55 protein-coding genes (2 of these 55 cut by a window edge) are annotated in these 57,038 nt (G+C 56.1%); 41 read left to right on the top strand and 14 right to left on the bottom strand.

Annotation, left to right across the window (positions count from 1 at the left end):
• The 9 genes from flgD to flgL form a co-directional block, all read left to right on the top strand.
• Positions 1-101, top strand: the 3' portion of a protein-coding gene (flgD, locus tag URZ40_RS10830) for a flagellar hook assembly protein FlgD (RefSeq protein WP_045406631.1). 610 nt of this gene lie to the left of the window's left edge; the window shows 101 of its 711 coding nt (coding positions 611-711); its start codon lies beyond the left edge, outside the window; the stop codon is at positions 99-101.
• A gap of 26 nt (positions 102-127) precedes the next feature.
• The gene (gene flgE, locus URZ40_RS10825) at positions 128-1,336 is read left to right on the top strand and encodes a flagellar hook protein FlgE (protein WP_061098580.1); all 1,209 of its coding nucleotides are present in this window, start codon (positions 128-130) and stop codon (positions 1,334-1,336) included.
• A gap of 20 nt (positions 1,337-1,356) precedes the next feature.
• Complete coding sequence (locus URZ40_RS10820) at positions 1,357-2,112, top strand: flagellar basal body rod protein FlgF (RefSeq protein WP_116340682.1); 756 nt, start codon at positions 1,357-1,359, stop codon at positions 2,110-2,112.
• Between the two features lie 11 nt (positions 2,113-2,123).
• Positions 2,124-2,906 (top strand): flagellar basal-body rod protein FlgG, encoded by a 783-nt coding sequence (flgG, locus tag URZ40_RS10815; RefSeq protein WP_000625853.1) that lies wholly within the window; start codon positions 2,124-2,126, stop codon positions 2,904-2,906.
• Between the two features lie 57 nt (positions 2,907-2,963).
• Complete coding sequence (flgH, locus tag URZ40_RS10810; RefSeq protein WP_023311139.1) at positions 2,964-3,662, top strand: flagellar basal body L-ring protein FlgH; 699 nt, start codon at positions 2,964-2,966, stop codon at positions 3,660-3,662.
• A 12-nt stretch (positions 3,663-3,674) separates the two neighbouring features.
• Positions 3,675-4,766 carry a flagellar basal body P-ring protein FlgI gene (locus tag URZ40_RS10805; RefSeq protein WP_045406630.1) on the top strand — a complete coding sequence of 364 codons (1,092 nt, stop codon included), beginning with the start codon at positions 3,675-3,677 and terminating at the stop codon, positions 4,764-4,766.
• Entirely contained in the window at positions 4,766-5,719 is a 954-nt protein-coding gene (gene flgJ / locus URZ40_RS10800) for a flagellar assembly peptidoglycan hydrolase FlgJ (RefSeq protein ID WP_045406628.1), read from the top strand. Before URZ40_RS10805 ends, flgJ begins: the two co-directional genes overlap by 1 nt.
• Before the next feature lie 75 nt (positions 5,720-5,794).
• The gene (gene flgK, locus URZ40_RS10795) at positions 5,795-7,435 is read left to right on the top strand and encodes a flagellar hook-associated protein FlgK (protein WP_116340680.1); all 1,641 of its coding nucleotides are present in this window, start codon (positions 5,795-5,797) and stop codon (positions 7,433-7,435) included.
• A gap of 14 nt (positions 7,436-7,449) precedes the next feature.
• Positions 7,450-8,403 (top strand): flagellar hook-associated protein FlgL, encoded by a 954-nt coding sequence (flgL, locus tag URZ40_RS10790; protein WP_116340678.1) that lies wholly within the window; start codon positions 7,450-7,452, stop codon positions 8,401-8,403.
• Between the two features lie 75 nt (positions 8,404-8,478).
• Here the strand turns inward: flgL and URZ40_RS10785 are convergent, their stop codons facing one another.
• The gene (locus URZ40_RS10785; protein WP_320720519.1) at positions 8,479-9,693 is read right to left on the bottom strand and encodes an MFS transporter; all 1,215 of its coding nucleotides are present in this window, start codon (positions 9,691-9,693) and stop codon (positions 8,479-8,481) included.
• Between the two features lie 145 nt (positions 9,694-9,838).
• On the opposite strand from URZ40_RS10785, the gene URZ40_RS10780 reads away from it, so the two are divergent.
• The gene (locus URZ40_RS10780) at positions 9,839-10,741 is read left to right on the top strand and encodes a LysR family transcriptional regulator (protein ID WP_395312682.1); all 903 of its coding nucleotides are present in this window, start codon (positions 9,839-9,841) and stop codon (positions 10,739-10,741) included.
• A gap of 40 nt (positions 10,742-10,781) precedes the next feature.
• On the opposite strand, the gene rne is transcribed toward URZ40_RS10780, so the two are convergent.
• Positions 10,782-13,889 (bottom strand): ribonuclease E, encoded by a 3,108-nt coding sequence (gene rne, locus URZ40_RS10775; protein ID WP_320720518.1) that lies wholly within the window; start codon positions 13,887-13,889, stop codon positions 10,782-10,784.
• Positions 13,890-14,461: 572 nt separating this feature from the next.
• Between rne and rluC the strand changes: the two genes are divergently transcribed.
• The gene (rluC, locus tag URZ40_RS10770; RefSeq protein ID WP_048999989.1) at positions 14,462-15,409 is read left to right on the top strand and encodes a 23S rRNA pseudouridine(955/2504/2580) synthase RluC; all 948 of its coding nucleotides are present in this window, start codon (positions 14,462-14,464) and stop codon (positions 15,407-15,409) included.
• A 94-nt stretch (positions 15,410-15,503) separates the two neighbouring features.
• Here the strand turns inward: rluC and URZ40_RS10765 are convergent, their stop codons facing one another.
• Complete coding sequence (locus URZ40_RS10765) at positions 15,504-16,088, bottom strand: nucleoside triphosphate pyrophosphatase (RefSeq protein ID WP_320720517.1); 585 nt, start codon at positions 16,086-16,088, stop codon at positions 15,504-15,506.
• Positions 16,089-16,228: 140 nt separating this feature from the next.
• Here URZ40_RS10765 and yceD point away from each other — a divergent pair, with 140 nt between their 5' ends.
• The 14 genes from yceD (at position 16,229) to ptsG (ending at position 28,556) form a co-directional block, all read left to right on the top strand.
• Positions 16,229-16,750 carry a 23S rRNA accumulation protein YceD gene (yceD, locus tag URZ40_RS10760; protein ID WP_021240759.1) on the top strand — a complete coding sequence of 174 codons (522 nt, stop codon included), beginning with the start codon at positions 16,229-16,231 and terminating at the stop codon, positions 16,748-16,750.
• Between the two features lie 16 nt (positions 16,751-16,766).
• Positions 16,767-16,940: a 50S ribosomal protein L32 gene (gene rpmF, locus URZ40_RS10755; RefSeq protein ID WP_003857964.1), complete on the top strand. Its 174-nt coding sequence runs from the start codon at positions 16,767-16,769 to the stop codon at positions 16,938-16,940.
• Between the two features lie 80 nt (positions 16,941-17,020).
• Positions 17,021-18,055 (top strand): phosphate acyltransferase PlsX, encoded by a 1,035-nt coding sequence (plsX, locus tag URZ40_RS10750; protein WP_116340668.1) that lies wholly within the window; start codon positions 17,021-17,023, stop codon positions 18,053-18,055.
• 6 nt (positions 18,056-18,061) lie between these two features.
• Positions 18,062-19,015 (top strand): beta-ketoacyl-ACP synthase III, encoded by a 954-nt coding sequence (locus URZ40_RS10745; RefSeq protein WP_116340666.1) that lies wholly within the window; start codon positions 18,062-18,064, stop codon positions 19,013-19,015.
• A gap of 15 nt (positions 19,016-19,030) precedes the next feature.
• Positions 19,031-19,960 (top strand): ACP S-malonyltransferase, encoded by a 930-nt coding sequence (gene fabD, locus URZ40_RS10740; protein WP_316378910.1) that lies wholly within the window; start codon positions 19,031-19,033, stop codon positions 19,958-19,960.
• Positions 19,961-19,972: 12 nt separating this feature from the next.
• On the top strand, positions 19,973-20,707 hold the full coding sequence (fabG, locus tag URZ40_RS10735; protein ID WP_080327518.1) for a 3-oxoacyl-ACP reductase FabG: 735 nt from the start codon (positions 19,973-19,975) through the stop codon (positions 20,705-20,707).
• A 154-nt stretch (positions 20,708-20,861) separates the two neighbouring features.
• A complete protein-coding gene (gene acpP / locus URZ40_RS10730) occupies positions 20,862-21,098 on the top strand; it encodes an acyl carrier protein (protein ID WP_003857954.1) in 237 nt (78 codons plus the stop codon).
• A 91-nt stretch (positions 21,099-21,189) separates the two neighbouring features.
• Complete coding sequence (fabF, locus tag URZ40_RS10725; protein ID WP_045630098.1) at positions 21,190-22,431, top strand: beta-ketoacyl-ACP synthase II; 1,242 nt, start codon at positions 21,190-21,192, stop codon at positions 22,429-22,431.
• Between the two features lie 121 nt (positions 22,432-22,552).
• The gene (gene pabC / locus URZ40_RS10720; RefSeq protein ID WP_316378911.1) at positions 22,553-23,362 is read left to right on the top strand and encodes an aminodeoxychorismate lyase; all 810 of its coding nucleotides are present in this window, start codon (positions 22,553-22,555) and stop codon (positions 23,360-23,362) included.
• A 2-nt stretch (positions 23,363-23,364) separates the two neighbouring features.
• The gene (gene yceG / locus URZ40_RS10715) at positions 23,365-24,387 is read left to right on the top strand and encodes a cell division protein YceG (protein WP_116340660.1); all 1,023 of its coding nucleotides are present in this window, start codon (positions 23,365-23,367) and stop codon (positions 24,385-24,387) included.
• Entirely contained in the window at positions 24,377-25,018 is a 642-nt protein-coding gene (tmk, locus tag URZ40_RS10710) for a dTMP kinase (RefSeq protein WP_320720516.1), read from the top strand. Before yceG ends, tmk begins: the two co-directional genes overlap by 11 nt.
• Complete coding sequence (gene holB, locus URZ40_RS10705) at positions 25,015-26,019, top strand: DNA polymerase III subunit delta' (protein WP_320720515.1); 1,005 nt, start codon at positions 25,015-25,017, stop codon at positions 26,017-26,019. The genes tmk and holB overlap by 4 nt, the downstream gene beginning before the upstream one ends.
• A 10-nt stretch (positions 26,020-26,029) precedes the next feature.
• A complete protein-coding gene (locus URZ40_RS10700) occupies positions 26,030-26,824 on the top strand; it encodes a metal-dependent hydrolase (protein WP_116340654.1) in 795 nt (264 codons plus the stop codon).
• A 298-nt stretch (positions 26,825-27,122) separates the two neighbouring features.
• Positions 27,123-28,556 carry a PTS glucose transporter subunit IIBC gene (gene ptsG, locus URZ40_RS10695; RefSeq protein ID WP_320720514.1) on the top strand — a complete coding sequence of 478 codons (1,434 nt, stop codon included), beginning with the start codon at positions 27,123-27,125 and terminating at the stop codon, positions 28,554-28,556.
• An 83-nt stretch (positions 28,557-28,639) separates the two neighbouring features.
• On the opposite strand, the gene fhuE is transcribed toward ptsG, so the two are convergent.
• Complete coding sequence (gene fhuE, locus URZ40_RS10690; protein ID WP_316378914.1) at positions 28,640-30,829, bottom strand: ferric-rhodotorulic acid/ferric-coprogen receptor FhuE; 2,190 nt, start codon at positions 30,827-30,829, stop codon at positions 28,640-28,642.
• A gap of 351 nt (positions 30,830-31,180) precedes the next feature.
• Here fhuE and hinT point away from each other — a divergent pair, with 351 nt between their 5' ends.
• The 8 genes from hinT (at position 31,181) to URZ40_RS10650 (ending at position 37,272) form a co-directional block, all read left to right on the top strand.
• Positions 31,181-31,540: a purine nucleoside phosphoramidase gene (gene hinT, locus URZ40_RS10685; RefSeq protein ID WP_006809243.1), complete on the top strand. Its 360-nt coding sequence runs from the start codon at positions 31,181-31,183 to the stop codon at positions 31,538-31,540.
• A gap of 1 nt (position 31,541) precedes the next feature.
• On the top strand, positions 31,542-31,916 hold the full coding sequence (locus URZ40_RS10680) for a YcfL family protein (protein ID WP_116340649.1): 375 nt from the start codon (positions 31,542-31,544) through the stop codon (positions 31,914-31,916).
• A gap of 13 nt (positions 31,917-31,929) precedes the next feature.
• Complete coding sequence (gene lpoB / locus URZ40_RS10675; protein ID WP_116341164.1) at positions 31,930-32,574, top strand: penicillin-binding protein activator LpoB; 645 nt, start codon at positions 31,930-31,932, stop codon at positions 32,572-32,574.
• Complete coding sequence (thiK, locus tag URZ40_RS10670; RefSeq protein ID WP_320720513.1) at positions 32,555-33,379, top strand: thiamine kinase; 825 nt, start codon at positions 32,555-32,557, stop codon at positions 33,377-33,379. The genes lpoB and thiK overlap by 20 nt, the downstream gene beginning before the upstream one ends.
• Before the next feature lie 11 nt (positions 33,380-33,390).
• Positions 33,391-34,416, top strand: a complete 1,026-nt coding sequence (nagZ, locus tag URZ40_RS10665; RefSeq protein ID WP_320720525.1) for a beta-N-acetylhexosaminidase — start codon at positions 33,391-33,393, stop codon at positions 34,414-34,416.
• 34 nt (positions 34,417-34,450) lie between these two features.
• A complete protein-coding gene (ycfP, locus tag URZ40_RS10660; RefSeq protein ID WP_008500781.1) occupies positions 34,451-34,993 on the top strand; it encodes an alpha/beta hydrolase YcfP in 543 nt (180 codons plus the stop codon).
• Between the two features lie 241 nt (positions 34,994-35,234).
• Positions 35,235-36,539, top strand: coding sequence for an NAD(P)/FAD-dependent oxidoreductase (locus tag URZ40_RS10655; RefSeq protein WP_316378917.1), 1,305 nt, complete (start codon positions 35,235-35,237; stop codon positions 36,537-36,539).
• Positions 36,540-36,732: 193 nt separating this feature from the next.
• On the top strand, positions 36,733-37,272 hold the full coding sequence (locus URZ40_RS10650; protein ID WP_028012731.1) for a glycine zipper 2TM domain-containing protein: 540 nt from the start codon (positions 36,733-36,735) through the stop codon (positions 37,270-37,272).
• Positions 37,273-37,328: 56 nt separating this feature from the next.
• Here the strand turns inward: URZ40_RS10650 and URZ40_RS10645 are convergent, their stop codons facing one another.
• Positions 37,329-37,964, bottom strand: coding sequence for a TetR/AcrR family transcriptional regulator (locus tag URZ40_RS10645; RefSeq protein ID WP_116340641.1), 636 nt, complete (start codon positions 37,962-37,964; stop codon positions 37,329-37,331).
• Between the two features lie 244 nt (positions 37,965-38,208).
• Between URZ40_RS10645 and bhsA the strand changes: the two genes are divergently transcribed.
• Positions 38,209-38,466 (top strand): multiple stress resistance protein BhsA, encoded by a 258-nt coding sequence (gene bhsA, locus URZ40_RS10640; RefSeq protein ID WP_023332711.1) that lies wholly within the window; start codon positions 38,209-38,211, stop codon positions 38,464-38,466.
• A 74-nt stretch (positions 38,467-38,540) separates the two neighbouring features.
• On the opposite strand, the gene URZ40_RS10635 is transcribed toward bhsA, so the two are convergent.
• The 3 genes from URZ40_RS10635 to URZ40_RS10625 all read right to left on the bottom strand — a co-directional run bounded on the left by URZ40_RS10635 (position 38,541) and on the right by URZ40_RS10625 (position 44,325).
• Complete coding sequence (locus tag URZ40_RS10635) at positions 38,541-39,506, bottom strand: L,D-transpeptidase family protein (protein ID WP_233002365.1); 966 nt, start codon at positions 39,504-39,506, stop codon at positions 38,541-38,543.
• A gap of 150 nt (positions 39,507-39,656) precedes the next feature.
• Entirely contained in the window at positions 39,657-43,103 is a 3,447-nt protein-coding gene (mfd, locus tag URZ40_RS10630) for a transcription-repair coupling factor (RefSeq protein WP_320720512.1), read from the bottom strand.
• Positions 43,104-43,251: 148 nt separating this feature from the next.
• Entirely contained in the window at positions 43,252-44,325 is a 1,074-nt protein-coding gene (locus URZ40_RS10625; RefSeq protein ID WP_316378918.1) for an acyltransferase family protein, read from the bottom strand.
• Between the two features lie 256 nt (positions 44,326-44,581).
• On the opposite strand from URZ40_RS10625, the gene lolC reads away from it, so the two are divergent.
• From lolC to cobB, 5 genes are read left to right on the top strand one after another with little or no spacing between them, the layout of a single operon-like run.
• Positions 44,582-45,781 carry a lipoprotein-releasing ABC transporter permease subunit LolC gene (gene lolC / locus URZ40_RS10620; protein ID WP_320720511.1) on the top strand — a complete coding sequence of 400 codons (1,200 nt, stop codon included), beginning with the start codon at positions 44,582-44,584 and terminating at the stop codon, positions 45,779-45,781.
• Complete coding sequence (lolD, locus tag URZ40_RS10615) at positions 45,774-46,475, top strand: lipoprotein-releasing ABC transporter ATP-binding protein LolD (RefSeq protein ID WP_112781858.1); 702 nt, start codon at positions 45,774-45,776, stop codon at positions 46,473-46,475. Before lolC ends, lolD begins: the two co-directional genes overlap by 8 nt.
• Positions 46,475-47,719 (top strand): lipoprotein-releasing ABC transporter permease subunit LolE, encoded by a 1,245-nt coding sequence (gene lolE / locus URZ40_RS10610; protein ID WP_116340629.1) that lies wholly within the window; start codon positions 46,475-46,477, stop codon positions 47,717-47,719. Before lolD ends, lolE begins: the two co-directional genes overlap by 1 nt.
• Positions 47,720-47,773: 54 nt before the next feature.
• Positions 47,774-48,685 carry an N-acetylglucosamine kinase gene (nagK, locus tag URZ40_RS10605; RefSeq protein ID WP_316378919.1) on the top strand — a complete coding sequence of 304 codons (912 nt, stop codon included), beginning with the start codon at positions 47,774-47,776 and terminating at the stop codon, positions 48,683-48,685.
• Positions 48,686-48,699: 14 nt separating this feature from the next.
• Entirely contained in the window at positions 48,700-49,521 is an 822-nt protein-coding gene (gene cobB, locus URZ40_RS10600) for a Sir2 family NAD+-dependent deacetylase (protein ID WP_320720510.1), read from the top strand.
• 39 nt (positions 49,522-49,560) lie between these two features.
• Here the strand turns inward: cobB and potD are convergent, their stop codons facing one another.
• The 4 genes from potD to potA are packed head-to-tail and all read right to left on the bottom strand — an operon-like array spanning position 49,561 to position 53,369.
• Positions 49,561-50,595 carry a spermidine/putrescine ABC transporter substrate-binding protein PotD gene (gene potD / locus URZ40_RS10595; RefSeq protein WP_163328775.1) on the bottom strand — a complete coding sequence of 345 codons (1,035 nt, stop codon included), beginning with the start codon at positions 50,593-50,595 and terminating at the stop codon, positions 49,561-49,563.
• A complete protein-coding gene (gene potC, locus URZ40_RS10590) occupies positions 50,592-51,383 on the bottom strand; it encodes a spermidine/putrescine ABC transporter permease PotC (protein WP_316378921.1) in 792 nt (263 codons plus the stop codon). Before potC ends, potD begins: the two co-directional genes overlap by 4 nt.
• Positions 51,380-52,237 carry a spermidine/putrescine ABC transporter permease PotB gene (potB, locus tag URZ40_RS10585; RefSeq protein WP_316378922.1) on the bottom strand — a complete coding sequence of 286 codons (858 nt, stop codon included), beginning with the start codon at positions 52,235-52,237 and terminating at the stop codon, positions 51,380-51,382. Before potB ends, potC begins: the two co-directional genes overlap by 4 nt.
• Entirely contained in the window at positions 52,221-53,369 is a 1,149-nt protein-coding gene (potA, locus tag URZ40_RS10580; RefSeq protein ID WP_316379295.1) for a spermidine/putrescine ABC transporter ATP-binding protein PotA, read from the bottom strand. Before potA ends, potB begins: the two co-directional genes overlap by 17 nt.
• A gap of 237 nt (positions 53,370-53,606) precedes the next feature.
• Here potA and pepT point away from each other — a divergent pair, with 237 nt between their 5' ends.
• Positions 53,607-54,830: a peptidase T gene (gene pepT, locus URZ40_RS10575; RefSeq protein WP_163328783.1), complete on the top strand. Its 1,224-nt coding sequence runs from the start codon at positions 53,607-53,609 to the stop codon at positions 54,828-54,830.
• A 95-nt stretch (positions 54,831-54,925) separates the two neighbouring features.
• Entirely contained in the window at positions 54,926-55,417 is a 492-nt protein-coding gene (locus tag URZ40_RS10570) for an REP-associated tyrosine transposase (protein ID WP_116340615.1), read from the top strand.
• Positions 55,418-55,534: 117 nt separating this feature from the next.
• Here URZ40_RS10570 and URZ40_RS10565 read toward each other — a convergent pair whose 3' ends face one another.
• On the bottom strand, positions 55,535-56,692 hold the full coding sequence (locus tag URZ40_RS10565) for a DDE-type integrase/transposase/recombinase (RefSeq protein ID WP_316380356.1): 1,158 nt from the start codon (positions 56,690-56,692) through the stop codon (positions 55,535-55,537).
• Positions 56,693-56,801: 109 nt separating this feature from the next.
• Positions 56,802-57,038 carry the 3' portion of a cupin domain-containing protein gene (locus URZ40_RS10560; RefSeq protein ID WP_116340613.1) on the bottom strand. Its footprint extends 885 nt past the window's final position, so 237 of the gene's 1,122 nt are visible here — the last part of the coding sequence; the start codon falls outside the window, past its right edge; the stop codon is at positions 56,802-56,804.

Raw genomic sequence — 57,038 nt, 5'->3', positions numbered from 1 at the left:
TCGCGCTGGTTCAGGGCGTGATTAAAGGGGGCGACGGCAACAAACTGGATTTGGGTACCTCCGGTACCACCACACTCGACGAAGTTCGGCAGATTATCTAAGCCTTAACACTTATCAGGAGTAAGTCATGGCCTTTTCTCAAGCGGTCAGCGGCCTGAATGCTGCGGCCACCAACCTGGACGTCATTGGCAACAACATCGCCAACTCCGCGACCTATGGTTTTAAATCCGGTTCTGCTTCCTTTGCAGACATGTTTGCCGGTTCCAAAGTGGGTCTGGGCGTAAAAGTTGCGGGCATCACTCAGGACTTTACCGACGGTACTACCACCAACACCGGTCGCGGCCTGGACGTTGCCATCAGCCAGAACGGTTTCTTCCGTATGGTCGATGCAAACGGCTCGGTGTTCTACAGCCGTAACGGCCAGTTCAAGCTGGACGAAAACCGTAACCTGGTGAACATGCAGGGGATGCAATTAACGGGTTATCCGGTTGCCGGAACGCCATCAACGGTTCAGACCGGTGCGAATCCACAGGCGATTAATATCCCGACCACGCTGATGGCCGCGAAATCCACCACCACGGCTTCCCAGCAGATTAACCTCAACTCCACCGATGCCGCACCGACCGCCGCCTTCGATCCGGCTAACCCGGATACCTACAACAAAAAAGGTACGGTAACCGTCTTTGATAGCCAGGGTAATGCGCACAACATGAACCTGTTTTACGTCAAAGATGCGACCCCGGCTAACTCCTGGAAAGTGTATGCCCAGGACGGCAGCGTAGCAGGCAGCACGGCGGCAGTGGCCACGACGTTGACCTTCGATAATAACGGTACGTTGATTGGTGGTGGAAACATCAACATCACTACCGCGACTATCCCAGGTGCGGACCCGGCGACCTTCGCCATGAGTTTTGCAAACTCCATGCAGCAGAACACCGGTGCGAACAATATCGTGGCGACCAACCAGAACGGCTTCAAGCCGGGCGACCTGGTGAGCTATCAGATCAACGATGACGGCACCGTCGTCGGGAACTACTCCAACGAGCAGACTCAGGTGCTGGGCCAGATCGTGCTGGCGAACTTTGCCAACAACGAAGGCCTGAAATCTGAAGGCGATAACGTCTGGTCGGCTACCCAGTCCTCCGGCGTGGCGCTGCTGGGTACGGCGGGAACCGGTAACTTCGGCACGTTGACCAACGGCGCGCTGGAAGCCTCTAACGTGGACCTGAGTAAAGAACTGGTGAACATGATCGTCGCGCAGCGTAACTATCAATCGAACGCGCAGACCATCAAGACCCAGGATCAGATCCTCAACACGCTGGTTAACCTGCGTTAAGCGGCTAACAGGAAAGCGCAATGGATCACGCAATATATACCGCGATGGGCGCGGCAAGTCAGACGCTCAGCCAGCAGGCCGTTACTGCCAGCAACCTGGCAAACGCCTCGACGCCGGGCTTTCGCGCGCAGCTGAATGCGCTGCGCGCGGTGCCGGTGGAAGGGCTCTCCCTGCCGACCCGTACGCTGGTGGCGGCATCGACCCCGGGCGCAGACATGACGCCAGGGCAGATGGATTACACCTCACGCCCGCTGGACGTTGCCCTGCAGCAGGACGGCTGGCTGGCGGTGCAAACGGCGGACGGCGGTGAAGGCTATACCCGTAACGGGAATATCCAGGTCAGCGCGACCGGCCAGCTGACGATTCAGGGGCATCCGGTGATGGGTGAAGCGGGCCCGCTGACCGTGCCGGAAGGCTCTGAGCTGACCATTGCCGCGGACGGCACCATCTCGGCGCTGAACCCGGGCGACCCGGCCAATACCGTTGCCCCTGTTGGTCGTCTGAAGCTGGTCAAAGCGGAAGGCAAAGAGGTGCAGCGCGGCGACGACGGCATGTTCCGTCTGACCCAGGCGGCCCAGGCTACTCGTGGCGCCACGTTACAGGCCGATCCGAGCATCCGCGTGATGTCCGGCGTTCTGGAAGGCAGCAACGTCAAGCCGGTCGAAGCGATGACCGACATGATCGCCAGCGCCCGTCGTTTTGAAATGCAGATGAAAATTATCAGCAGCGTGGATGAAAACGCGGGCAAGGCTAACCAACTTCTGTCTATGAGTTAACAGGACTCTTTATGATCAGCTCCTTATGGATCGCGAAAACTGGCCTGGACGCGCAGCAAACCAACATGGATGTGATTGCCAACAACCTGGCAAACGTCAGCACCAATGGTTTCAAGCGTCAGCGCGCCGTTTTCGAAGATTTGCTTTATCAAACCATCCGCCAGCCGGGCGCGCAGTCTTCTGAACAGACGACGCTGCCGTCAGGTCTGCAGATCGGTACCGGCGTTCGCCCGGTGGCGACCGAGCGTCTGCACAGCCAGGGCAACCTGTCTCAGACCAACAACAGCAAAGACGTGGCAATCAAAGGTCAGGGTTTCTTCCAGGTGCAGCTGCCTGACGGAACCTCTGCCTATACCCGTGACGGTTCCTTCCAGGTCGATCAGAACGGTCAGCTGGTGACGGCGGGCGGTTTCCAGGTTCAACCTGCGATCACCATTCCGGCGAACGCCCTGAGCATTACCATCGGCCGTGACGGCATCGTGAGCGTGACCCAGCAGGGGCAGGCCGCGCCGGTCCAGGTCGGACAGCTCAACCTGACCACCTTCATGAACGATACCGGCCTGGAAAGCATTGGTGAGAACCTCTACACCGAAACGCAATCCTCCGGTACGCCAAATGAAAGTACGCCGGGCCTGAACGGTGCCGGTCTGCTGTATCAGGGGTATGTAGAAACCTCCAACGTGAACGTGGCGGAAGAGCTGGTAAATATGATCCAGGTCCAGCGCGCGTATGAAATTAACAGTAAAGCAGTCTCGACGACCGATCAGATGCTGCAGAAACTGACGCAACTCTAAGGCGTAGCCCGGTGCGGTAAACCCCGCACCGGCTCCCTGTTTTCGAAGATGAAGGCAATGCAAAAAAACGCGGCGTTTCGTTATCCGATACTGACTGTTCTGGCTGTCACTCTCAGCGGGTGCGCTTTGATCCCGTCTAAACCATTGGTCCAGGGTGCGACGACTGCCCAACCCGTTCCTGGCCCTGCGCCAGTGGTAAACGGCTCCATTTTCCAGACCGCGCAGCCGATTAACTACGGCTATCAGCCGCTGTTTGAAGATCGCCGCCCGCGCAATGTTGGCGATACATTGACCATTGTGCTGCAGGAAAACGTCAGCGCGAGCAAGAGCTCGTCGGCGAACGCCAGCCGCGATGGCAAAACCAATTTTGGCTTCGACACCGTTCCACGCTATCTGCAGGGCCTGTTCGGCAATGCCCGTGCGGATGTTGAGGCTTCCGGCGGCAACACCTTTAACGGTAAAGGTGGCGCAAACGCCAGCAATACCTTCAGCGGTACGCTGACGGTTACGGTTGACCAGGTGCTGGTTAACGGCAATTTACACGTCGTGGGTGAAAAACAGATCGCCATTAACCAGGGCACTGAATTCATTCGCTTCTCGGGCGTGGTGAATCCACGCACCATCAGCGGCACCAACACCGTTCCGTCCACCCAGGTGGCGGATGCGCGCATTGAGTACGTCGGTAACGGCTACATTAATGAAGCGCAGAATATGGGTTGGCTGCAGCGCTTCTTCCTTAATTTATCGCCGATGTAAGCGAGGTGACCCATGTTTAAATCGATCTTCGCCGTGGCGCTGGTTCTTGTAGCAACGTTTGCCCAGGCTGACCGCATCCGCGATCTCACCAGCGTTCAGGGCGTCCGCCAGAACTCGCTGATTGGCTATGGCCTGGTGGTGGGGCTGGACGGTACCGGTGACCAAACGACCCAGACGCCGTTTACCACCCAAAGCTTGAACAACATGCTTTCCCAGCTCGGCATTACCGTGCCGGCAGGAACCAACATGCAGCTGAAAAACGTGGCCGCGGTAATGGTCACTGCCTCTTACCCGGCGTTTGCGCGCCAGGGGCAGACCATTGACGTGGTGGTCTCCTCAATGGGTAATGCCAAAAGCCTGCGCGGCGGTACGCTGCTGATGACCCCGCTGAAAGGCGTCGACAGCCAGGTCTATGCTCTGGCGCAGGGTAACATTCTGGTTGGCGGTGCGGGTGCATCGGCAGGCGGAAGCAGCGTGCAGGTGAACCAGTTGAACGGCGGACGTATTACCAACGGCGCGATCATCGAGCGTGAGTTGCCGACCCAGTTTGGCGCAGGCAACACCATCAACCTGCAGCTGAATAATGAAGACTTCACGATGGCGCAGCAGATTGCCGACACCATCAACCGCAGCTATGGCAATGCCACGGCGCTGGATGCGCGTACCGTGCAGATCCGCACCTCTACCGGCAGCAGCAACCAGGTGCGCATGCTGGCGGATATCCAGAATCTGGAAGTGAACGTGCCGGTGCAGGATGCCAAAGTGATCATCAACTCCCGTACGGGCTCCGTGGTGATGAACCGGGAAGTGTCGCTGGATAGCTGCGCCGTGGCGCAGGGTAACCTGTCGGTGACGGTTAACCGTTCTGCCAACGTCAGCCAGCCGGATACGCCATTTGGTGGCGGCCAGACGGTGGTGACGCCACAAACGCAGATTGATTTACGCCAGAGCGGCGGCTCTCTGCAGAGCGTGCGCTCCAGCGCCAACCTGAACAGCGTGGTGCGTGCCCTGAACGCGCTGGGCGCGACGCCGATGGATCTGATGTCCATTCTGCAATCCATGCAAAGCGCGGGCTGCCTGCGCGCCAAACTGGAAATCATCTGATGCTGACCGATAGCAAACTGTTGACCAGTGCCGCCTGGGACGCCCAGTCGCTCAACGAACTGAAAACCAAAGCAGGTAAAGACCCGGCGGCGAATATCCGCCCGGTCGCCCGCCAGGTAGAGGGGATGTTTGTCCAGATGATGCTGAAAAGCATGCGCGAAACCCTGCCGAAAGACGGGATGTTCAGCAGCGATTCAACGCGTCTTTACACCAGCATGTATGACCAGCAGATTGCGCAGCAGATGACCGCCGGTAAAGGCCTCGGTCTGGCTGACATGATTGTCAAACAGACCGCCGCCGCACAGGGTGTTCAGCCAGAAGAGCAGCCGCAGCAGGTGCCGATGAAGTTCGATCTGGAAACGGTGACCAGTTATCAGAACCAGGCGCTGACGCAGATGGTGCGTAAAGCGATACCGAAGGCAACGGGCAGCGGCGACGAGGCGCTCTCCGGTGACAGCAAAGACTTCCTGGCGCAGCTATCTCTGCCTGCGCGACTGGCCAGTGAACAGAGCGGCGTGCCTCACCATCTTATTCTCGCCCAGGCCGCGCTGGAGTCGGGCTGGGGCCAGCGCCAGATCCGCAAGGAAAACGGCGACCCGAGCTTTAACATCTTCGGCGTGAAGGCCACCTCCAGCTGGAAAGGGCCGACCACGGAGATCACCACCACCGAATACGAGAACGGTGCGGCGGTGAAGGTGAAAGCGAAATTCCGCGTTTACAGCTCTTATCTGGAAGCACTGTCCGATTATGTCGGGCTGCTGAGTCGAAATCCGCGTTACACCGCCGTTACGCAGGCGGCGACGGCGGAGCAGGGCGCGCAGGCCCTGCAAAACGCGGGCTACGCGACCGACCCGAACTACGCGCGCAAGCTTACCAGCATGATCCAGCAGCTGAAATCCATGGGCGAGAAAGTCAGCAAAGCCTATAGCGCAGATATTGAAAATCTGTTCTGAAAGTTCTCAAGTCCCGGTGGAGGTTGCCGATAACCTTCATCAGGACTCGTGTCTGAACGTATAAAAGGAACCCCCATGTCCAGTTTGATTAACAGCGCCATGAGTGGCCTCAGTGCCGCGCAGTCGGCACTCAATACCGTCAGTAATAATATTTCAAGCTACAACGTGGCAGGTTACACCCGCCAGACGACGGTGCTGGGTGCATCTAACAGCACGCTGACCGGCGGTGGCTGGGTGGGTAACGGGGTGTATGTCTCCGGTGTCCAGCGTGAATATGACGCTTTTATCACCAACCAGCTTCGCGCCGCGCAGACGCAGAGCAGCGGCCTGACCACACGCTATCAGCAGATGTCAAAAATTGACGATGTGCTCTCCGATACTACCAACTCGCTTTCCACCACCCTGCAGGATTTCTTTAAAAGCCTGCAAACGCTGGTGAGCAACGCGGAAGACCCGGCTGCGCGTCAGACGGTGCTGGGAAAAGCGGGCGGCCTGGTCAATCAGTTCAAAACTAACGATCAGTATCTCCGCGATCAGGATACGCAAGTCAATACCGCAATTGCGACCAGCGTTTCGCAGATCAACAACTACGCCAAACAGATTGCCAATCTGAACGATCAGATTTCCCGCCTCACCGGCGTCGGCGCGGGCGCATCGCCTAACGATCTGCTCGACCAGCGCGATCAGCTTGTCAATGAGCTGAACAAAATCGTGGGCGTGGAAGTCTCTGTTCAGGATAGCGGCACGTTTAACATCTCTTTCGGCAACGGCTACAGCCTGGTGCAGGGCAGCAAAGCTAACCAGCTGGCGGCCGTGAAGTCCAGCGCCGATCCTTCCCGTACCACTATCGCCTACGTCGATGAGGTTGCGGGCAATGTCGAGATCCCGGAAAAGATGGTTACCACCGGCTCGTTAGGCGGCTTGCTGACGTTCCGCGCTGAAGATCTGGATAAGGCCCGTAACACTCTGAACCAGATGGCGCTGGCGTTTGCTGACGCGATGAACAAACAGCATGAGGCCGGCTTTGATGCCAACGGCGATGCGGGCGGCAAGCTGTTCGGCTTTGGTTCTCCGGCTGTGCTTTCTAACAGCAAAAATAGCGGTTCGGCGGTCGTCAATGCCACCGTTGCGGACAGCACCAAAGTTCAGGCAACGGACTATAAGCTGCAGTTTAACGGTACCGACTGGACCATTACCCGTACCTCGGACAAGACCAGCTTTACAATGAGCCCGGATGCCAGCGGCAATCTGTCGTTTGATGGTCTCAACGTGAACGTCAGCGGTTCGGCAAACGCTAAAGACAGTTTTACCGTGAAGCCTGTGTCCGACGTCATCATGAATATGGAACTGTCCATCAGCGACGAGTCCAAACTGGCCATGGCCGCGGTGCAGAACGGCGGTGAGAGCGACAACCGCAACGGGCAGAAAATGCTCGATCTGCAAAACAGTAAAGTGGTTGGCGGAAACAAAACCTTCAACGATGCCTATGCCTCACTGGTCAGCACCGTGGGTAGCACCACCGCTTCACTGAAAGTAAGCAGCCAGACGAAAGCCAACGTGGAAACGCAGTTAATCAAGCAGCAGCAGACCATCTCCGGGGTAAACCTTGACGAAGAGTATGGCAACCTGCAGCGTTATCAGCAGTATTACCTCGCCAACGCGCAGGTGCTTCAGACTGCCAGTACGCTCTTCGATGCAATTATCAACATTCGTTAAGGTTGAGGTGAAAAATGCGTATTAGCACCCAGATGATGTACGAACAGAACATGCGCGGGATCACCGATTCCCAGAGCAGATGGCTGAGCTACGGTGAGCAGATGTCCACCGGCAAACGCGTTAATCGTCCGTCGGACGATCCTATCGCGGCTTCGCAGTCTATTGTTCTGTCGCAATCTCAGTCACAAAACAGCCAGTTCGCGTTAGCGCGCACCTTTGCCACGCAAAAAGTGTCGCTGGAAGACAACGTGCTGACCCAGGTGAACACCGCGTTATCAAGCGTGCGTGAGAAGCTGGTCTACGCGTCAAACGGCACCTTAAGCGATGACGACCGTCTCTCTCTGGCGACCGATATCCAGGGGATCCGCGACCAGCTCATGAACCTGGCTAACACGACGGATGGCAATGGTCGCTTTATCTTTGCGGGTTACAAAACCGAGAGCGCACCGTTTGATGCCGCAACCGGCACCTACAATGGCGGCACTGAGGCGATCACCCAGCAGGTTGATACGGCGCGAAACATGGCAATCAGCCATACCGGCCAGCAGATTTTCGAAAGCATTACCAGCAATGCGCAAGAGCTGCCGGGCGGAGGCTATGGCGAAACAAACATGTTTAAAATCCTTGATTCCGCCATTGCTTCGCTGAAGACGCCGATTGAAAACGATCCGGCCGCGGCTGCCGCACAAAGCCAGACAATTTCCAACGCGCAGATCGGTATTAAAAACGCGCAGAACAACGTCCTGACGGTCGTTGCGGATGTCGGCACCAAGATGAACGAACTGGAAAAACTCGATACCCTTGGTGACGACCGCGCGCTGGGCCAGACTAAGCAGATGAGTGATTTGGTGGACGTGGACTGGAATGAAGCGATTTCCTCTTACACCATGCAGCAGGCGGCCCTGCAGGCCTCTTATAAAGCGTTTAGCGATATGCAGGGCATGTCTCTGTTCCAGCTGAACAAATAACATCTTGACCTCTTGGAACATGTCTTGAAACTGGGCATGTTTTAGTGCCCAATCCGTCTGGATTGGGCATTTTTTTTATGCCATTTCTGCTGGTGCTGAGGCGACGCGCGCGCTTTCAATCAGGCGGATTGCCAGCGCAATGATGCCGCAGACCGTTGCCAGCGCGACCACACCCGTCCAGCCAGCCAGCGTGTAGATATTGCTGCCTAACGCGGAACCCAACGCCATGCCGATAAAGATCACGGTAAAGAGCAGGGCGTTCAGGCGGCCACGAGCCTGCGGCTCAAGGCTGTAGACCAGGTTCTGGTGCGCGACCAGGCTGGACTGCAGGCCCAGATCGAACCCGATGGCAGAGACGGCAATCAGAATCAGCTGTCCGTGAACCCCCAGAGCAGGCATCAGGAACATCAGGGCAAACGAGACGGTCACAAGGATTGCGCCAAGCTGCGTCACTTTCCCGGCACCCAGTTTATCCGCCAGGCCGCCCGCCAGCGGTGCGGCTAATGCACCGGCAGCACCTGCAATACCAAAACCACCGGCGACGGCACTGCCGAGGTGATAGCGTTCCAGCAGCATGACTGCAAGCGTTGACCAGAAGGCGCTAAAGGCAATCGACAGAAAACCCTGGGCCAGCGCCGCACGGCGCAGAGCGGGATAACGACGCCACAGATGTTCCATCGAGCGCATCAGTGCGGGATAGCTCAGCGTGGAGTGAATAGCGAAACGAGGGAGCACGGCCCACATCACCACCCCGATAAACGCAATACTTGCCGCAGCCAGCTGGTACATCACGCGCCAGCCAAACGCTTCGCCCACCACGCCGCTGACGGTTCTGGAGAGCAAAATGCCCAGCAGCAGACCGGTCATCACCGTACCGACGGTTTTTCCCTGTTTACCTTCCGGCGCAAGAATCGCCGCTGCCGGGACAATATCCTGCGCCATGGTGGCGGCCATGCCGATGAGCAGACTTGCCAGCAGCAGGGAGTGGATCTGTCCGGTCAGGCTACAGCCCAGGAGAAACAACGCCAGCGCCGCACTCTTTATCAGGATTAACGTTCTGCGGTCGTGGCGATCGCCGAGCGGCAGCAGGAACAGGATCCCTAAGGCGTATCCCGCCTGGGTGAGCGTCGGGACCAGGCCCATTCCTTCGATACTCAGGTGAAGGTCAGCGCCCATCAGGGGCAGCAGCGGCTGGGCATAATAGATGGAAGCCACGCTGAAGCCTGCGCCGAGCGCCAGCATTAAGATGACCCAGCGGCTTACGGCATGGGCGGCAGTTGTTGTGTTCATAAGACGTTCCTCATTCATCGTGTGAGGCTATTTTTTATCAGTACGCCTTGCGACGGTAGCGGGTGCGGTGGTAAAACGCTTATACGTTGAACGTATAAATGAAAATAAGATGAAAAGAACTGAGCGTATAGACAGGGTGGAGCTAATGCGGACGTTTGTCCGCATTGTGGAGGCAGGGTCACTCTCTGCGGCGGCACGGCAGCTGGACACAACCCAGGCCACGGTGAGCAGGCGGCTGCAGTCGCTTGAGACAATGCTGGGCGTGCGCCTGATGTTGCGAACGACCCACACGACGCGGCTCACGGATGACGGCGAGCGCTGTTATCAGCACGCCCGTCGGGTGATTGACAGCTGGCTGGCGCTGGAAGATGAGGTGGGACAGACGGAAGATGAACCTGTAGGCGTGCTGCGGGTGCGGGCACCGCACGCGTTTGGTCAGGATCAGCTCCTGAAACCGCTAACCGAGTTTTTGCAGCGTTACCCGCAACTTTCGATTGAGTGGATGCTCAACGATCGGTCGGCTGATTTCCTGGGCGACAACCTTGACTGTGCTATTCGGGTGGGAATGGAAGTCGATCCGGCGACCGTATCCGTGCTGCTGGCCGAAGTGCCGCGTTCGGTGGTGGCTTCTCCGGCACTGCTGGACCGTTTTCCGACGGTTAATACGCCGGAGGATCTGCAGCAGCTGCCGTGGATTGCTATCAGCTCTTTCTACCAGCGCCATGTGGAGCTCTTTCACGAGGCATCATCCGCTACCGCGCGAGTGAATATTACCCCACGCCTCAGTACCGACAGCCTGTATGTCGCACGCAATACGGCACTCACCGGGCTTGGCGTGGCGGTCGTATCCAGCTGGACGGTTCAGGACGATATTCGGGAAGGGCGGCTGGTGCATTTACTGCCAGAGTGGCAGCCGGCGGCGTTACCGGTGCATCTGGTTTACCCCTGGTCCCGCTATTATCCGGCGCGCTTGCGGCGATTTCTGGAACTGATGCGGCAGATCATGCCGGAGGTCACCGGGATGAGAAAGCCCGTGCAGCAGGCATAAAAAAGCCGACCCGAAGGTCGGCTTTTTACTTTCTGTGTCGTTATTCGACAGACTGCGGACGCGTCGCCGGTGCAGTCGCCTGATGCGTTGCACTGTGGCCGCCTGCAGCGCCTTTACCGTCGAAGCTGAACGCCGGGCGAACCCAGTCGCTGTGGCGCGGGGCTTCAGGCACATACTCTGGTGCCGGAGCACGCGTCATTGGCGCTGTCGCAACGTGAGCTGGCGCAGGCGCGGCAACAACCTTAACCGGCTCAGGCTTCACTTCAGGCGCTTTCACTTCTTCGACAACCGGCTCAACCTGAATCTCAACGTCCTGAACGACTTCTTCAGTGGTGGTTTCGACGAGGGTTTCAGCGGCTTCTTCTACCGCGGCTACAGGTTCAGCCTCTTCAGCGACTTCCTCAGCCACCACGACATCCTCTTCAGCGATAATCTGCGGTGCGGCATCAACCGGCGCGGCAATCACTTCAGGGTGGGTGGTTTCGACGTCCACTGCGTGTGGTTCTGCCGCTTCAACAACCTGAGGTTCAACCACGGTTGCTGCTTCGGTCACCGCGTCTTCAACCGGTGCTACAGGGGCAATTACCTCTTCGGTCACAGTCTGTTCTTCAACAGCTTGCTCCAGGCGAGCGACCGGGTAACGGATCCAGACTTTGCCGGATGCCATTTCTGGCGACGCGCACGCCACGGTCAACGGCATTGGAGACTGAGTCGGGTAACGCTCGTCACGATAGCGACGACGACGCTGGCCGCTGACGCGCAGATGACGTGGAGAACGGCGGGAGCGACGCGGCATACCTGCGTTGTCACGGTTTTCACCGTTTTCATCCTGCTCAACGTTATTGTCCACGGCGGCTGGCAGGTCAACTTTTGCAACCTGAGTACCTGTTGCGGTTTCTGCCGCTTCAGCCGCCACAACTGCAGTTTCTTCTACCGGAGCCGCACCGATGCGCACTTTCTGCGCCAGCTGGCGCTGCTTACGACGTGGCATAACCTGAGTACGTTCTTCCTGCTCGACGTCCTGCTGCTCAGCAGGCTCTTCCCGGTTCAGGTTTTTAACTTCCTGCTGCGCCTGACGCTTCTCGTCGTTACGACGACGGTTGCGTTCGCGGCGTGGCTGCTGCTCGTCGCGCTGTTTGCTCTTCTCGGACTCATCGCCCGCCTGCTGGCGAATTTCACGATCTTCAACATTCTGCTGCTGTTTCTCGCGACGGTTGCGACGGTTGTCTTCGCGCGGCTCACGGCCTTCGTTGTTATCTGAACGGCTGTCGCGACGCTCGTTACGGTCGCTGCGGTCGTTACGATCGCGGCGGTTGTTCTGACGTTTGCGACGGTCCTGCTGACGCTCAGGTTTGGCTGCTTTTGGTTCTTCCTTCGGCTGCTCTGGCTGAACGTCTTCACCCGCAAACATCTTCTTCAGCGCGCCGAAGAAGCGGCTCAGCAGACCCGGTTGCGCCGGCTGGGCCTTCGCGGCCGCGGCTTCTGGTTTCTGCGCTGCAGGCTTGGCCGCCGGTTTTTCCAGGGCTGCTTCCGGTGGAGCTTCAGGCATGATGAAGGTCGCTAACGCTGGCTGCTCTGGCAGTTTGCGCTCTGCGGGTTCTTCATCGGAAGGCAGCGCCATCTCTTCTTCATGCAGCTTCGGCAGCAGGTAGCTGAGGGTGCTGGTCTCTTCGCCTTTACGGACACGCAGCACGTGATAGTGCGGGGTTTCCATCTGATCGTTCGGTACGATGATGCAGCGAACGCCGCCCTGACGCGCTTCAATCGCACTGACAGCTGCACGTTTTTCGTTCAGCAGGTAGGAGGCGATTGGCACAGGCACAATGGCGTGAACCTCTTTGGTATTCTCTTTCAGCGCTTCTTCTTCAATCAGACGCAGGATAGAGAGAGACAGCGATTCGTTGTCACGCACGGTACCGGTGCCGGAACAGCGCGGGCAGACGTGATGGCTGGACTCACCCAGCGACGGGCTCAGACGCTGGCGGGACATCTCCAGCAGGCCAAAGCGCGAGATATGGCTAATCTGGATACGCGCGCGATCCTGACGCACCGCTTCACGCAGGCGGTTTTCAACCGCACGCTGGTGGCGAACAGGGGTCATGTCGATGAAGTCGATAACAATCAGACCGCCCAGGTCGCGCAGGCGAAGCTGGCGGGCGATTTCATCAGCGGCTTCAAGGTTGGTGTTGAAGGCCGTCTCTTCGATGTCGCCGCCGCGGGTTGCACGCGCGGAGTTGATGTCGATAGCGGTCAGCGCTTCCGTGGTATCGATGACGATAGAACCGCCGGACGGCAGGCGCACTTCACGCTGGAAGGCGGACTCGATCTGAGATTCGATCTGATAGTGGCTGAACAGCGGGATTTCACCGGTGTACAGCTTGATTTTGCTGGTGAAATCCGGACGACCCAGCGCGGCGATGTGCTGGCGAGCCAGCTCAAGCACTTTCGGGTTATCGATCAGAATCTCACCGATGTCCTGACGCAGGTAGTCACGGAAGGCACGCACGATAACGTTGCTTTCCTGGTGAATCAGGAACGGAGCAGGGCGGCTTTCAGCGGCTTTCTGGATCGCTTCCCAGTGCTTCAGACGGAAGCTCAGGTCCCACTGCAGCGCTTCGGCTGATTTGCCGACGCCTGCGGTGCGTACGATAAGTCCCATGCCGTCCGGCAGTTCGAGACTTGCCAGAGCTTCTTTCAGCTCGGTACGGTCATCACCTTCGATACGGCGAGAGATGCCACCCGCACGCGGGTTGTTTGGCATCAGCACCAGATAGCTCCCCGCCAGGCTGATAAAGGTGGTCAGTGCGGCACCTTTGTTGCCACGCTCTTCTTTATCAATCTGTACGATAACTTCCTGACCTTCACGCAGAACATCTTTGATGTTTGGGCGGCCATGGGCGTTGTAGTTTGCAGGGAAATATTCGCGAGCGATTTCTTTCAGAGGGAGGAAACCATGACGCTCAGCACCGTAGTCGACAAATGCAGCTTCAAGGCTTGGTTCAATGCGGGTGATTTTACCTTTGTAAATGTTCGCTTTTTTCTGTTCGTGTCCAGGACTTTCGATATCCAGATCGTACAGGCGCTGCCCATCCACAAGGGCGACACGCAACTCTTCTTGCTGAGTTGCGTTGATTAACATTCTTTTCATCGTAACTTACTCGTTATTCTTACATTGACGACAAAGCTGCGGGCAAGGTGACGCTTTCCGGGGTATGAACCGATGGCCTCGTGTCTGTTCACGTCGCCAACCTCACGGTTGTCGCTCGCTTAAGAGGCGCAGAGTGTCGGTTGCCTGTGTTTCATACGGAAACACAGCGCAATTATCAGGGGAATTGCCTGGGTAGAACTCTCCAGAGAACAATCCTTATACCGGGAAGTACTGCAACCCGCAGCCCGCTAACTGCCTGAAAGATCAATACGTCTTACGCCATTGCTGCGTTGATGATCGGTCAGACAAAATTGGTCATTCCGTCGACATCCTTACAAAACCCGGATTTAACGCGGAAAACAGCCTCATTATTCCACTGCTCGCCAGGTTATAGCAAGATGACTTTTACCAATTATCACCCGGTTACTCACAGTTTCTTCACCTCAAGGTGGTGATTGGTTTAATAACCACCAAATCGATTGCGTGAAACAGGGCGCAGGCCGGATAAAAGTAAATATAAGCATAGAAAAATGAGTGGCGCTAATGGCTGACGATATTTAGAATCGCCAACCATGAAAACAGAGACTCCAGCCGTAAAAATGGTTGCTATCGCGGATGACTACGCGGGGCAACGTATCGATAACTTCTTGCGCACCCAACTGAAGGGTGTGCCAAAGAGTATGATTTACCGCATCCTGCGTAAGGGCGAGGTGCGGGTGAACAAAAAACGCGTGAAGCCTGAGTATAAGCTCGAAGCGGGCGATGAAGTGCGTATTCCACCGGTGCGCGTGGCAGAACGCGAAGAAGAGGTGGTTTCTCCTAAGCTGCAAAAAGTCGCGGCCCTGAGCGATGTTATCCTTTATGAGGACGATCATATTCTGGTGCTCAATAAGCCATCGGGTACCGCCGTCCACGGTGGTAGCGGTCTGAGCTTCGGCGTGATTGAAGGGTTACGTGCGCTGCGTCCGGAAGCCCGTTTCCTCGAACTGGTTCACCGTCTGGACCGTGATACCTCAGGCGTGCTGCTGGTAGCGAAAAAGCGTTCTGCGCTGCGTTCCCTGCACGAGCAGCTGCGCGAGAAGGGAATGCAGAAAGATTATCTGGCGCTGGTGCGTGGTCAGTGGCAGTCCCACGTGAAGGTGGTGCAGGCGCCGCTGCTGAAGAACATTCTGCAAAGCGGCGAGCGCATTGTCCGCGTGAGCCAGGAAGGGAAACCGTCTGAGACGCGCTTTAAGGTTGAAGAGCGCTATGAGTTTGCCACGCTGGTGCGCTGCAGTCCGGTGACGGGACGTACTCACCAGATTCGCGTCCATACGCAGTTTGCGGGCCATCCGATTGCGTTTGATGATCGCTACGGCGACCGCGAATTTGATAAACAGCTGGCGGGCACGGGGCTGTCGCGTCTGTTCCTGCATGCGGCCGCGCTAAAGTTTACCCATCCTAATACCGGTGAAATTATCCGTATTGAAGCGCCGCTGGATGAGCAGTTGAAACGCTGCCTGAAGGTTCTGCGCGGCTAAGGTAAAAGCAAAACGGCAACGAAGTTGTCGTTTTTAATGTTTGCACCCTCTCCCTGTGGGAGAGGGCCGGGGTGAGGGCATCAGGCCGCAACGCTCACGCCGTCAGCGGATTACACTCTTCACGCCTTAACATCTGGCACAAGGCAATCAGCGGCAATCCCACCAGTGTGTTCGGATCCCGACCGTCCAGCTTGTCGAACAGCGCAATCCCCAGTCCTTCACTTTTAAAGCTCCCCGCACAGTTCAGTGGACGTTCCCGGCGCACGTAGTCCGTAATCTCCTGCTCGCTTAAATGGCGGAAGTGCACGTCGAACGGCTCGCATTCGGTTTGCAGATGGTCGGAGGCGGAGTTATAGAGCGCCAGGCCCGTATAAAAGGTCACGATACTGCCACGCGCGCGCAGAAGCTGCTGGCAGGCGTTCTCTTCCGTATGGGGCTTGCCGGTGATTTCGCCATCCAGCACGCAAACCTGATCGGAGCCTATAATCAGATGTGCAGGATAACGTGCGGCCAGCGATTGTGCTTTCTCCTTCGCAAGACGCGTCACCAGATGACGCGGCGACTCGCCCGGCTGCGGCGTCTCATCAACGTCCGGCGCGGCGCATTCAAACGGGATCCCGAGCTTTTCCAGCAGCATTCGACGGTAGGGGGACGTGGAAGCAAGTACGAGATTTGGCATATTTTTATCACCAGATATAGCGTATCGATGCCAGCCATTTTAAACTACAGGCCGCAATGTGTGCGAATAATTGGCAAAAGGCAGCTCTGGTTGCCTTTTTCTTTGACTCTATGACGTTACAAAGTTAATATGCGCGCCCTATGCAAAAGGTAAAATTACCCCTGACTCTTGATCCGGTTCGTACGGCTCAAAAACGCCTCGATTACGAAGGTATCTATACTTCCGATCAGGCCGAGCGTATTGCCGAATCTGTAGTCAGTGTGGACAGTGATGTAGAATGCTCCATGTCGTTCGCTATCGACAACCAGCGTCTCGCCGTTTTAACCGGTGATGCGAAGGTAACGGTAACGCTCGAGTGTCAGCGTTGCGGGAAACCGTTTGTACAGCATGTTCACACAACGTATTGTTTCAGTCCGGTTCGTTCTGACGAACAGGCTGAAGCACTCCCGGAAGCGTACGAGCCGATTGAGGTTAACGAATTCGGTGAAATCGATCTTCTGGCTCTGGTTGAAGATGAAATCATCCTCTCCTTGCCAGTAGTTCCGGTGCATGATTCTGAACACTGTGAAGTGTCCGAGGCGGACATGGTCTTTGGGGAACTGCCTGATGAAGCGCAAAAACCAAACCCATTTGCCGTATTAGCCAGCTTAAAGCGTAAGTAATTGAGGAGTAAGGTCCATGGCCGTACAACAGAATAAACCAACCCGTTCCAAACGTGGCATGCGTCGTTCCCATGACGCGCTGACCGCAGTTACCAGCCTGTCTGTAGACAAGACTTCTGGTGAGAAACACCTGCGTCACCACATCACCGCTGACGGTTTCTACCGCGGCCGCAAGGTTATCACTAAGTAATCACGCGTCAGCGTGATTAGGCTTAGTGAGGATTTCCCCGTGCAAACGGGGAAGTTACCGAACCAGGCTGCGACGATACCTTGACACGTCTAACCCTGGCGTTAGATGTCATGGGGGGAGATTTCGGCCCTTCCGTGACAGTGCCTGCAGCATTGCAGGCACTGAATTCTAATTCGCAACTCACACTTCTTTTAGTCGGCAATCCCGACACAATCACGCCATTACTTGCAAAAGCTGACTTTGAACAACGTTCGCGTCTGCAGATTATTCCTGCGCAGTCAGTTATTGCCAGTGATGCCCGGCCCTCGCAGGCGATTCGCAATAGCCGCGGCAGTTCTATGCGCACCGCGTTGGAACTGGTAAAAGAAGGGCGAGCGCAGGCTTGCGTCAGTGCCGGCAATACCGGCGCGCTGATGGGGCTGTCGAAATTACTGCTCAAGCCGATTGAGGGCATTGAGCGACCGGCGCTGGTGACGGTGTTACCGCATCAGCAGAAGGGAAAGACGGTGGTGCTCGATTTGGGCGCTAACGTGGATTGTGATAGTACCATGCTGGCTCAGTTCGCCGTGATGGGGTCGGTGCTGGCAGAAGACGTGGTCGGGATTAGCAATCCCCGCGTTGCGTTATTGAATATTGGTGAAGAAGAGACCAAAGGCCTGGACAGCATTCGCGAAGCTGCTGAAATGCTCAAACAGGTTCCCTCCATCAACTATATTGGATATCTCGAAGCCAATGAGTTGCTGACGGGAAAAACGGATGTTCTGGTGTGCGATGGCTTCACCGGAAACGTAACGTTGAAGACCATGGAAGGGGTCGTGCGCATGTTCCTTTCTCTGCTGAAATCTCAGGGAGAAGGCAAAAAAAGCGCCTGGTGGTTGATTTTATTGAAGCGTTGGTTACAAAAGAGCCTGACGCGGCGATTCAGTCACCTCAACCCCGACCAGTATAATGGCGCCTGTCTGTTAGGATTGCGCGGCATCGTGATTAAGAGTCATGGCGCCGCCAATCAGCGAGCATTTTCTGTCGCCATTGAACAGGCAGTGCAGGCGGTGCAGCGACAAGTCCCTCAGCGGATTGCCGCTCGCCTGGAATCTGTATTAGCTAAAAGTGACTGAGCGTACATGTATACGAAGATTTTAGGTACCGGCAGCTACCTGCCAAAACAAGTGCGTACCAACGCCGATCTGGAAAAAATGGTAGATACGTCTGACGAGTGGATTGTCACGCGCACAGGTATCCGCGAACGTCGTATCGCCGCGCCAGACGAAACCGTATCCACTATGGGTTACGAAGCCGCACAGCGCGCTATCGAAATGGCGGGTATCGATAAAGAAGAGATTGGCTTGATCGTGGTTGCCACGACGTCTGCCACGCATGCTTTCCCAAGCGCGGCGTGTCAGGTGCAGAACATGCTCGGCATTAAAGGCTGCCCGGCGTTTGACGTCGCTGCCGCGTGCGCTGGCTTCACCTATGCCCTGAGCGTTGCCGATCAGTACGTGAAATCCGGTGCCGTTAAATATGCGTTGGTAATCGGTGCTGACGTGCTGGCGCGCACCTGCGATCCAACCGATCGTGGAACGATCATTATTTTCGGTGATGGTGCTGGTGCGGTGCTGCTGGGGCAGTCCGAAGAGCCGGGTATCATCTCTACGCATCTGCATGCCGATGGCAGCTATGGCGAACTGCTGACCCTGCCTAACGCCGATCGCGTTAATCCGGACAACTCGATTTACCTGACCATGGCAGGGAACGAGGTGTTCAAGGTTGCGGTGACAGAGCTTGCACACATCGTTGATGAAACGCTGGAAGCGAATAACCTTGAGCGTTCCGCGCTTGACTGGCTGGTACCGCATCAGGCGAACCTGCGTATCATCAGTGCGACCGCCAAAAAGCTGGGCATGTCGATGGATAACGTTGTGGTGACGCTGGATCGTCACGGCAACACCTCTGCGGCGTCGGTACCGTGCGCATTTGATGAAGCGGTACGCGACGGACGAATCAAACGGGGCCAGCTGGTCTTGCTTGAAGCCTTCGGTGGCGGGTTCACCTGGGGTTCCGCGCTGGTTCGTTTCTAGGATAAGGAATAAAAAATGACGCAATTTGCTTTTGTGTTCCCGGGCCAGGGTTCTCAAACCGTTGGGATGTTGTCTGAAATGGCAGCAAACTACCCGGTCATTGAAGAGACTTTTCGTGAAGCTTCTGATGCGCTGGGTTATGATCTGTGGGCACTGACCCAACAGGGGCCGGCCGAAGAGCTGAACAAAACCTGGCAGACTCAGCCAGCGCTGCTGACCGCGTCCGTTGCGCTGTGGCGAGTATGGCAGCAGCAGGGTGGTAAAGCGCCAACGCTGCTTGCGGGTCACAGCCTGGGTGAATACTCTGCGCTGGTGTGCGCCGGTGTGATCGCGTTTGCTGACGCGGTGCGCCTGGTAGAACTGCGTGGTAAGTTCATGCAGGAAGCGGTGCCAGAGGGTACCGGCGGCATGTCTGCCATTATTGGTCTGGATGATGCCGCGATTGCAAAAGCGTGTGAAGAATCCGCTGAAGGTCAGGTGGTTTCTCCGGTTAACTTCAACTCGCCGGGCCAGGTCGTTATCGCTGGTCATAAAGAAGCGGTTGAACGTGCCGGCGCTGCCTGTAAAGCCGCTGGCGCGAAACGCGCGCTGCCTCTGCCGGTCAGCGTACCGTCTCACTGTGCGCTGATGAAGCCCGCCGCTGAGAAACTGGCGGCTGAGCTGGAAAAAATTACCTTTAACGCACCGACGATTTCCGTTGTGAACAACGTCGATGTGAAATGCGAAACCGCGCCGGAGGCTATCCGTGACGCACTGGTTCGCCAGCTCTACAGCCCTGTACAGTGGACCAAAACCGTTGAGTTTATGGCCTCTCAGGGCGTTGAGCACCTGTATGAAGTCGGCCCTGGTAAAGTCCTCACCGGTCTGACAAAACGTATTGTTGACACCCTGACTGCCTCGGCGATTAACGAGCCGGAAGCGATGTCAGCGGCACTCTCGCAATAAAAGAGGAATACCATGAGTTTTGAAGGAAAAATCGCCCTGGTGACTGGCGCAAGCCGCGGTATCGGGCGCGCAATTGCTGAAACACTGGTTGCGCGCGGCGCGAAGGTGATTGGTACAGCAACCAGCGAGAAGGGCGCTCAGGCCATCAGCGAGTATCTGGGTGCGAACGGTAAAGGTCTGGTACTGAATGTGACCGAACCTGCATCTATCGAATCTGTTCTGGAAAATATTCGCGCAGAGTTTGGCGAAGTGGATATTCTGGTCAATAATGCCGGGATCACACGCGACAACCTTCTGATGCGAATGAAAGATGATGAGTGGAACGATATTATCGAAACCAACCTGTCATCTGTATTCCGTCTGTCAAAAGCGGTAATGCGCGCTATGATGAAAAAGCGTCATGGTCGTATTATCACTGTTGGTTCTGTGGTTGGTACCATGGGAAATGCTGGTCAGGCTAACTACGCTGCGGCGAAAGCGGGTCTGATTGGTTTCAGTAAGTCGCTGGCGCGTGAAGTCGCGTCCCGCGGTATTACTGTAAACGTTGTTGCTCCGGGCTTTATTGAAACGGACATGACGCGTGCGCTGACTGATGATCAGCGTGCGGGTACGCTGGCGGCAGTTCCGGCGGGTCGTCTTGGCGACCCTAAAGAAATCGCCAGTGCGGTTGCATTTTTAGCCTCTGACGAAGCGGGTTACATCACTGGTGAGACCCTCCACGTCAACGGCGGGATGTACATGGTTTAATCACGATCGAAAATATTTGCGTTATTAGGGCAAATGGCCTCAAAATAACGTAAAATCGTGGTAAGACCTGCCGGGATTTAGTTGCAAATTTTTCAACATTTTATACACTACGAAAACCATCGCGAAAGCGAGTTTTGATAGGAAATTTAAGAGTATGAGCACTATCGAAGAACGCGTTAAGAAAATTATCGGCGAACAGCTGGGCGTTAAGCAGGAAGAAGTTGTGAACTCCGCTTCCTTCGTTGAAGACCTGGGCGCAGATTCTCTTGACACCGTTGAGCTGGTAATGGCTCTGGAAGAAGAGTTTGATACTGAGATTCCGGACGAAGAAGCTGAGAAAATCACCACCGTTCAGGCTGCCATTGATTACATCAACGGCCACCAGGCGTAAGTGAACATCTCCAGGCGGTCATTCGACCGCCTGAGTTTTATCTTTTTTAGTCCCACGAATCTCTTTTTTTATCCCTCCCTGGAGGACAAACGTGTCTAAGCGTCGTGTAGTTGTGACCGGACTTGGCATGTTGTCTCCTGTCGGCAATACCGTAGAGTCCACCTGGAAAGCTCTCCTTGCCGGTCAGAGCGGCATCAGCCTAATCGACCATTTCGATACTAGCGCCTATGCAACGAAATTTGCTGGCTTAGTAAAGGATTTTAACTGTGAAGAGATCATCTCGCGCAAAGAACAGCGCAAGATGGATGCCTTCATTCAATATGGAATTGTCGCTGGCGTTCAGGCCATGCAGGATTCTGGCCTTGAGATTACGGAAGAGAACGCAACCCGTATCGGCGCTGCTATCGGCTCCGGGATTGGCGGTCTTGGCCTGATTGAGGAAAACCATACATCACTGATGAATGGCGGACCGCGTAAGATCAGCCCGTTCTTCGTTCCGTCCACGATTGTTAACATGGTGGCAGGTCACCTGACCATTATGTTCGGCCTGCGTGGGCCAAGCATATCTATCGCTACCGCGTGTACGTCTGGCGTGCATAACATCGGCCAGGCCGCGCGTATTATTGCGTACGGCGATGCAGATGCTATGGTTGCGGGTGGTGCTGAAAAAGCCAGTACCCCATTGGGTGTCGGTGGTTTCGGCGCGGCGCGTGCGCTCTCTACCCGTAACGATAACCCTCAGGCGGCGAGCCGTCCGTGGGATAAAGACCGCGATGGTTTCGTGCTGGGTGACGGCGCAGGTATGCTCGTGCTGGAAGAGTACGAACATGCGAAAAAACGTGGCGCAAAAATTTATGCTGAAGTCGTTGGCTTCGGTATGAGCAGCGATGCTTACCACATGACCTCTCCTCCGGAGAACGGCGCGGGTGCTGCGCTGGCGATGGAAAACGCGATCCGTGATGCGGGTATTACCCCGGCGCAGATTGGCTACGTTAACGCGCACGGCACTTCTACGCCGGCAGGCGACAAAGCAGAAGCTCAGGCGGTTAAGTCTATCTTCGGCGAGGCTGCCAGCCGCGTAATGGTCAGCTCCACGAAATCCATGACCGGTCACCTGTTGGGTGCGGCGGGTGCAGTAGAGTCTATTTACTCTATCCTTGCGCTGCGCGATCAGGCTGTTCCGCCAACCATCAACCTGGATAACCCGGATGAAGGTTGCGATCTGGACTTCGTTCCGCACGAAGCGCGCCAGGTTAGCGGTATGGAGTACACCCTGTGTAACTCCTTCGGCTTTGGCGGCACGAATGGTTCTCTGATCTTCAAAAAGGTCTGAGCCTGACTGCCCGAAAGCTATAAAAAAAGGTCCGCTTGCCGGGCCTTTTTTATTAGGGAAAATCCCCTTGTCCGGCTTATAACATCCTGCCAGACTGAGCCTCCACGCATAAGGAGCCACCATGTTTTTAATTAATGGCCTTGAGCAAGAAACGCTGCCGGCAAGCGACAGGGCAATTCAGTTTGGCGATGGCTGTTTCACCACTGCGCGTATTCTTGACGGTGAGGTATGTCTGCCTGACGCCCACATTCGTCGTTTACAAAAAGCCTGCGAGAAATTGCTGATTCCCTTCATCCAGTGGGACATTCTCGAACGCGAGATGCGTCGGCTGGCGTCAGGCAAAACAAGCGGCGTCTTAAAAGTTATCATCAGCCGCGGCAGTGGCGGGCGAGGGTACAGCGGGTCCGCCTGTCAGCATCCCACGCGTATTCTTTCTGTTTCAGCTTATCCCGCTCACTATGCGCGCTGGCGTGAGGAGGGGGTGACCCTGACGCTGAGCCCGGTACGCCTGGGGCGAAACCCGATGCTCGCCGGAATAAAACATCTTAATCGCCTTGAACAGGTACTTATTCGTACTCATCTTGAACAGACGGACGCCGATGAGGCGCTAGTTCTTGACAGCGAAGGGTTCATTACGGAATGCTGTGCGGCTAATTTATTCTGGCGGAAGGGCCGCGACGTATTCACGCCTTCGCTGGAACAGGCTGGGGTTAACGGCATAATGCGCCAGTTTTGTTTGCAACAGCTGGCACGTGCGGGCTTTAACGGTGTCGAAGTACACGCAAAGGAAGAGGCGCTGCTGACCGCCGATGAGGTCGTTATCTGTAATGCGTTGATGCCTGTTATACCCGTCCGGGCATATGGGCAACAACGCTGGTCTTCGCGCGAGCTGTTTACGTTTTTAGCCCCGATATGTGAGCAAATCAGATAGTCATGAAGAAAATGTTGCGCTTTGTCCTTCTCCTGATCGTTGCGCTGGGTATCGCCGGTGGAGCGGGAGTATGGAAGGTTCGCCAGCTGGCGGACAGTAAAATCCTGATTAAAGACGAGACGATTTTTACCCTGAAAGCAGGTACCGGGCGGATGGCGCTGGGCGAGCAGCTTTACGGGGATAAAATTATCAACCGTCCACGCGTGTTCCAGTGGTTATTGCGTATTGAGCCTGAACTGTCTCACTTCAAGGCTGGCACCTATCGCTTTACGCCTGGCATGACCGTCAGAGAGATGCTACAGCTGCTGGAAAGTGGTAAAGAGGCACAGTTCCCGCTGCGTTTTGTCGAAGGGATGCGCCTGAGCGATTACCTTAAACAATTACGTGATGCGCCTTACATCAAGCATACGCTCAAAGATGACCGTTACGAGACGGTCGCCGAGGTGCTGAAATTTGAACATCCTGAGTGGGTAGAAGGCTGGTTCTGGCCTGACACCTGGATGTATACGGCAGGCACGACCGATGTGGCGATTCTTAAACGGGCACACAAAAAGATGGTTGCGGCGGTTGATTCCGCCTGGGAAGGGCGCATGGACGGGCTGCCTTATCAAGATCAAAACCAGTTTGTGACAATGGCCTCGATCATCGAGAAAGAGACGGCCGTTGCTGCCGAGCGCGATCGTGTCGCTTCGGTATTCATCAACCGTCTGCGAATCGGCATGCGTCTGCAAACCGACCCGACCGTCATCTACGGCATGGGCGAGAGCTACGCCGGCAAGATCTCCAGAAAAGATCTGGAAACGCCAACGGCGTATAATACTTACGTGATTAACGGTTTACCGCCGGGCCCGATAGCCACGCCGAGCGAGGCTTCGCTTAAAGCCGCCGCGCACCCGGCCAAAACTCCGTACCTCTATTTTGTGGCTGATGGAAAAGGGGGGCACACCTTTAACACCAACCTTGCCAGCCATAATCGCTCTGTTCAGGACTATCTGAAGGCACTTAAGGAAAAAAATGCGCAGTAAATACATTGTCATTGAGGGACTCGAAGGGGCGGGTAAAACCACAGCCCGCAACGTGGTGGTCGATACGCTGAAATCGCTTGGCATTTCCGACATGGTTTTCACCCGCGAGCCGGGCGGTACTCAGCTGGCGGAGAAACTGCGTAGCCTGGTGCTGGACATTAAATCCGTTGGCGACGAAGTTATCACTGACAAAGCCGAAGTGCTGATGTTTTACGCGGCTCGCGTCCAGCTGGTTGAGACCGTTATTCAACCTGCTCTGGCCGAAGGCAAGTGGGTGATTGGCGACCGTCACGATCTGTCGACTCAGGCCTATCAGGGCGGTGGGCGCGGTATTGACCAGACGATGCTGGCAACCCTGCGTGATGCCGTACTGGGGGATTTTCGCCCGGACCTGACGCTCTATCTGGATGTGACCCCGGAAGTGGGTCTCAAACGCGCCCGCGCGCGCGGCGAACTGGATCGCATTGAACAGGAGTCTTTCGACTTCTTTAACCGCACGCGCGCACGCTATCTTGAACTGGCCGCACAGGACAGTGCAATTCGTACCATTGATGCAACGCAATCTCTGGAAAACGTGACGCGAGATATCCGGCAGACCGTTACGCAGTGGCTACAGGAGCAGCAGGCATGAAATGGTATCCATGGTTGCGCCCGCACTTTGAACAGCTCATCGGCAGCTATCAGGCCGGGCGGGGGCATCATGCGCTACTGATTCAGGCGTTGCCGGGAATGGGGGATGATGCATTGATCTACGCCATCACCCGCTTCCTGATGTGCCAGCAGCCGGAAGGGTACAAAAGCTGCGGTAAATGCCGCGGCTGCCAGCTGATGCAGGCGGGCACGCATCCTGACTACTATACGCTTGAGCCTGAGAAGGGCAAAAGTGCGCTCGGTATTGATGCCGTGCGTGAAGTCAGCGAGAAACTGTATGAACATGCGCGACTGGGCGGGGCGAAGGTTGTCTGGCTCAACGACGCTGCGCTGCTCACCGAGGCGGCGGCGAACGCTCTGCTTAAAACCCTGGAAGAGCCGCCGGAAAAAACGTGGTTCTTCCTCTCATGCCGGGATCCGGGACGATTGCTGGCGACGCTGCGCAGCCGTTACCGCCTTCATCACCTGACGGTGCCCCAGGAATCGTGGGCGCTGAGCTGGCTGGAACGAGAGGTGACAACGTCACAGGAGAGCGCGCTGTCTGCGCTGCGCCTCAGCAGCGGCGCACCCGCGGCGGCGCTGGCGTTACTGCAGCCTGACGTCTGGTCGCAGCGAGAAGCGCTCTGCCGGGCTCTTGAGGCTTCACTTAACACCCAGGACTGGCTGAGTTTACTGCCTGCACTGAATAGCGATCGGGCCGTTGAGCGTCTGCACTGGCTGGCCTCCCTGCTTCTGGATGCGCTAAAAATCCAGCAAGGGGCAACGCTTCTGACTAACCCGGACGCGTGGCCCCTGGTGAACATGCTGGCGAGCTGCCTTACAGGCGCGTCTCTGCGCGCTATCCTTCATGATGTTTGCGAGAGCCGCGAACAGCTTTTAACCGTGACGGGTCTTAATCGCGAGCTTTTGCTGACAGACCAGCTGTTGCGTATTGAACATTACCTGCAACCAGGCGTTACGCCGCCTGTTTCCCATCTCTGAGAGAGACATTATGTTTTTAGTCGACTCACACTGCCATCTTGATGGCCTGGATTATCAATCCCTGCACAACGACGTGGATGACGTGCTGGCGAAAGCCGCTGCCCGCGATGTGAAATTTTGTCTTGCGGTGGCGACGACCCTGCCGGGGTATCGCTCAATGCGTGAGCTGGTGGGCGTTCGTGATAACGTGGTGTTCTCCTGCGGCGTTCATCCGCTGAACCAGGATGAAGAGTATGACGTAGAAGATCTGCGCCGACTGGCAGCAGAAGAGGGCGTCGTGGCGATGGGTGAAACCGGGCTGGATTATTTTTACACGCCGGAAACGAAACCGCGTCAGCAGGCGTCCTTCCGCAACCATATCCGCATTGGCCGCGAACTGAACAAGCCCGTCATCGTGCATACCCGCGACGCGCGCGCCGATACGCTGGCGATCCTCCGGGAAGAAAACGTGACGGATTGCGGTGGCGTACTACACTGTTTCACAGAAGACAGAGAAACGGCGGGTAAATTGCTTGATTTGGGGTTTTATATTTCGTTTTCCGGGATCGTGACGTTCCGTAACGCTGAGCAACTCCGTGATGCTGCGCGTTATGTTCCGCTCGATCGCATTCTGGTGGAAACAGACTCTCCGTATCTGGCGCCGGTACCGCATCGCGGTAAAGAGAACCAGCCGGCCATGACGCGAGACGTAGCGGAGTACATGGCCGTGCTTAAAGGCGTCAGTATTGAAGAACTGGCCCGCGTCACGACGCAAAACTTCTCTGCGCTGTTCCATATCGACCCCGCCCGCCTGCAATCCGTCTGATAAGCCTGTTTTTTTTTAGGCTCGTAATTAATAAATAAAACGAGTAAAGTTCACCGCCTCATTTGGGGCGGTAACGGTCTTCTTAGAAACATCCAGACATGCTTTTTGTAAATTACTGAAAGTTTTTCGACCGCCTTAAGCTGAAACGTGATAGCCGTCAAACAAACTCAGAGGGAATTATTTTACTCTGTGTAATAAATAAAGGGCGCTTAGATGTCCTGTCCACGGCACGGTACTCCCCCCGGGCCAATGCGTGAAAGCGTAAAAAAAGCACAAATACTCAGGAGCACTCTCAATTATGTTTAAGAATGCATTTGCTAACCTGCAAAAGGTCGGTAAATCGCTGATGCTGCCAGTATCCGTACTGCCTATCGCAGGTATCCTGCTGGGTGTCGGTTCTGCTAACTTCAGCTGGCTGCCAGCCGTAGTTTCCCATGTGATGGCTGAAGCAGGCGGTTCCGTCTTTGCTAATATGCCTCTGATCTTCGCTATCGGTGTTGCGCTGGGCTTCACCAATAACGACGGCGTTTCTGCGCTGGCTGCAGTGGTTGCTTACGGCATTATGGTGAAAACCATGGCCGTGGTTGCGCCACTGGTTCTGCATTTACCGGCAGATGAGATTGCCGCGAAACACCTGGCAGATACCGGTGTTCTGGGCGGTATCATCTCCGGTGCGATTGCAGCGTATATGTTCAACCGCTTCTATCGCATCAAGCTGCCTGAGTATCTGGGCTTCTTCGCGGGCAAGCGTTTTGTTCCGATCATCTCTGGTCTGGCAGCGATTTTCACTGGCGTGATCCTGTCCTTCATCTGGCCACCAATCGGTTCCGCTATCCAGACCTTCTCTCAGTGGGCTGCTTACCAGAACCCGGTTGTCGCGTTCGGTATTTACGGCTTCATTGAGCGTTGCCTGGTGCCATTCGGTCTGCACCACATCTGGAACGTTCCATTCCAGATGCAGATTGGTGAATTCACCAACGCAGCGGGTCAGGTGTTCCACGGCGATATCCCACGTTACATGGCGGGTGACCCAACTGCAGGTAAACTGTCTGGTGGCTTCCTGTTCAAAATGTACGGCCTGCCGGCTGCTGCGATTGCTATCTGGCACTCTGCTAAGCCAGAAAACCGTGCAAAAGTGGGCGGTATCATGATCTCCGCAGCGCTGACCTCGTTCCTGACCGGTATCACCGAGCCGATCGAGTTCTCCTTCATGTTCGTTGCGCCGATCCTGTACATCATCCACGCTGTACTGGCTGGCCTGGCGTTCCCAATCTGTATCCTGCTGGGTATGCGTGACGGTACGTCCTTCTCTCACGGCCTGATCGACTTCATCGTTCTGTCCGGTAACAGCAGCAAGCTGTGGCTGTTCCCAATCGTGGGTGCGTGCTATGCCGTTGTTTACTACACCATCTTCCGCGTGCTGATCAAAGCACTGGACCTGAAAACTCCGGGTCGTGAAGATGCAACTGAAGACAGCAAAGCAGGCGCGACAAGCGAAATGGCTCCGGCACTGGTTGCCGCGTTCGGCGGTAAAGAGAACATCACTAACCTGGACGCGTGCATCACTCGTCTGCGTGTGAGCGTTGCTGACGTTGCGAAAGTAGACCAGCCGGGTCTGAAAAAACTGGGCGCAGCAGGCGTGGTTGTTGCAGGTTCGGGCGTTCAGGCAATCTTCGGTACTAAATCCGATAACCTGAAAACCGAAATGGATGAGTACATCCGCAACAGCTAAGCTGTGACCTGGGGAGACTAAGGCAGCCGAATGGCTGCCTTTTTTATTGCTGTAGTTTGTTGTGCCAGGTGGCGGCTTAACGCTCAGAAGTCGTAGCTCACGCTCAACGAGACGTTCAGCGGCGCGCCATAAACCACGTAAGAGCCGACGTAGTCGTAATACTCTTTGTCGAACAGGTTGTTAACGTTCGCCTGAACAGCAAAATCTTTGGTCACCTGATAACGGCTGAACAGGTTAACCAGCCCGTAGCTGCCTTGCTCTGCGCGGGATTGTCCCGCCGGGCCACCGTCCACATCTGTCCACACTTTGTTCTGCCAGTTTACGCCACCGCCTACCGTCAGCGCTGGCAGCATTGGCAGTTGATAACGGGTAAACAGCTTCAGTGTCGTGCGCGGCTGATCGGAACTGACAGCGTTGCCGTTCTTATCTTCCGCAATGTAGCGGGTTGCGCCGAACGTCAGCTGCCAGTTATCGGTCAGGGCGCCGTTTAGCTCGAACTCAATCCCTTTGCTGACCACGCCGTCCAGCGATTCATAAATCGACTCACCGCTCGGCATGTAGGTATAGGTGTTGCTCGCCACGTTATCCTGTTCAATGCGGAAAATCGCCAGCGAGGTGGTGAGGCGGGTATTGAACCAATCCGCTTTTACGCCGGCTTCATAGCTTTTGCCCGTCGTTGGGTCGAGATAGCGTCCGCTGGCGTCACGCTTGTCCTGTGGCTGGAAGATGGAGGTATAGCTGACGTAGGTCGACCAGTCTTCGTTGATATCGTAGACCAGGCCCGCGTAAGGCGTTACGTCATCTTTGGTGCTTTCAAGACGGGTGTCAGGAGAGCCCGCCGGGTTATAGCGAATGTTGTAGTTGGTGTAGCGCGCCCCGAGGATCAGGTGCAGCGGGTCGGCCAGCGAGAAGCGGGCGGAAGTATAGGCCGATGACTGGCGGATGTCGTCCTGGCTGTAGAGCTTCCACGGCGTCCACTGCGGATCGGCGATATTCCCGTTCCAGTTTTTGAAATTCCCCACGTCAACCATGCCGTACAGCGCATCCGGCATTCTGTTGTCATAATGGTTGCGCTGTCGGCTGAAGCTGCCGCCAAACATCATCTCGTGCTGACGGCCGAAAAGATCGAAGCCGCCGCGCAGGAAGGCATCAACCGCATCCTGTTTGCGTTCACCTTTGTTCCAGCCGCCGTAGCCCACCATGCCCGCACCGGTCTGTTTATCGGGATAGCCGGACATATACATCAGCTTGCTGTCGAAGTTGGTCTCCGCGTGCATGCCGTTGACGTGCGCTTCCCAGCCGTTATCGAAACGCTGCGTCAGGTTAGCGAAGATGCGGGTGCTGTCCTTGTCCGAGTAGGCCCAGTCAGGCGCGACGGTCTGGCTACGGCTGTAATCGGTTTTACTGCCGTCGCTGTACCAGGTCGGCAGCCCGCCCCAGGTCGGATCGGCGGTGTGGCTTTCCTGATACTCATACCCCACTGAGAGGGTCGTGCTGTCGGTGAAGTCAGCATCCATCACGCCGTAAAGGAACTTCTTCCGGTAGTGATAGTTGTCCACGAAGCTGTCGTTGTCCTGATAGCCCGTAATCAGGCGTCCCCGCACCTTCCCGGACTCTACCAGCGGTGCCTGCAGATCCAGCACGTAGCGCTGTTTGTCCCAGCTGCCGTAGCTGACGGAGACATTGCCTTTGAATTCATTGCTGTCTGCATGTTTACGCACCATATTGACGTACGCCGCCGGATTACCGGTACCGGACATCAGCCCGGTTGCGCCGCGGACCACTTCGATACGGTCGTAAATCGCGGTATCGGCGGCGGTGTCGCCGAAGTTCCACACTTCGCTGATGGAGGTTGGCAGGTCGTCAAAGGCGTAGTTGCTGACGAAAAATCCGCGTGAATAAAATACGGTACGGTCGCTGTCCTGGACCTGCGCCGTTACGCCAGTCGTGTTGTTTAACACCTGGCCGATAGACTGCAGGTTCTGATCCGCCATGCGCTGTTGGCTAATGACGCTAACGGACTGCGGAATATCGCGGGGCACGAGGAGTAGTTTGGTCCCCGTGGTAGTGGTCTTTACGCTGTAATCCCGATCCTGCCCGCTGGAGGCATCCGGGACGCTATCGAAACCGCCATCAACCACAACGGTATCTTCGCCTGTGGCGGCGGCAAAACTCACGGCTGGCATCAATGCCATGGCAATACAGGCTGCCAGCAACGAAGGCGTTGCGACAGACTGACGTTGCCCATCCCTGGTGTGATGATTGAAAGACATTATCAAACCCTTAATGAACGGTGAAGGTTAGCTGCGTCAGTCCCGAAGACACGGTCTGACGTCGTTTTCTATGTTAAAAATGCGCATGAAAATGCAAATGCGAAATATACGCATTGCTATTAATGCTGTAAACAGATGTGTCGAGCGGAACTGAAATAATGTTTCAGCTCGTTTAGACGCGCGAGCGGTCACTCTTCAGTCAGCTGATGAATATTCAACAAAGAATTCGGGGGAGGAGGTTGAAAGGACAGGAGAAACTCGCTCATACTCATGAATTGTGTCGCGCACTCATTCAGAGAGGGTGTTAACAGCGGACGCACCACGCCAGATTTAACAAAAAAGGAAAAGGTCATGGCCGAAGAAACGATTTTCAGTAAAATTATTCGCCGCGAAATCCCGTCGGATATCGTCTATCAGGATGAACTGGTAACGGCTTTCCGGGACATTTCCCCTCAGGCACCGACACACATCCTTATCATTCCCAATATTCTTATTCCGACCGTAAACGACGTAAAAACCGAGCATGAAGTGGCATTAGGTCGTATGCTGACGGTGGCTGCGAAAATTGCCGAGCAGGAAGGCATAGCGGAAGACGGCTATCGACTGATCATGAACTGTAATCGTCACGGCGGCCAGGAAGTTTATCATATTCACATGCATCTGCTGGGTGGACGTCCGCTGGGACCGATGCTGGCTCACAAAGGTCTGTAACATGTTTAAAGGGCGTATTGCAGCGCTGGTAATGACGATGATGATTGTAGGATGCAGCACGCGTCCGGCGATCCCCGTGAGCGATGAACAGACGCTGGTGATGGAATCCTCCGTGCTGGCCGCGGGCGTTACGGCGCAACAGCCTGCGTTAACGATCAGTGAAATTAAGTCTTCTGCTTCCTCTGCGCTCTTTAACGAAAGAAATGAACCTGTAACGGTCCACTACCGTTTTTTCTGGTATGACGTAAGAGGTCTTGAGATGCATCCGCTGGAGGCGCCGCGCAGCGTCACCCTTCCGGCAAGGTCGTCGGTAACGCTCTATGACAGCGCCAGCTATCTGGGTGCGCATAAGGTGAGACTTTATCTTTATCTCTAAGGGGTGAACCTTGATTAAAAATTTGAGCCGTTATGCGCTCGTGACAGCTTTCGCTCTGTTCCTTGCAGGGTGTGTGACCCGTACTGAACAGCCTGCGCCCGTGGAAGAGGCTAAACCGGGTACTGAACAGCCGACGACGCCAACGCAGCCGCAGCCAACCGTGCCGTCGGTACCGTCGATTCCGTCCCAGCCTGGCCCGATTGAACATCCGGACCAGACGTCACAGCCTGCGCCGCGCGTGCGCCACTATGACTGGAACGGTGCGATGCAGCCGATGGTCGGCAAAATGCTGCAGGCTCAGGGCGTGACGGCAGGCAGCGTGCTGCTGGTCGATAGCGTGAACAACCGTACCAACGGTTCGCTGAACGCGGGCGAAGCGACAGAAACGCTGCGCAACGCTCTGGCAAACAACGGTAAGTTTACGCTGGTCTCTGCTCAGCAGCTCGCGGTAGCCAAACAGCAGCTGGGGCTGTCGCCGCAGGATAGTCTCGGCACCCGCAGCAAGGCGATTGGCATTGCCCGCAACGTTGGCGCACAGTATGTGCTGTACTCTAACGCGACCGGCAACGTGAATACCCCAGCCCTGCAAATGCAGCTGATGCTGGTTCAGACAGGCGAAATTATCTGGTCAGGTAAAGGTGCGGTTACGCAACAATGACAGCACGCGTGAAGACATTCTGACGCGCTTTTTTCCGCAGTACCGCCTTATCGCGCCGCAGGCCCACTCCGGGCTTGGCGGCGCGAGTTGCATTATAGCGCAGGGCGAGCACCGCCTGGTCTTGCGGCAGAATCACGATCCCTTCGCGCCCGCTTTCCATTTTCGCCGTCAGTTTCGCGCCCTCAGGCGTCTTCCGTCGGATCTCGTGCCGGAACCCCGTTTTTTCAGGCAGGGCTGGATGGCCGTCGACTACCTGGAGGGGGAGGTAAAAAGCGCGCTGCCGGACACGCAGGCGCTTGTGGCGATGCTGTATCATCTGCACCAGCAACAGCGTCTGGGATGGCGAATCACCTTACTTCCGCTGCTGGAAAACTACTGGCAGCAAGCCTCTCCAGCAAGACGTAACCCAGTGTGGCTTGCGCATCTCAAACGGCTGCGTAAAACGGGCGAGCCGCAACCGATTCGGCTCTCGCCGTTGCATATGGATGTGCATGCCGGGAACATCGTGCATACGCCACAGGGAGCCAGGCTTATCGACTGGGAATATGCCGGAGACGGCGATGTGGCGCTGGAGCTGGCCGCGGTCTGGACGGAAAGTGAAGCCGCGCGGCAGAAACTCATCACAGAGTATGCCAGAGTGGCGCACTTTGACGCCGATGCGCTGGCGCGCCAGGTGAGACGCTGGCGTCCATGGGTCATCATGCTGATGGCGGGCTGGTTTGAGATGCGTTTACAGCAGTCTGAAGATAAACAATTTATTGCGCTGGCAGACGATGCCTGGCGCCGGTTACAAACGAAAGGATAAGAGAGGTGAGTGTGGGTCCAGTCATGTTGGATGTTGAAGGGTTTGAGCTGGATGCGGAGGAGCGTGAAATTCTGGCGCATCCGCTGGTGGGCGGCCTGATCCTGTTTACCCGCAACTATCACGATCCGGCGCAGCTGCGTGAACTGGTGCGCCAGATCCGCGCCGCGTCGCGCAATCATCTGGTGGTGGCCGTCGATCAGGAAGGTGGCCGCGTGCAGCGTTTTCGCGACGGTTTTACCCGCCTGCCTGCAGCCCAGTCTTTTGCCGCGCTGCTCGGCACGGAAGAGGGGGCAAATCTGGCTCAGGAAGCCGGCTGGTTGATGGCCAGTGAAATGATTTCCATGGATATCGACATCAGCTTTGCACCGGTGCTGGACGTGGGACATATCAGCGCCGCGATTGGCGAGCGCTCCTACCATGAAGATCCGCGTATTGCGCTGGCCATGGCGACCCGCTTCATTGACGGCATGCACGATGCCGGGATGAAAACTACCGGGAAACACTTCCCGGGCCACGGGGCGGTAACGGCGGACTCGCATAAAGAGACCCCGCGCGATCCGCGCCCGGAAGCGGAAATTCGCGCGAAAGATATGTCGGTGTTCCGCTCGCTTATCACCGATAACAAGCTGGACGCCATCATGCCTGCGCATGTGATTTACAGCAACGTTGACCCACGTCCTGCCAGCGGCTCTCCGCACTGGCTGAAGACCGTTCTGCGTCAGGAGCTGGGCTTCAACGGCGTGATCTTCTCTGACGATCTCTCGATGGAAGGGGCGGCGATCATGGGCAGCTACGCTGAACGCGGCCAGGCGTCGCTGGATGCAGGTTGCGATATGATCCTGGTCTGCAATAATCGTAAAGGTGCCGTTAGCGTGCTGGATAACCTGTCGCCGATCAATGCAGAGCGTGTTACACAATTGTATCATAAAGGTTCATTTAGCCGTCAGGAGCTGATGGATTCGGCGCGCTGGAAGACGGTCAACGCCCGGCTTGAAGACCTGAACGAGCGCTGGCAGGCACATAAAGCCAGCCTGTAAACCCTCCCGGAAGGCGTAGCGTGGTGAGAAGACAATGATCATCTATTTACACGGTTTTGACTCAAACAGTCCTGGTAATCATGAGAAAGTGCTGCAGCTGCAGTTTATCGATCCTGATGTACGGTTGATCAGCTACAGCACGCGCCATCCAAAGCATGATATGCAGCATCTGCTCAAAGAGGTGGACAAAATGCTGCAGCTTAACGTTGACGACCGCCCGTTGATTTGCGGCGTGGGGCTGGGTGGCTACTGGGCGGAGCGGATTGGCTTCCTGTGCGACATCCGCCAGGTGGTCTTCAATCCCAACCTTTTCCCGAACGAGAACATGGAAGGCAAGATCGACCGCCCGGAAGAGTATGTCGATATTGCGACCAAGTGCGTCAGCAATTTTCGCGAGAAGAACCGTGACCGCTGCCTGGTGATCCTGTCGCGTAATGATGAGGCGCTCAACAGCCACCGGGCTGCAGAACTCCTGCATCATTACTATGAGATCGTCTGGGACGAAGAACAGACCCACAAGTTCAAAAACATCTCCCCGCACCTCCAGCGCATCAAAGCCTTTAAAACGCTGGGCTAAGTAAGCTACAGCCAGCCACCTCATAAACCCGGCTGCGAACGCGGACCGGGTTTCTTTTTGTCCAGAATTGTCTACTTTTAAGCCATCAAAACTTGATGCACATCAATTTTGGTATGACCAATGCGCCTGACGTGATATTCTCAATGCACCTGAATGGTTTCAGTGCTGTAACCTGTTGTTAATTAAGGGTTATTTTTATAACTTTTAATTAACAATTGGTTAATAATTTGAGGGGGTCACGTTGACTACGCCATTGAAAAAGATAGTGATTGTAGGCGGTGGTGCTGGCGGGCTGGAGCTGGCGACACAGTTAGGCAAGAAGCTGGGGCGCGGTAAAAAAGCCAAAATTACGCTGGTGGATCGTAACCACAGCCACCTGTGGAAGCCGCTGCTGCATGAAGTGGCGACCGGTTCTCTGGATGAGGGCGTGGACGCGCTGAGCTATCTGGCGCACGCGCGCAACCATCATTTCCAGTTCCAGCTGGGCTCGGTGGTGGACATCAACCGTGAGAGCAAAACCATCACCCTGGCCGAGCTGCGTGATGATAAAGGCGAACTGTTGGTTCCTGAGCGTAAACTGCCGTATGACACGCTGGTGATGGCGCTCGGCAGTACCTCCAACGACTTCAACACGCCGGGTGTTAAAGAGCACTGCATCTTCCTCGATAACCCGCACCAGGCGCGTCGTTTCCACCAGGAAATGCTGAACCTTTTCCTGAAGTACACCAGTAACATGGGTGCGAACGGCAAGGTTAACATTGCCATTGTCGGCGGCGGCGCGACGGGCGTAGAGCTGTCCGCGGAGCTGCACAATGCGGTGAAACAGCTGCACAGCTACGGTTACAAAGGGTTAACTAACGAAGCGCTGAATGTGACGCTGGTTGAAGCGGGTGAGCGTATTCTGCCTGCGCTGCCTCCGCGTATTTCCGGCGCGGCGCACAATGAACTGACGAAACTGGGCGTGCGCGTCCTGACGCAGACCATGGTGACCAGCGCTGACGAAGGTGGACTGCACACCAAAGACGGCGAGTACATCAAAGCGGATCTGATGGTCTGGGCGGCAGGTATCAAAGCGCCTGACTTTATGAAAGAGATCGGCGGTCTGGAGACGAACCGCATTAACCAGCTGGTTACGGAGCCAACGCTGCAAACCACGCGTGACCCTGATATTTTTGCTATTGGTGACTGTGCCTCCTGCGCGCGTCCTGAAGGGGGCTTCGTGCCGCCGCGCGCTCAGGCCGCTCACCAGATGGCAAGCCTGGTGCTGCACAATATTCTGGCGCAGTACAAAGGTAAGCCAATGAAGGCGTATGTCTATAAAGACCACGGTTCCCTGGTATCGCTGTCAAACTTCTCTACCGTCGGTAGCCTGATGGGTAACCTGATGCGTGGCTCGATGATGGTGGAAGGGCGCATTGCACGCTTCGTGTATATCTCCCTGTACCGTATGCACCAGATCGCGTTGCACGGCTATTTTAAAACGGGCCTGATGATGCTGGTGGGCCGAATCAACCGCGTCATTCGTCCGCGTCTGAAGCTGCACTAATCTTTCACTCCCTCCGGGCCCTCCGGGGGGAGTTTTTAGCATATCATGCTGCTCGTCGTGGATTAGGGACTTAAGAGTTCTCCTAAACACGATATATCTCTCCCCGATGTCCCCTTTTTGATCCTTTGTCTTATTGGCGAAGCCGCGCCTCCATTGCAGAATTGTTACCAATAGCAACAAAGGAGGAAGTCCCGTGAATAAATCAATGTTGGCGGGTATAGGGATTGGTGTCGCAGCTGCGTTAGGTGTGGCAGCTGTTGCCAGTCTCAACGTTTTAGATCGCGGCCCGCAGTATGCGCAGGTGGTTTCCGCAACGCCTATTAAAGAAACCGTAAAAACCCCTCGTCAGGAGTGTCGTAACGTCTCCGTAACCCATCGTCGTCCGGTACAGGATGAAAACCGTATTGCCGGCTCTGTTCTCGGCGCGGTAGCGGGTGGGGTGATTGGTCACCAGTTCGGCGGCGGCCGGGGCAAAGATGTGGCGACTGTGGTCGGCGCGCTGGGTGGCGGCTATGCCGGTAACCAGGTGCAGGGCGCGATGCAGGATAATGATACCTACACTACGACTCAGCAGCGCTGCAAAACCGTCTATGACAAGTCGGAGAAAATGCTGGGCTATGACGTGACGTATAAAATTGGCGATCAGCAGGGCAAAATCCGCATGGATAAAGACCCGGGTACCCAAATTCCACTGGATGGAAATGGTCAGCTGGTACTGAACAACAAAGCGTAAAAAAGATGTTCTCTGAATTTAGCTCCTCATGCGCTCAGGCTGAGGAGCTTTTTTTTTCAGATTTTCAGTAGCTCAGGCCACAGCCGCAGCGTGGTGTCGCTAATATTCTGCAGTTTTTCCAGCGTCGCCCCTTCACGGGCGCTGATCGACATCCCCTGCAAAATACAGCTCAGGTATTGCGCCAACAGCTGAGGATTGCATTGCGCAGGGATTTCACCGCGCTGCTGGCGCTGAGCCAGAAATGCGCTGAGCGTTTCTTCCTGCATTGCATGACGCGATTTCACCGTATTGGCGATCTCTTTCGACGCCGCCGCCAGGGTGGCAGAGGTGTTAATCATAAAGCAGCCCGCGGGCGTCTCTTTACTGGTGAAACAGGTGGCAACGGCGGTGAAGTAATCCCGTAGCGCCTGTTCAACACTTTTCTCTTCACAAAATAGCTGCGCTTCGTGTTTCGCCGCAAAGCGCGAAATGTACCTGTCCAGCACCGCCCTGAACAGCCCCTCTTTATTGGTAAATTCAGCATAAAGCGTCGGCGCTTTGGCTCCGGTGGCTTCTACCAGATCGGAAAGCGAGGTCGCTTCATACCCATGTTGCCAGAAGAGAGTCATGGCCTTATCAAGCGCTGCATCCCTGTCAAACACTTTTGGTCGGCCACGGCTTTTCTTCGCACAACTCGTGACGTCGGTTGTCATTTGCCGTTGGTCCTCTGTTGGTTTGTTGAATGACCATTATAAAAATAAACGCTACCCACCACCAGTGCAGAATGCTTAAAAATAAATTAATCATATATGTATGAAAAATAACGACTTTAAAATTTAATTAATGCTCGTTATAAAAATATGTTGACGCGTGAGCTGGATCACACTTATGATTTACCTATCGATCGTTAACTTAATAGATAACGACCTCTAAATTCATCTGCCAAAGGTAAACATTATGAAAAACGTAAAAACCCTCATCGCTGCTGCTGTCCTGAGTTCACTCTCTTTCGCAAGCTTTGCTGCTGTACAGGTACAATCCACTCCAGCCGATCAGCATAAAGTCGGGACGATCTCTGCGTCTGCCGGGACTAACCTGGGCTCACTGGAAGATCAGCTGGCGCAAAAAGCGGAAGCAATGGGTGCAAAATCTTACCGCATCACCTCTGTGACCGGCCCTAACACCCTGCACGGCACCGCTGTAATCTACAAATAAGCCGGGCATAAACCCTCATTTATGCCACTGCAATAAAAAACGCCCTGCTCAGCAGGGCGTTTTTTATTTCTGATTTACATCGGCTGCGGGACGACATCGTGATGCCGGGTGACATCGGTCGGCATGCCTGACCGTGCCTCCATCGCGCGCTCCATCACCAGACTATCGGTATTCGCATTCGTTTTGAAGCTCACCATCGCGGCATTCAGGTTAATGGGTAACGTCTGCGGATCGTCGCCGATATTTTTTGACAGCGGCTGGTGAATCTCAACCAGCCGCACGCCGCCTGGCTCTTCAGAGACCTTAATCGGCGTATTGATAATATTCACCTTCGTTCCCGGCGTAACGACGTTAAAAAGCGTTTTGATATCGTTATCGCGCAGACGAATACAGCCGGAGCTGACGCGCATGCCGATGCCAAAATCCGCGTTCGTCCCGTGCAGCAGGTAAACGCCGCCGTACGCGGCAAGGCGGATCGCGTGGTGACCCATCGGGTTATCCGGGCCTGCCGGCACCACGGCAGGAAGATCGATGCCCTGGGCCTTATACCGGGCGCGAATGTTGGCCGTCGGCGTCCAGGTTGGGTTGGCGCGTTTATCCGAGACGGTCGTGACCATCGTCGGCGTCAGCGTATCGCCGCCCAGCTGACCAATACCGATAGGATAGACGGTAACCTCATTTTTACCCGGCGGGTAATAGTACAGACGCAGCTCCGCCAGGTTGATCACGATCCCTTCGCGCGGGGCATCCGGCAGGATAGTCTGTAACGGGATGGTCAGCACGCTGCCCGCGCGCGGGACGTACGGGTCGACGCCGGGGTTCGCCTGCAGCAGGGCCAGAAAACCGACGTTATATTTTTTGGCTATCGCTTCCAGTGAACCGCCATTGTTTTCAACCACATGAAAGCGGTTCTCACCCACCACCTTGCTGCCGGGCGGGGGAAGGGGCCAGGTGTTTGCGCGCGCAGGAAGCGCAACCGCGACGGTGGCCGCCAGCGCAAACAGGGTTATCCAGCGGGTAAAACGCGAAGAGGTCATCATCACCATAATCCATGCAAACGATAAGGTTATTGTTTTATAAGAAGTTAATGATAATTATGGCGAATGGGTGTGTCGGGAAGATCGGATGAAGTGCAAAGAATTTGTAAATTGTCCCCCCGGCAGCACTGCACTGACGGGGGGAAGGGCGAGTTATGCGACGGCGTTCTCTTCCAACTGACGCATAAAGTTACGCACCCAGTCCATGCGGGTTTTGCGCTCCGTCAGCTCCTGGGTAAATTTCAGACGGGTTGGACCATCCAGACGGAAATGCTGCGGCTGTTTTTGCAGCAGACCGATCAGCCACATCGGGTTGACGTGATTCTTCTCGGCAAATTCAATTACGCCGCCTTTTTCGTTGCCTTCAAGTTTGCGAATGCCCAGCTTCTGCGCCTGCTGGCGCAGGCGCGCGATATCCAGCAGGTTTCTCGCCGCATCTGGCAGCAGGCCGAAGCGGTCAATCAGCTCCACCTTAATCTCTTCCAGCTCGTTCTCATTTTTCGCACTGGCGATACGCTTGTAGAACGACAGCCGGGTATTCACATCCGGAATGAAATCGTCCGGCAGCAGGGAAGGCATGCGGAGTTCAACCTCGGTCTGCTGGCTGGTCAAATCTTCCAGAGACGGTTCACGTCCGGCCTTCAGGGCATCGACCGCGTTTTCCAGCAGCTCCATATAGAGCGAGAAGCCGATGGTCTCCATGGAGCCGCTCTGATCTTCACCCAGCAGTTCGCCGGCACCGCGGATCTCAAGATCGTGCGTGGCCAGCGCGAAGCCTGCGCCGAGATCTTCCAGCGAGGCGATGGCTTCCAGGCGCTTTTGCGCGTCGGTGGTCATCGCTTTCGGATGCGGTGTCAACAGCCACGCGTAGGCCTGATGGTGCGAACGCCCGACGCGGCCGCGCAGCTGGTGAAGCTGGGCCAGACCAAAGTGATCCGCGCGTTCGATAATAATCGTGTTCGCGGTCGGAATGTCGATCCCGGTCTCAATGATGGTGGTACACACCAGCACGTTAAAGCGCTGGTGGTGGAAGTCGTTCATCACCCGTTCCAGCTCGCGTTCGCGCATCTGCCCGTGCCCGATGGCAACGCGCGCCTCCGGTACCAGTTCCGCCAGCCTGTCGGCGGCTTTCTGGATATTTTCGACGTCGTTATACAGGTAATACACCTGGCCGCCGCGCAGCACTTCACGCAGGATCGCCTCACGCACCACCAGATTGTCATACTCGCGGACAAAGGTTTTTACCGCCAGACGGCGCGCCGGCGGCGTGGCGATAATCGACAGATCGCGCATGCCGCTCATCGCCATGTTCAGCGTGCGCGGGATCGGCGTTGCGGTCAGGGTCAGGATGTCGACGTCCGCGCGCATCGCTTTGATGCGCTCTTTATGACGCACCCCGAAGCGGTGCTCCTCGTCGACGATCAGCAGCCCCAGATCTTTCCACTTCACGTCGCTTTGCAGCAGCTTGTGGGTGCCGATCAGAATGTCGATTTTGCCTTCGCTTGCCTGCTCCAGGATCTGTGTTTGCTCTTTAGTGCTGCGAAAACGCGACAGCATCTCTATACGTACCGGCCAGTTGGCGAAACGGTCCCGGAAGTTGTCGAAGTGCTGCTGGGCGAGCAGGGTGGTCGGCACCAGCACTGCCACCTGCTTGTTGTTTTCCACCGCAAGGAAGGCGGCGCGCATCGCCACTTCGGTTTTGCCGAAGCCGACGTCGCCGCAGACTAAGCGGTCCATTGCCAGCGGCTGGCACATGTCGCTCAGCACGGCATTAATGGCCTGGGCCTGATCCGGCGTGGTTTCAAACGGGAAGCTGTCGCAGAACAGCTGGTACTGTTCTTTGTCGTGCTTAAAGGCGAAGCCCTCTTTGGCCGCGCGCTGGGCGTAGATATCCAGCAGCTCGGCCGCCACGTCGCGCACTTTCTCCGCTGCCTTCTGGCGCGCACGCGCCCAGGCATCTCCGCCCAGCTTGTGCAGCGGCGCGTTCTCCTCCGCACCGCCCGCGTAGCGGCTGATAAGGTGCAGGGACGAAACAGGCACATAGAGTTTGGCGTCGTTGGCGTAGGTCAGCATCAGGTACTCACCTTTGATACCGCCCGCTTCCAGCGTGGTCATCCCCTGATAGCGTCCGACGCCGTGCTCCAGGTGAACAATCGGCTGGCCCGGATGCAGCTCGGCCAGGTTACGGATCAGCGTGTCCGGGTTGATGGTCCGACGACTGTCCTGCCGACGGCGCGCGACGCGCTCGCCTAGCAGGTCGCTTTCGCAAATCAGCGCCAGGTTTTTGAGCGTGTCAATGAACCCGTGCTCGGCGGCGCCAATCATCAGGTAACGACCATTCCCGGTCGCTTCGCTTAACCGCAGAATGCGCTTCGGCGCAACTTTGATGCGTCCCAGCAGCTCACCGAGCGCTTCGCGGCGGCCTTCACTCTCAACGGAAAACACGACCGGGCCGGTAAAGGACTCCAGGAACTTGCGCAGATTATCCAGCGGCGATTTCTGCTGCGCCTGAACGGCCAGGTCCGGCAGCGTCCGGAAGGCGAGGTTCGTATTGGCGGCTTTATCGGCGAGCGAGTCGGTTTTGAGCTGCATGCGCGGCCAGCGCTTCAGCTCGGCGTTAAGCTCGTCGGTGCGCAGCCACAGCGCTTCCGGCGGCAGGAGCGGACGCATCGGGTCAACGCCCCGGTTTTCGAAGCGCGCGCGGGTTTCGCTTTCAAAGCGGCTGGCGCTGGCGTCGATATCGCCGGTGTTTACAATCAGCGTATTCGCCGGGAAATAGCTGAACAGGGCAGGCAGCGGCTCGTTGAAGAACAGCGGCTGCCAGTATTCGATCCCGGCCGGGAGCGTGCCTTTGCTGACCTGCTGATAGATATGTTCTGCATCACGCTTCACGTCGAACCTGTCGCGCCACTGGCTGCGGAACAGTTCGATGGCGGTTTTGTCCGTCGGGAACTCATGCGCGGGCAGTAAATTGATAGACTCCACTTCCTCCAGCGTGCGCTGGGTGTCGGCATCGAACACGCGCAGGCTGTCGATTTCATCATCAAAGAAATCCAGACGATACGGCTGGTCGCTGCCCATCGGGTAAAGGTCGAGCAACGCGCCGCGGGTCGCGTATTCCCCGTGTTCCATGACCTGATCGACATGGCGATAGCCGGCACCGTCAAGCTGGTCGCGCAGGGTGTCGCGAGACAGGCGCTGGCCTTTTTTCATCACCAGCGCGTGACCGTGCAGATAGCTGTGCGGGCAGACGCGTTGCATCAGGGTATTGACCGGCACAATCAGCACGCCGCGCTGCATAGTCGGGAGTTGATACAGGGTCGACAGGCGCGAGGAGATGATCTCCTGATGCGGAGAGAAGCTGTCATAAGGCAGCGTTTCCCAGTCGGCCAGGCTGAACACCAGGCTATCGGTGAACTGGCGGATTTCGTCGTGCAGGCGCAGGGCGTTTTGCATATCCGGGGCAACCAGTACCACCGGGCCAGGGTGCCGCTCGGCGATTTCTGCCACCAGCGTGGCGCACGCCGCGCCCGTGAGTTCACCCAGCTGACGCTGGTCGCCCGCTTTGACGGGCAAGGAATAACGATAGTGTTCAGGCATGGCTATGTCAGAGTCTCTTATGGATATACCAACAGTATTGGGGCATATCACTGATACGCAATGTCTTTATTATCCTCGATCGTTTTACATAAGCAAATCGTAACCGCACGGCAGGGCTAAACGCCCCCAAAACGGGGGCGGAGGGGCATTAACGGGTGGCAGGTGACAGGCTCCGCGTAGACGGAGGAGAGAAGAAAACGTCCCCGAACAGCGCGGTGGAGATTTTACGCACCCCGAGCCCGGCAAGGGTACAGATAAGCAGGCTGGCAAACGGGTAGACCAGTATTAAGCACAGTTCTGCCCAGATCGGCCACAGGGCGGCATTCATCTCGCCAATCAGGATCAGGCTGAAGGCCTCTATTAATATGCGGTGGGTGGTATAGATCGCAATGGTGTTTGAGCCAATCACGTTCAGCAGGTTGTTAGGATGCACGGCATAGCGCTGCTCGAAGCTATAGAACAGCTTCATGATCAACACAATCGACAGCAGGGAAAGCAGGAGAGGAACGTTTGCAAACCACAGCACCACGGAGACGGCCGCGAAAGCGCCAGTTGCCAGCCAGGTGCGGCGCAGGTTGAAGCTTTTCATCCACGTCATCAGCTCCGCGCCATACCACGCCCCCATGCTGTAGTAGATCATGTTGCGTACCACGCTGTTCATTCCCCACCACGGCAGAGGCAGGAAGTTGATCGCGATGCTCGCCAGCGCCAGCAGTCCGAGTACCGGCAGCTTCCAGCGGCTCAGCAGTTTACACAGCGTGAAGTAGACCACCAGAGCATACAGATACCACAGGCTGGTGCTGGCGGTGACCATCCCCAGCACAAAGCCTGAGAACGAGTCGGCGTAGGCCGCATTCGACGAGGTGGCAAGCTCGCGGTCAGGCGCCAGCCAGGCATTCAGGTGGGTCAGCGCTTGCCATTGCAGGACGCCCCACAGCGCCAGAACCCAGACAATGCTCCAGATCCGCTTGTCGAGGCTGGTGCGCCAGTCTACCTCATCAATATAACGACGGATCAGATAGCCGGAGATAAAGAAGAAGACCGGCATACGGAACGGGGCGAGATAGAGGTTAAAATAGACCCAGCATTTGGCGAGAAGAGCGGAGAGCGGGTGTTGCAGCCCGCTCAGATGCGGGTAAAAGGTGATGACCGAATGATAGATAACCACCAGGCAGATACAGAGCCCTTTTATCTGGTTAATCCATAATGCTTTTTGCTTCATTGTTCGCGACTACCTTATTGCCATAAACGAACGAGCAATTGTTGTTAAACGAAGCCGGGATGTAACGGGTAACAGTCTGTATCAGGTGGTTTTTCGGAAAAGGTGGAGGCTGTATGGTGACGATTCAGACAATAGCACTCTGATTTATCTGAATTTTTCAGAAAAATGATTACCAAAGCTTACGGTTTCAGTCATTTACCCTTAACGGATTCGCTTATATACTCGTGGGTCTGCTATCAGCAAACAGACGGACTTCATGTATCAACCTGTCGCACTCTTCATAGGCTTACGTTACATGCGTGGGCGCGCCGCGGACCGCTTCGGTCGCTTTGTCTCCTGGCTTTCGACTATTGGCATTACGCTTGGCGTGATGGCACTGGTGACGGTACTTTCCGTTATGAATGGCTTCGAGCGCGAGCTGCAAAACAACATCCTGGGGCTGATGCCGCAGGCCGTTCTCTCCTCCACCAACGGTTCGGTGAACCCGCAACAGCTGCCGGAAAGCGCGGCGAAGCTACAGGGCGTCACGCGCGTTGCGCCGCTCACAACGGGCGACGTGGTGCTGCAAAGTGCCCGCAGCGTGGCGGTCGGCGTGATGCTGGGAATTGACCCGGTGCAAAAAGACCCGCTGACGCCGTTCCTGGTTAACGTCAAGCAGACCGATCTGGAAGCCGGAAAGTACAACGTGATTCTGGGTGAGCAGCTTGCCGGACAGCTTGGCGTCAACCGTGGCGACCAGCTGCGCGTGATGGTGCCGTCCGCAAGCCAGTTTACGCCGATGGGACGTTTGCCAAGCCAGCGCCTGTTTAACGTGGTCGGCACCTTTGCCGCCAACAGCGAAGTTGACGGCTATCAGATGCTGGTGAATATCCAGGACGCGTCACGTCTGATGCGTTACCCGGCGGGAAACATCACCGGCTGGCGCCTGTGGCTCGATCAGCCGCTGAAGGTCGATACCCTCAGCCAGCAGAAACTGCCGGACGGCACCAAATGGCAGGACTGGCGCGAGCGTAAAGGCGAACTGTTCCAGGCCGTGCGAATGGAAAAAAACATGATGGGGCTGCTGCTGAGCCTGATCGTCGCCGTGGCTGCATTTAACATTATCACCTCGCTGGGCCTGATGGTGATGGAGAAGCAGGGCGAAGTCGCCATTCTGCAAACTCAGGGGCTCACGCCGCGCCAGATCATGGCGGTGTTTATGGTGCAGGGGGCCAGTGCCGGTATCATCGGCGCGCTGCTCGGCGCCGTGCTGGGGGCACTGCTTGCCAGCCAGCTTAATAACTTAATGCCGATCATCGGCGCGCTGCTTGACGGCGCGGCGCTGCCGGTGGCTATCGAGCCGCTGCAGGTGGTCGGGATTGCGCTGGCCGCGATGGCCATTGCGCTGCTTTCTACGCTTTATCCTTCCTGGCGCGCTGCCGCCACCCAACCCGCTGAGGCTTTACGTTATGAATAAGATCCTGTTGCAATGCGACAACCTGTCCAAACGCTATCAGGAAGGCACTGTGCAGACCGACGTGCTGCACAATGTGAGCTTTAGCGTGGGTGAGGGCGAGATGATGGCGATTGTCGGCAGCTCCGGCTCGGGCAAAAGTACGCTGCTGCACCTGCTGGGCGGGCTCGATACGCCAACCAGCGGCGACGTGATCTTTTCCGGCCAGCCGATGAGCAAAATGTCCTCTGCAGCGAAGGCCGAGCTGCGTAACCGCGAGCTGGGCTTCATCTACCAGTTCCACCACCTGCTGCCGGATTTCACGGCGCTGGAAAACGTGGCGATGCCGCTGCTGATTGGCAAAAAGAAACCGGCAGAAATTAATGCCCGCGCCAGCGACATGCTGAAAGCGGTAGGGCTGGGGCATCGCGGTAACCATCGTCCGTCAGAGCTTTCCGGCGGCGAGCGCCAGCGCGTGGCGATTGCCCGCGCGCTGGTCAATAATCCGCGCCTGGTGCTGGCGGATGAACCGACCGGTAACCTGGACGCGCGCAATGCGGACAGTATTTTCCAGCTTCTCGGCGAGCTGAACGCCTCGCAGGGGACTGCGTTTCTGGTGGTGACCCACGATCTGCAGCTGGCAAAACGCATGGGGCGCCAGCTTGAGATGCGCGACGGTCATCTGAACGCGGAACTAACCCTGATGGGGGCGGAGTAATGGCGTCACCGTTATCGTTACTTATCGGGTTACGCTTTAGCCGCGGCCGCCGTCGCGGCGGCATGGTGTCGCTCATCTCCGTCATTTCGACCATCGGTATTGCGCTGGGCGTGGCGGTGCTGATTGTGGGCTTAAGCGCCATGAACGGCTTTGAGCGGGAGCTGAATAACCGCATTCTGGCGGTGGTGCCGCACGGGGAAATCGAGCCGGTTAACCAGCCGTGGGCCAACTGGAGCGACGCCCTGACTAAAGTGGAAAAAGTGCCCGGCATTGCGGCGGCCGCGCCCTACATTAACTTTACCGGGCTGGTAGAGAGCGGGGTAAACCTGCGCGCCATCCAGGTGAAAGGGGTCAACCCCGCCCAGGAAGCGCGACTGAGCGCGCTGCCGAACTATGTGCAGAACGGCGCGTGGGCGAACTTTAAGGCCGGCGAGCAGCAGATCATCATGGGCAAAGGCGTTGCCGATGCCCTGAAGGTGAAGCAGGGCGACTGGGTGTCAATCATGATCCCCAACGCCAGCGCTGACCACAAACTGCAGCAGCCCAAGCGCGTGCGCCTGCACGTCACCGGTATTCTCCAGCTGAGCGGCCAGCTTGACCATAGCTTTGCGATGGTGCCGCTGGAAGATGCGCGCCAGTATCTCGACATGGGTGACAGCGTGACGGGCATTGCCATTAAGGTGAACGACGTCTTTAACGCCAACAAACTGGTGCGCGATGCCGGCAGCGTCACCAATAACTATGTCTATATCAAAAGCTGGATCGGTACTTACGGGTATATGTACCGTGATATCCAGATGATCCGCGCGATTATGTATCTGGCGATGGTGCTGGTGATTGGCGTGGCGTGCTTTAATATCGTCTCGACGCTGGTGATGGCGGTTAAGGACAAGAGCGGCGACATCGCCGTGCTGCGTACCCTCGGGGCAAAAGACGGTCTTATTCGCGCCATCTTCGTCTGGTATGGTTTGCTGGCGGGGCTGTTCGGCAGCCTGTGCGGCGTGGTGATTGGCGTGGTGGTTTCCCTGCAGCTGACGCCGATTATCAACGGAATTGAAAAGCTAATCGGCCACCAGTTCCTGTCCGGTGACATCTATTTTATTGACTTCCTGCCGTCTGAACTGCACTGGCTGGACGTTTTTTATGTGCTGCTTACAGCACTTTTACTGAGTCTGCTGGCAAGCTGGTATCCGGCGCGTCGCGCAAGCCGAATCGATCCGGCGAGGGTATTAAGTGGCCAGTAATTACGTCATGGTGTAGCGGTCCTGAGGCCGCTATGTCAGAAAGAGGAATGCACTATGTATTATGGATTTGATATTGGCGGCACCAAGATTGCGCTCGGCGTGTTTGATAAAAACCTCAAACTGCAGTGGGAAACCCGCGTTCCCACCCCGCGCGAAAGCTACGATGAATTTTTAACCGCCATTGCCGCGCTGGTTGCGCAGGCGGATGAACGCTTTGGCATGAAAGGTAGCGTCGGTATCGGGATCCCGGGGATGCCCGAAACCGATGACGGCACGCTGTATGCCGCCAACGTGCCTGCCGCCAGCGGTAAACCGCTGCGCGCCGATCTTTCAGCCCTCCTTGAACGCGACGTGCGTTTAGACAACGATGCCAACTGCTTTGCCCTCTCTGAAGCCTGGGACGATGAGTTCCGTCAATATCCGCTGGTGATGGGGCTGATCCTCGGTACCGGCGTCGGCGGGGGGATTGTCATCAACGGTAAGCCTATTACCGGGCGCAGCTACATAACCGGGGAATTTGGTCATATCCGTCTCCCGGTGGATGCGCTGGAGGTGGTGGGGCGTGACTTCCCGCTGACCCGCTGCGGCTGCGGCCAGCACGGCTGTATTGAGAACTACCTCTCCGGCCGCGGGTTTGCATGGCTTTACGAACACTTCTATCATCAGAAACTTGAGGCCCCTCAAATCATTACCCTGTGGGAGCAGGGGGATGCGCAGGCGCGTGAACACGTCGAGCGTTATCTGGATCTGCTGGCGGTGTGTCTGGGAAATATTCTCACCATCGTCGACCCGGATCTGCTGGTGATCGGGGGAGGGCTATCAAACTTTACCGCGATTACGGAAAGGTTGTCCGGGCGTCTGCCCCGACATTTATTGCCGGTCGCCCGCGTGCCGCGTATTGAACGTGCGCGCCACGGGGACGCAGGAGGCATGCGCGGAGCCGCATTCCTTCATCTCACCGATTAGTTTACGAGGTCTTTATGCTGTCGCGTCGCCAGGGTCGACTCAGCCGTTTTCGCAAAAACAAACGCCGCTTACGAGAGCGCTTGCGCCAGCGGATCTTTTTCAGAGACAGAATAATGCCAGAAGCGATGGATAAACCCAGAGTGGTGGTGCTGACCGGCGCGGGGATCTCCGCCGAGTCAGGAATTCAGACCTTCCGTGCAGCGGACGGGCTGTGGGAAGAGCACCGTGTCGAGGACGTGGCGACGCCGGAAGGCTTTGCCCGCGATCCGGATCTCGTGCAGGCGTTTTACAACGCTCGCCGCCGACAGCTTCAGCAGCCTGAGATTGCGCCGAACGCGGCGCATCTGGCGCTGGCGAAGCTGGAAGAGGCGCTGGGGGATCGTTTTCTGCTGGTGACGCAGAATATCGATAACCTGCACGAGCGGGCCGGCAACAAGAACATCATCCACATGCACGGTGAGCTGCTCAAGGTTCGCTGCGCCTGGAGCGGTCAGGTGCTGGACTGGAAAGAGGACGTGCTGCCGGAAGACAAATGCCACTGCTGCCAGTTCCCGTCGCGCCTGCGTCCGCACGTGGTCTGGTTTGGCGAAATGCCGCTGGGGATGGATGAGATCTACAGCGCGCTGGCGATGACGGACGTGTTTATTGCTATTGGCACATCGGGTCACGTTTACCCGGCGGCGGGGTTTGTTCACGAAGCGCGGCTGCACGGGGCGCATACGGTCGAGCTCAATCTGGAGCCAAGTCAGGTGGGCAGCGAGTTTGAAGAGAAGCAATACGGCCTGGCGAGTGAAGTCGTGCCGGCCTTTGTGGATAAGCTTCTGAAGGGGCTGTAAGAGTAACGGGCGACGCTGCGTCGCCCGTTATGTATTGCATTAACGACCTGCTTTTAACTTCTGATAATACTCTTCGTAAAGGCGACTCGCGTCACCAACGTCGTTCTGCCATTCACCTTTGCTGATGGTGTCGGCATCCGGATAGAGTGACTTATCGTTAGCCACGTCAGGCTTCAGCAGCTTGCGGGCGGCCAGGTTTGGCGTCGGGTAGCCAATCGTCTCGGCAACCTGTTTCGCCACGTCCGGGCGCAACAGGAAGTTGATCAGCTTCAGCGCGCCGTCCACGTTCTTCGCGTTGGCCGGGATCGCAAGGCTATCCATCCAGAAGATGCCGCCTTCCTTCGGCCAGACCACCTCCAGCGGCGTACCGGCCTGGCGGGCAACATACGCAGAGCCGTTCCACACCATCCCCAGGTTCACTTCACCTTCCATATACGGGTTTGCCGGGTTATCTGAGTTGAATGCCGCCACGTTAGGCATCAGCTTTTTCAGCTCGTTGTAAGCCGCATCGATCTCTTTCGGATCGGTGGTATTACCGGAAAAGCCGAGTTTACGCAGCGCGATCTGGAATACTTCGCGCGCATCGTCGGTTAACAACAGGCTGCCTTTGTATTCCGGTTTCCACAGGTCGGCCCAGCCGGTGACCGTTTTCGGATCGATGGCCTCGCTGTTAACGCCAATCGCCGTTGCGCCCCAGATGTACGGAATGGAGTAGTCGTTATTCGGGTCGAACGGCTTGTTGAGCATCTCCGGATCGAGGTTTGAAAAATGGGTTAGCTTCGTTTTATCGATCTTCTGGATCATCCCCTCTTTGCGCATTTTGTCGACAAAGTAGGTGGAGGGAACGACCAGATCGTATGCACCGTCTTTATAGGTTTTCAGCTTGGCATACATGGTTTCATTCGACTCGTAGGTCGAGTAGATAACCTTAATGCCAGTCTCTTTGGTGAACTGCTCCAGCAGGCCTGGCGGCACATACTCGGTCCAGTTGTAGAAGTAGAGCGTTTTGCTGTCATCAGCGTGCGCCGCTCCCATGCCAAGCACCAGCGCCGCAGCGGCGAGCATTTTTTTCATTTCATTGTCCCCTGAGGTTTTGTTTTATCACGAGCAATAACCTGGCTGGCGATCACCAGAACCAGCGAAAACACCAGCAGAATGGTCGCCAGCGCGTTCACCTCTGGCGACACGCCGACTTTGACCATCGAATAGATCTTCAACGGCAGAATTTCATAGCTCGGCCCGGTCACGAAGGAGGAGACCACCACGTCATCCATCGACAGCGTAAAGCTGAGCAGCCATCCTGCCGCCACGGCGGGCATCGCCAGCGGCAGGATGATTTTGCGCAGGATGGTCATTTCGCTGGCGCCCAGATCCTTCGCCGCCTCCAGCATGCGCACGTCGAACCCTTTCAGGCGCGCGAAAACAGTCACCACCACAAACGGCAGGCAGAAGGTGATATGGGAAAACAGCAGCGACCAGAAGCCAAGCTGTACGCCCAGCAGCATAAACAGCACCAGCAGCGAAATCGCCATCACGATGTCCGGCGACATCATCACCACAAACAGCATGCCGCTGACGAACGGCTTGCCGCGAAAGCGATAGCGGTACAGCGCCACGGCGGTGAGGGAGCCAATCAGCGTGGCGAAGGTGGCGGAGACGATCGCCATCGTCAGCGAGTGCTGGGCTGCCTGCAGCAGGCTGTCGTTGTTCATCAGCAGGCTGTACCAGCTGGTGGTAAATCCCTGCCAGTTAATCCCGAACCGCGAGCTGTTAAAAGAGTTCACGATTAAAATGATAATCGGGATATAAAGATAGGCGTAGATGGCGGTCATAAAACCGCCGCGAAGCAGTCGACCGATCATTCGAGTTCCACCCTTTTATTCAGCAGGCGCGACGCGCGCCAGTAGACCAGCAGCATCAGCCCCATCACTACCGTCAGCGTAATGCTTGTCGCGGAACCGAACGGCCAGTCGCGGATGTTCAGGAACTGACTCTTAATCACGTTACCGATCAGCAGGTTTTTCGCTCCGCCCATCAGGTCGGACACGTAGAACAGGCCCATCGCCGGAAGCATTACCAGCAGACAGCCGGCAATAATGCCGGGCATGGTCAGCGGAATAATAATGCGGATGAAGGTCTGAAGCTTGTTAGCCCCCAGGTCTTTTGCCGCCTCCAGCAGCGGTTTATCAAGCTTCTCGATGCTGGAGTAGAGCGGCATCACCATAAACGGCAGCAGGATATAGACCAGACCAACGATCACCGCGCTCGGGGTAAACATGATGCGTATCGGCGTATCAATCACCCCCAGCCACAGCAGAAATTCATTGAGGTAGCCTTTGGTGCTGAGGAAGATTTTCAGCCCGTAGATGCGAATCAGCGAGTTAGTCCAGAACGGCACAATCAGCAGAAACAGCAGCAGCGGGCGCACCTTTTGTGGCAGCCTGGCCAGGAACCATGCGAAAGGGTACCCCAGCAGCAGGCAGGCGACGGTGGCGATCAGCGCCATATTAAGCGAGTGCAGCAGCACGTCGAAATAGAGCGGATCGAGCAGGCGCGCGTAGTTGTCCAGCGTAAAGACCAGCGAAACGAAGTTTGTATCGTCCCGGGTCAGGAAGCTGGTGGCAACGATCATCAGGTTGGGTAAAAAGACAAACAGCACAAGCCAACCGACGATAGTGGCAATCACCACCTTCTGGAACTTACTTGTGTTCTTCATCGGCCAGCACAACCTCCCAGCTTTCTACCCAGTTGATAACCATTTTCTGGTCGAGAGAGTGGTCGAAGTCAGGATCGTCCTCGTTAAAGAATTCGCTGACCATTACCATTTTGCCGTTCTCCAGCTCGACGACAGATTCCAGCGTCATCCCTTTGTAGTTGCGCTCGCGGATATAGCCGATTAACCCTTCGGCCTCGGTATTGCCGTGAATTTCATCGACGCGCAGATCTTCCGGGCGCAGCAGAACGTTGAGCTTTTGTCCCTTTTCGACGGGGAAATTCACCGTGATATTGCACTCGCGTCCTTCAACGCTGGCGCGCACGCGCTTGTCGCCCAGACGCTCAATCACCGTGGCGTTAAAGATATTGATTTCGCCAATGAAGCTGGCGACAAACAGGTTTTTCGGCTCTTCGTAGATTTCGCGCGGCGTACCGTCCTGTTCAATCTTGCCGTCGCGCATCACCACAATACGGTCTGACATGGTCAGTGCCTCTTCCTGGTCGTGGGTGACGAAGACAAAGGTGATGCCAAGCTTGCGCTGTAGCGCTTTCAGCTCGTTCTGCATCTGCTTGCGCAGCTTGTAGTCCAGCGCGGAGAGGGATTCATCCAGCAGAAGCAGGCGCGGTTTATTGACCACGGCGCGGGCAATCGCCACGCGCTGCTGCTGACCGCCGGAGAGCTGGTGGGGCTTACGCTGGGCAAACGCTTCCAGCTGTACCATGCGCAGGGCGTCGGTGACGCGCGGTTCAATCTCATTAGCCGGGGTCTTTTGCATCCGCAGGCCAAACGCCACGTTCTCAAACACGGTCATGTGCGGGAACAGGGCATAGCTCTGAAAGACGGTATTGACGTGGCGATCTTCGGCAGGAACCTGGGTTATGTCCTGGTTCTCAAGATGGATGCGGCCATTATCAACGCTTTCCAGCCCGGCGATAAGGCGCAGTACGGTGGTTTTGCCGCAGCCGGAAGGGCCAAGCAGCGTAAGAAACTCACCATCATTGATGGTCAGGTTGAGGTCGGAAATGACGTCTTTGCCATCAAAGCTTTTACGAATTCGTTCCAGTTGCACCAGCGGTGAACGAGAACGGGATTGTGTATTCAATTTTTGCGCTGTCCCATATAGACGCCTCAGGCAGCAGACTGAAGCGGGGTTTGTGTGTAACCACCTTGGTGACTCGTAATGAGGGCGGACATTCTACGGCAATCCCCCGTAATCGCCAATCCTTGTCACTGATTCATAAGCTACATTTATTAACGTATAAAGATATAAACGTAAAAAGTTCTCGTTTGCGGGATAAAAGTGACCTGACGCAATATTTGCGTTTTGATGCTTACTGATAATGTTGTCACAAAAAGTGAGGGTGACTGCATGGATAAATTACTTGAGCGTTTTTTACAGTATGTTTCGCTGGATACCCAATCTAAGCCGGGTGTCCGCCAGGTGCCGAGCACCGAAGGCCAGTGGAAGTTGTTAAACCTGCTTAAAGAGCAGCTTGACGCCATGGGGCTGGTCAACGTCACGTTAAGCGAAAAAGGCACTGTGATGGGAACGCTGCCGGCGAATATGCCGGGTGATATTCCGGCGATTGGCTTTATCTCCCATGTCGACACCTCTCCGGATTTTAGCGGTAAGCATGTTAACCCGCAGATCGTGGAAAACTACCGCGGCGGCGATATTGCGCTGGGTATTGGCGACGAAGTGCTGTCTCCGGTGATGTTCCCGGTGCTGCACCAGCTGCTCGGTCAGACGCTGATCACCACCGACGGTAAAACGCTGCTGGGAGCGGATGACAAGGCGGGCATCGCGGAGATCATGACCGCGCTGGCGGTGCTGAAAGAGAAAAATATCCCGCACGGAGATATCCGCGTGGCCTTTACGCCGGACGAAGAGGTCGGCAAAGGCGCGAAGCACTTCGACGTGGAAGCCTTTAACGCGCAGTGGGCCTATACCGTTGACGGCGGCGGCGTCGGTGAACTGGAGTATGAAAACTTCAATGCCGCGTCCGTTACGATCAAAATTGTCGGTAACAACGTTCACCCCGGTTCGGCGAAAGGCGTCATGGTGAACGCCCTGTCGCTGGCGTCGCGTATTCATGCGGAAGTCCCGGCGGAAGAGAGCCCTGAACAGACCGAAGGTTACGAGGGTTTTTATCACCTCACCAGCATCAAAGGCACCGTGGACAGCGCGCAGATGCACTACATCATCCGCGATTTCGACCGCAAAGCCTTTGAAGCCCGCAAGCGCAAGATGATGGAGATCGCTAAGAAGGTTGGTAAAGGATTACACCCTGATTGCTATATTGAGCTCATTATCGAAGATAGCTATTACAATATGCGCGAGAAGGTGATGGCCCATCCGCACATTCTTGATATCGCCCAGCAGGCGATGCGCGACTGTGATATTGAACCGCAGCTGAAGCCGATTCGCGGCGGCACCGACGGTTCTCAGCTGTCGTTTATGGGACTGCCGTGCCCGAACCTGTTTACCGGTGGCTATAACTACCACGGCAAGCATGAGTTTGTGACTCTGGAAGGGATGGAAAAAGCAGTGAAGGTGATAGTGCGGATAGCGGAACTTACTGCTAAAGGCTAAAAAACGCCCGGTGGCGCTACGCTTACCGGGCCTACATTCGGATCGTAGGTCGGGTAAGGCGAAGCCGCCACCCGACAATGAGGCAAGGAGTGCCCATGTCAAACTATCGTCGCCACTATATCCCCGGCGGTACATGGTTTTTCACCGTCAACTTGCAAAACCGCCAGAGCGATTTGCTTACCCGTTATATCGACAGTCTGCGCGCTGCCACCTCTTTGGTTAAACGTGCAAAGCCGTTCACAATCAACGCATGGGTTATTCTGCCTGAGCATATGCACTGTATCTGGACCTTACCGGAAGGAGATAGCGACTTTTCGGCACGCTGGCGTGATATCAAAAAAACGTTTAGCCGCAACATCGACATGCGCCACGTATGGCAGCCGCGTTTCTGGGAGCACACCATTCGCAATGAAAAGGATTACCTGCGACATATGGATTACGTCTACATCAATCCGGTGAAGCATGGCTATGTCAGTAAGGTTATTGACTGGCCTTTTTCAACGTTTCATCGCGATGTGGCTGAAGGGTTGTATCCGGTGGATTGGGCGGGAGAGATCGAGGATTTTGCGGCGGGTGAGCGGAAGTGAAAAGCCGGGTGGCGGCTACGCCTTACCCGGCCTACATTCGGATCGTAGGCCCGGTAAGCGAAGGGTATGACCGGATACAAAGGTGACAGATCAGACCGGGAACATAGGTAACACTTTTTAGTCTATCCGGAGCACACTCTGGGTTTTTCGGTCATAGTACGCAAGCGTTATTCCGTTAAAGATGATGGCCTCAAGGCCATCATCTTGTTCTTCCAGCATGATGTACTCATCAGTCAGCGCTTCACTCAGGAACACCGTCCCCTTTTTCCCCATATAGAGTGTCCCCCTTGATTTCACCCTGTAGACCGTACCTCCTTCCGGATAAGCATATTCAGGAACCCTGCCATCCCAGTGACGGCCTGAAGGCTTCCACACCGTTCCGGGCGTTGCACCCGCCAGGGCTTCATGCGGCCTTTCGTAGTTAAACTCTTCCCGGTAGTCACTGAACCACCGCTGTTGTTCTTCCATCGTCATGAAGGTGTTGCCCTGTTTCACTGCACTTTTCAGCGAGCGGTGCATTCGCTCATGACGGCCGTTTTCTTCCGGATGCCCCTTTCTGATACGTTCCGGTCTGATGCCCAGCTTTATCAGCCAGACTGCAAGGCGACTTAACCCGGCGATACCTGTTCCCGCGAACGGCTGACCATTATCCGTTCTCAGGACTTCCGGCAGACCGTACTCCAGGAACGCATCCGTCAGGCACTGCCTGACGAAGGGCTCGCTCTCCCGGTCCGTTCCCCGGCAGCTCAGAAGATACCGGCTGTGATTGTCGGTCAGGGTGAAGGGATGGCAGTATTCCCGGCTCAGCAGCCTGAACTTGCCTTTAAAATCAGCACTCCAGACCTGATTGTTCTCACTGATGATGGTCAGAGGCTGCCGATTACCCGGTGTTCTGCGTTTTCGCTTTTTATCCGGAACCAGGCCTTCACGCTTGAGGATATCGCCGATAGTGCTGGCAGCAGGTACGGTAAAATCGACGTGATGATTGAGCAGCCACATCCGCAGTTTTTTAGGGCCCCAGTCAGGGTGTTTTTGACGCAGGGCAGTCAGGTGTCCGGCAATATCATCAGGAACCGTCCGGGAGTGGGAGTGTGGTGCACGCGATCGGTCAGAGAGAGATGACAGGTCAGAGGGGTCAAAACGCTGAAGCCATTTATAGCCGGTTTTACGGCTGATGCCAAAAAGGCGGCAAAGAGCGGAGAATGAGTCCGTACCTGCATGGCAGGCACGGATAAAATCAAGGCGTTGCATAGGTCGGGTCTCAGTCCAGGGCATAGCGAGTCTCCTCTTCTATGCCAGTTATAACTGTTACCCATGTATCCGGTCTAAAGTGTTACCCATGTTTCCGGTTCATACCTAGCCGCCACCCGGCACATATCATAACTCAGTCCTCAAAGAACCAGTACCCGCTGTTGACCAGCGCGGCCAGCATCGCGAGGAAGGACGGATCTTCCAGCGCATCGCCAAAGGTGTCGGCAGTCAACACCAGATGGCTGGCAATGGCTTCCAGCGCCGGTCGGTGCGGAGAGTCCAGCTTCTCGCCGTTGACGAACACCTCTTCACCGATGCGCAGCACGCGCAATCCGCCCAGACGTACCAGCTTGTCGCCTTGCTGGAGCGC

This window comes from Enterobacter sp. 296B2 (assembly GCF_034106185.1).
GTDB classification, from domain to species: Bacteria; Pseudomonadota; Gammaproteobacteria; order Enterobacterales; family Enterobacteriaceae; genus Enterobacter; species Enterobacter cloacae_N.
The sequence above is the reverse complement of the archived record's forward strand: the minus strand, read 5'-3'. Positions and strand labels throughout refer to the sequence as shown.

Excerpts from the sequence above, each read along its gene's own strand:
- flgE (WP_061098580.1), top strand. The coding sequence starts at position 128 with ATGGCCTTTTCTCAAGCGGTCAGCGGCCTGAATGCTGCGGCCACCAAC.
- URZ40_RS10820 (WP_116340682.1), top strand. The coding sequence starts at position 1,357 with ATGGATCACGCAATATATACCGCGATGGGCGCGGCAAGTCAGACGCTC.
- flgG (WP_000625853.1), top strand. The coding sequence starts at position 2,124 with ATGATCAGCTCCTTATGGATCGCGAAAACTGGCCTGGACGCGCAGCAA.
- flgH (WP_023311139.1), top strand. The coding sequence starts at position 2,964 with ATGCAAAAAAACGCGGCGTTTCGTTATCCGATACTGACTGTTCTGGCT.
- URZ40_RS10805 (WP_045406630.1), top strand. The coding sequence starts at position 3,675 with ATGTTTAAATCGATCTTCGCCGTGGCGCTGGTTCTTGTAGCAACGTTT.
- flgJ (WP_045406628.1), top strand. The coding sequence starts at position 4,766 with ATGCTGACCGATAGCAAACTGTTGACCAGTGCCGCCTGGGACGCCCAG.
- flgK (WP_116340680.1), top strand. The coding sequence starts at position 5,795 with ATGTCCAGTTTGATTAACAGCGCCATGAGTGGCCTCAGTGCCGCGCAG.
- flgL (WP_116340678.1), top strand. The coding sequence starts at position 7,450 with ATGCGTATTAGCACCCAGATGATGTACGAACAGAACATGCGCGGGATC.
- URZ40_RS10785 (WP_320720519.1), bottom strand. The coding sequence starts at position 9,693 with ATGAACACAACAACTGCCGCCCATGCCGTAAGCCGCTGGGTCATCTTA.
- URZ40_RS10780 (WP_395312682.1), top strand. The coding sequence starts at position 9,839 with ATGCGGACGTTTGTCCGCATTGTGGAGGCAGGGTCACTCTCTGCGGCG.
- rne (WP_320720518.1), bottom strand. The coding sequence starts at position 13,889 with ATGAAAAGAATGTTAATCAACGCAACTCAGCAAGAAGAGTTGCGTGTC.
- rluC (WP_048999989.1), top strand. The coding sequence starts at position 14,462 with ATGAAAACAGAGACTCCAGCCGTAAAAATGGTTGCTATCGCGGATGAC.
- URZ40_RS10765 (WP_320720517.1), bottom strand. The coding sequence starts at position 16,088 with ATGCCAAATCTCGTACTTGCTTCCACGTCCCCCTACCGTCGAATGCTG.
- yceD (WP_021240759.1), top strand. The coding sequence starts at position 16,229 with ATGCAAAAGGTAAAATTACCCCTGACTCTTGATCCGGTTCGTACGGCT.
- rpmF (WP_003857964.1), top strand. The coding sequence starts at position 16,767 with ATGGCCGTACAACAGAATAAACCAACCCGTTCCAAACGTGGCATGCGT.
- URZ40_RS10745 (WP_116340666.1), top strand. The coding sequence starts at position 18,062 with ATGTATACGAAGATTTTAGGTACCGGCAGCTACCTGCCAAAACAAGTG.
- fabD (WP_316378910.1), top strand. The coding sequence starts at position 19,031 with ATGACGCAATTTGCTTTTGTGTTCCCGGGCCAGGGTTCTCAAACCGTT.
- fabG (WP_080327518.1), top strand. The coding sequence starts at position 19,973 with ATGAGTTTTGAAGGAAAAATCGCCCTGGTGACTGGCGCAAGCCGCGGT.
- acpP (WP_003857954.1), top strand. The coding sequence starts at position 20,862 with ATGAGCACTATCGAAGAACGCGTTAAGAAAATTATCGGCGAACAGCTG.
- pabC (WP_316378911.1), top strand. The coding sequence starts at position 22,553 with ATGTTTTTAATTAATGGCCTTGAGCAAGAAACGCTGCCGGCAAGCGAC.
- yceG (WP_116340660.1), top strand. The coding sequence starts at position 23,365 with ATGAAGAAAATGTTGCGCTTTGTCCTTCTCCTGATCGTTGCGCTGGGT.
- tmk (WP_320720516.1), top strand. The coding sequence starts at position 24,377 with ATGCGCAGTAAATACATTGTCATTGAGGGACTCGAAGGGGCGGGTAAA.
- holB (WP_320720515.1), top strand. The coding sequence starts at position 25,015 with ATGAAATGGTATCCATGGTTGCGCCCGCACTTTGAACAGCTCATCGGC.
- URZ40_RS10700 (WP_116340654.1), top strand. The coding sequence starts at position 26,030 with ATGTTTTTAGTCGACTCACACTGCCATCTTGATGGCCTGGATTATCAA.
- ptsG (WP_320720514.1), top strand. The coding sequence starts at position 27,123 with ATGTTTAAGAATGCATTTGCTAACCTGCAAAAGGTCGGTAAATCGCTG.
- fhuE (WP_316378914.1), bottom strand. The coding sequence starts at position 30,829 with ATGTCTTTCAATCATCACACCAGGGATGGGCAACGTCAGTCTGTCGCA.
- hinT (WP_006809243.1), top strand. The coding sequence starts at position 31,181 with ATGGCCGAAGAAACGATTTTCAGTAAAATTATTCGCCGCGAAATCCCG.
- URZ40_RS10680 (WP_116340649.1), top strand. The coding sequence starts at position 31,542 with ATGTTTAAAGGGCGTATTGCAGCGCTGGTAATGACGATGATGATTGTA.
- ycfP (WP_008500781.1), top strand. The coding sequence starts at position 34,451 with ATGATCATCTATTTACACGGTTTTGACTCAAACAGTCCTGGTAATCAT.
- URZ40_RS10645 (WP_116340641.1), bottom strand. The coding sequence starts at position 37,964 with ATGACAACCGACGTCACGAGTTGTGCGAAGAAAAGCCGTGGCCGACCA.
- bhsA (WP_023332711.1), top strand. The coding sequence starts at position 38,209 with ATGAAAAACGTAAAAACCCTCATCGCTGCTGCTGTCCTGAGTTCACTC.
- URZ40_RS10635 (WP_233002365.1), bottom strand. The coding sequence starts at position 39,506 with ATGATGACCTCTTCGCGTTTTACCCGCTGGATAACCCTGTTTGCGCTG.
- mfd (WP_320720512.1), bottom strand. The coding sequence starts at position 43,103 with ATGCCTGAACACTATCGTTATTCCTTGCCCGTCAAAGCGGGCGACCAG.
- URZ40_RS10625 (WP_316378918.1), bottom strand. The coding sequence starts at position 44,325 with ATGAAGCAAAAAGCATTATGGATTAACCAGATAAAAGGGCTCTGTATC.
- lolC (WP_320720511.1), top strand. The coding sequence starts at position 44,582 with ATGTATCAACCTGTCGCACTCTTCATAGGCTTACGTTACATGCGTGGG.
- lolD (WP_112781858.1), top strand. The coding sequence starts at position 45,774 with ATGAATAAGATCCTGTTGCAATGCGACAACCTGTCCAAACGCTATCAG.
- lolE (WP_116340629.1), top strand. The coding sequence starts at position 46,475 with ATGGCGTCACCGTTATCGTTACTTATCGGGTTACGCTTTAGCCGCGGC.
- nagK (WP_316378919.1), top strand. The coding sequence starts at position 47,774 with ATGTATTATGGATTTGATATTGGCGGCACCAAGATTGCGCTCGGCGTG.
- cobB (WP_320720510.1), top strand. The coding sequence starts at position 48,700 with ATGCTGTCGCGTCGCCAGGGTCGACTCAGCCGTTTTCGCAAAAACAAA.
- potD (WP_163328775.1), bottom strand. The coding sequence starts at position 50,595 with ATGAAAAAAATGCTCGCCGCTGCGGCGCTGGTGCTTGGCATGGGAGCG.
- potC (WP_316378921.1), bottom strand. The coding sequence starts at position 51,383 with ATGATCGGTCGACTGCTTCGCGGCGGTTTTATGACCGCCATCTACGCC.
- potB (WP_316378922.1), bottom strand. The coding sequence starts at position 52,237 with ATGAAGAACACAAGTAAGTTCCAGAAGGTGGTGATTGCCACTATCGTC.
- pepT (WP_163328783.1), top strand. The coding sequence starts at position 53,607 with ATGGATAAATTACTTGAGCGTTTTTTACAGTATGTTTCGCTGGATACC.
- URZ40_RS10570 (WP_116340615.1), top strand. The coding sequence starts at position 54,926 with ATGTCAAACTATCGTCGCCACTATATCCCCGGCGGTACATGGTTTTTC.
- URZ40_RS10565 (WP_316380356.1), bottom strand. The coding sequence starts at position 56,692 with ATGCCCTGGACTGAGACCCGACCTATGCAACGCCTTGATTTTATCCGT.